44 protein-coding genes and 1 tRNA gene are annotated in these 43073 nt (G+C 69.3%); 14 read left to right on the top strand and 31 right to left on the bottom strand.

What is annotated here, in order from left to right:
- Positions 1-135: 135 nt before the first annotated feature.
- From HKK74_RS35900 to HKK74_RS35950, 11 genes are all read right to left on the bottom strand, one after another.
- On the bottom strand, positions 136-1449 hold the full coding sequence (locus HKK74_RS35900; RefSeq protein ID WP_187247883.1) for a hypothetical protein: 1314 nt from the start codon (positions 1447-1449) through the stop codon (positions 136-138).
- Positions 1450-1720: 271 nt separating this feature from the next.
- On the bottom strand, positions 1721-2185 hold the full coding sequence (locus tag HKK74_RS35905; protein WP_187247884.1) for an Rv3654c family TadE-like protein: 465 nt from the start codon (positions 2183-2185) through the stop codon (positions 1721-1723).
- Positions 2182-2574: a TadE family type IV pilus minor pilin gene (locus HKK74_RS35910; protein ID WP_312882135.1), complete on the bottom strand. Its 393-nt coding sequence runs from the start codon at positions 2572-2574 to the stop codon at positions 2182-2184. Before HKK74_RS35910 ends, HKK74_RS35905 begins: the two co-directional genes overlap by 4 nt.
- A 215-nt stretch (positions 2575-2789) precedes the next feature.
- The gene (locus tag HKK74_RS35915) at positions 2790-2984 is read right to left on the bottom strand and encodes a DUF4244 domain-containing protein (protein ID WP_312882130.1); all 195 of its coding nucleotides are present in this window, start codon (positions 2982-2984) and stop codon (positions 2790-2792) included.
- A gap of 572 nt (positions 2985-3556) precedes the next feature.
- A complete protein-coding gene (locus tag HKK74_RS35920) occupies positions 3557-4006 on the bottom strand; it encodes a hypothetical protein (RefSeq protein WP_187247885.1) in 450 nt (149 codons plus the stop codon).
- A gap of 177 nt (positions 4007-4183) precedes the next feature.
- A complete protein-coding gene (locus HKK74_RS35925) occupies positions 4184-5032 on the bottom strand; it encodes a helix-turn-helix domain-containing protein (protein ID WP_187247886.1) in 849 nt (282 codons plus the stop codon).
- 153 nt (positions 5033-5185) lie between these two features.
- Entirely contained in the window at positions 5186-5953 is a 768-nt protein-coding gene (locus HKK74_RS35930; protein ID WP_187247887.1) for a type II secretion system F family protein, read from the bottom strand.
- Positions 5950-6669, bottom strand: a complete 720-nt coding sequence (locus HKK74_RS35935) for a type II secretion system F family protein (protein ID WP_187247888.1) — start codon at positions 6667-6669, stop codon at positions 5950-5952. Before HKK74_RS35935 ends, HKK74_RS35930 begins: the two co-directional genes overlap by 4 nt.
- Positions 6666-7943, bottom strand: a complete 1278-nt coding sequence (locus HKK74_RS35940) for a TadA family conjugal transfer-associated ATPase (RefSeq protein ID WP_187247889.1) — start codon at positions 7941-7943, stop codon at positions 6666-6668. Before HKK74_RS35940 ends, HKK74_RS35935 begins: the two co-directional genes overlap by 4 nt.
- The gene (gene ssd / locus HKK74_RS35945; protein ID WP_187247890.1) at positions 7940-9046 is read right to left on the bottom strand and encodes a septum site-determining protein Ssd; all 1107 of its coding nucleotides are present in this window, start codon (positions 9044-9046) and stop codon (positions 7940-7942) included. The genes HKK74_RS35940 and ssd overlap by 4 nt, the downstream gene beginning before the upstream one ends.
- A gap of 956 nt (positions 9047-10002) precedes the next feature.
- A complete protein-coding gene (locus HKK74_RS35950) occupies positions 10003-10842 on the bottom strand; it encodes a Fic family protein (protein WP_187247891.1) in 840 nt (279 codons plus the stop codon).
- A gap of 173 nt (positions 10843-11015) precedes the next feature.
- On the opposite strand from HKK74_RS35950, the gene acs reads away from it, so the two are divergent.
- The 4 genes from acs (at position 11016) to HKK74_RS35970 (ending at position 15401) form a co-directional block, all read left to right on the top strand.
- Positions 11016-12974 carry an acetate--CoA ligase gene (acs, locus tag HKK74_RS35955; RefSeq protein WP_187247892.1) on the top strand — a complete coding sequence of 653 codons (1959 nt, stop codon included), beginning with the start codon at positions 11016-11018 and terminating at the stop codon, positions 12972-12974.
- Between the two features lie 542 nt (positions 12975-13516).
- Positions 13517-13939, top strand: a complete 423-nt coding sequence (locus tag HKK74_RS35960) for a phage holin family protein (protein WP_187247893.1) — start codon at positions 13517-13519, stop codon at positions 13937-13939.
- Between the two features lie 5 nt (positions 13940-13944).
- Entirely contained in the window at positions 13945-14868 is a 924-nt protein-coding gene (locus HKK74_RS35965; RefSeq protein ID WP_187247894.1) for an alpha/beta fold hydrolase, read from the top strand.
- A gap of 68 nt (positions 14869-14936) precedes the next feature.
- The gene (locus tag HKK74_RS35970; RefSeq protein ID WP_187247895.1) at positions 14937-15401 is read left to right on the top strand and encodes a DUF309 domain-containing protein; all 465 of its coding nucleotides are present in this window, start codon (positions 14937-14939) and stop codon (positions 15399-15401) included.
- Between the two features lie 77 nt (positions 15402-15478).
- Here the strand turns inward: HKK74_RS35970 and HKK74_RS35975 are convergent, their stop codons facing one another.
- The 3 genes from HKK74_RS35975 to nth form a co-directional block, all read right to left on the bottom strand.
- On the bottom strand, positions 15479-16675 hold the full coding sequence (locus tag HKK74_RS35975) for a MarP family serine protease (protein WP_376771586.1): 1197 nt from the start codon (positions 16673-16675) through the stop codon (positions 15479-15481).
- A 170-nt stretch (positions 16676-16845) separates the two neighbouring features.
- Positions 16846-17550, bottom strand: a complete 705-nt coding sequence (locus tag HKK74_RS35980; RefSeq protein ID WP_187247897.1) for an NUDIX hydrolase — start codon at positions 17548-17550, stop codon at positions 16846-16848.
- A gap of 169 nt (positions 17551-17719) precedes the next feature.
- Complete coding sequence (nth, locus tag HKK74_RS35985; RefSeq protein ID WP_246492333.1) at positions 17720-18376, bottom strand: endonuclease III; 657 nt, start codon at positions 18374-18376, stop codon at positions 17720-17722.
- A gap of 143 nt (positions 18377-18519) precedes the next feature.
- Between nth and HKK74_RS35990 the strand changes: the two genes are divergently transcribed.
- Entirely contained in the window at positions 18520-19233 is a 714-nt protein-coding gene (locus HKK74_RS35990) for a Crp/Fnr family transcriptional regulator (protein WP_187247899.1), read from the top strand.
- Between the two features lie 84 nt (positions 19234-19317).
- Here the strand turns inward: HKK74_RS35990 and HKK74_RS35995 are convergent, their stop codons facing one another.
- The 5 genes from HKK74_RS35995 to HKK74_RS36015 all read right to left on the bottom strand — a co-directional run bounded on the left by HKK74_RS35995 (position 19318) and on the right by HKK74_RS36015 (position 22988).
- Positions 19318-20121 (bottom strand): MBL fold metallo-hydrolase, encoded by an 804-nt coding sequence (locus HKK74_RS35995; RefSeq protein ID WP_312882132.1) that lies wholly within the window; start codon positions 20119-20121, stop codon positions 19318-19320.
- On the bottom strand, positions 20118-20948 hold the full coding sequence (locus HKK74_RS36000) for an NUDIX hydrolase (RefSeq protein ID WP_187247900.1): 831 nt from the start codon (positions 20946-20948) through the stop codon (positions 20118-20120). Before HKK74_RS36000 ends, HKK74_RS35995 begins: the two co-directional genes overlap by 4 nt.
- A 172-nt stretch (positions 20949-21120) precedes the next feature.
- Positions 21121-21588 (bottom strand): RidA family protein, encoded by a 468-nt coding sequence (locus tag HKK74_RS36005; protein WP_187247901.1) that lies wholly within the window; start codon positions 21586-21588, stop codon positions 21121-21123.
- Positions 21585-21740 carry a Sp36 family protein gene (gene sp36 / locus HKK74_RS36010; protein WP_187247902.1) on the bottom strand — a complete coding sequence of 52 codons (156 nt, stop codon included), beginning with the start codon at positions 21738-21740 and terminating at the stop codon, positions 21585-21587. The genes HKK74_RS36005 and sp36 overlap by 4 nt, the downstream gene beginning before the upstream one ends.
- Before the next feature lie 213 nt (positions 21741-21953).
- Positions 21954-22988, bottom strand: coding sequence for an SPFH domain-containing protein (locus HKK74_RS36015; RefSeq protein ID WP_222723162.1), 1035 nt, complete (start codon positions 22986-22988; stop codon positions 21954-21956).
- A 214-nt stretch (positions 22989-23202) separates the two neighbouring features.
- On the opposite strand from HKK74_RS36015, the gene bagA reads away from it, so the two are divergent.
- Entirely contained in the window at positions 23203-24198 is a 996-nt protein-coding gene (gene bagA / locus HKK74_RS36020) for an ATPase BagA (RefSeq protein ID WP_187247903.1), read from the top strand.
- A gap of 34 nt (positions 24199-24232) precedes the next feature.
- Positions 24233-25399: an ATPase BagB gene (gene bagB / locus HKK74_RS36025; RefSeq protein WP_187247904.1), complete on the top strand. Its 1167-nt coding sequence runs from the start codon at positions 24233-24235 to the stop codon at positions 25397-25399.
- A 79-nt stretch (positions 25400-25478) separates the two neighbouring features.
- Here bagB and HKK74_RS36030 read toward each other — a convergent pair whose 3' ends face one another.
- Complete coding sequence (locus tag HKK74_RS36030) at positions 25479-25787, bottom strand: WhiB family transcriptional regulator (protein ID WP_187247905.1); 309 nt, start codon at positions 25785-25787, stop codon at positions 25479-25481.
- Between the two features lie 244 nt (positions 25788-26031).
- Between HKK74_RS36030 and HKK74_RS36035 the strand changes: the two genes are divergently transcribed.
- Entirely contained in the window at positions 26032-28356 is a 2325-nt protein-coding gene (locus HKK74_RS36035) for a penicillin-binding protein (RefSeq protein WP_187247906.1), read from the top strand.
- Positions 28357-28501: 145 nt separating this feature from the next.
- Here HKK74_RS36035 and HKK74_RS36040 read toward each other — a convergent pair whose 3' ends face one another.
- The gene (locus HKK74_RS36040) at positions 28502-28957 is read right to left on the bottom strand and encodes a GatB/YqeY domain-containing protein (protein WP_187247907.1); all 456 of its coding nucleotides are present in this window, start codon (positions 28955-28957) and stop codon (positions 28502-28504) included.
- 145 nt (positions 28958-29102) lie between these two features.
- Here HKK74_RS36040 and HKK74_RS36045 point away from each other — a divergent pair, with 145 nt between their 5' ends.
- The 3 genes from HKK74_RS36045 to HKK74_RS36055 all read left to right on the top strand — a co-directional run bounded on the left by HKK74_RS36045 (position 29103) and on the right by HKK74_RS36055 (position 32841).
- Entirely contained in the window at positions 29103-30020 is a 918-nt protein-coding gene (locus HKK74_RS36045) for a metallophosphoesterase (protein ID WP_187247908.1), read from the top strand.
- A 69-nt stretch (positions 30021-30089) separates the two neighbouring features.
- Positions 30090-32651: an aminopeptidase N gene (gene pepN, locus HKK74_RS36050; protein ID WP_187247909.1), complete on the top strand. Its 2562-nt coding sequence runs from the start codon at positions 30090-30092 to the stop codon at positions 32649-32651.
- A gap of 116 nt (positions 32652-32767) precedes the next feature.
- A tRNA-Pro gene (locus HKK74_RS36055) sits at positions 32768-32841 on the top strand.
- A gap of 96 nt (positions 32842-32937) precedes the next feature.
- On the opposite strand, the gene HKK74_RS41715 is transcribed toward HKK74_RS36055, so the two are convergent.
- The 6 genes from HKK74_RS41715 to HKK74_RS36085 form a co-directional block, all read right to left on the bottom strand.
- The gene (locus HKK74_RS41715; protein ID WP_187247910.1) at positions 32938-34116 is read right to left on the bottom strand and encodes a site-specific integrase; all 1179 of its coding nucleotides are present in this window, start codon (positions 34114-34116) and stop codon (positions 32938-32940) included.
- A 73-nt stretch (positions 34117-34189) separates the two neighbouring features.
- Positions 34190-34375, bottom strand: a complete 186-nt coding sequence (locus tag HKK74_RS41720) for a helix-turn-helix domain-containing protein (protein ID WP_222723163.1) — start codon at positions 34373-34375, stop codon at positions 34190-34192.
- A 151-nt stretch (positions 34376-34526) separates the two neighbouring features.
- Positions 34527-36335, bottom strand: coding sequence for an FtsK/SpoIIIE domain-containing protein (locus HKK74_RS36070; RefSeq protein WP_187247912.1), 1809 nt, complete (start codon positions 36333-36335; stop codon positions 34527-34529).
- Positions 36332-36667, bottom strand: a complete 336-nt coding sequence (locus HKK74_RS36075; protein WP_187247913.1) for a hypothetical protein — start codon at positions 36665-36667, stop codon at positions 36332-36334. The genes HKK74_RS36070 and HKK74_RS36075 overlap by 4 nt, the downstream gene beginning before the upstream one ends.
- Positions 36668-36685: 18 nt before the next feature.
- The gene (locus HKK74_RS36080; RefSeq protein ID WP_222723164.1) at positions 36686-36895 is read right to left on the bottom strand and encodes a hypothetical protein; all 210 of its coding nucleotides are present in this window, start codon (positions 36893-36895) and stop codon (positions 36686-36688) included.
- A gap of 237 nt (positions 36896-37132) precedes the next feature.
- The gene (locus tag HKK74_RS36085; protein WP_187247914.1) at positions 37133-37327 is read right to left on the bottom strand and encodes a hypothetical protein; all 195 of its coding nucleotides are present in this window, start codon (positions 37325-37327) and stop codon (positions 37133-37135) included.
- Between the two features lie 185 nt (positions 37328-37512).
- On the opposite strand from HKK74_RS36085, the gene HKK74_RS36090 reads away from it, so the two are divergent.
- On the top strand, positions 37513-38256 hold the full coding sequence (locus HKK74_RS36090; protein ID WP_187247915.1) for a helix-turn-helix domain-containing protein: 744 nt from the start codon (positions 37513-37515) through the stop codon (positions 38254-38256).
- 4 nt (positions 38257-38260) lie between these two features.
- On the top strand, positions 38261-38737 hold the full coding sequence (locus tag HKK74_RS36095) for an NUDIX hydrolase (RefSeq protein WP_187247916.1): 477 nt from the start codon (positions 38261-38263) through the stop codon (positions 38735-38737).
- 445 nt (positions 38738-39182) lie between these two features.
- On the opposite strand, the gene HKK74_RS36100 is transcribed toward HKK74_RS36095, so the two are convergent.
- The 4 genes from HKK74_RS36100 to HKK74_RS36115 all read right to left on the bottom strand — a co-directional run bounded on the left by HKK74_RS36100 (position 39183) and on the right by HKK74_RS36115 (position 42116).
- Positions 39183-39716, bottom strand: a complete 534-nt coding sequence (locus tag HKK74_RS36100) for a hypothetical protein (RefSeq protein ID WP_187247917.1) — start codon at positions 39714-39716, stop codon at positions 39183-39185.
- Positions 39717-39814: 98 nt separating this feature from the next.
- Positions 39815-40378, bottom strand: coding sequence for an HD domain-containing protein (locus HKK74_RS36105; RefSeq protein ID WP_187247918.1), 564 nt, complete (start codon positions 40376-40378; stop codon positions 39815-39817).
- 52 nt (positions 40379-40430) lie between these two features.
- Positions 40431-40910 (bottom strand): GntR family transcriptional regulator, encoded by a 480-nt coding sequence (locus HKK74_RS36110; RefSeq protein ID WP_187247919.1) that lies wholly within the window; start codon positions 40908-40910, stop codon positions 40431-40433.
- An 801-nt stretch (positions 40911-41711) separates the two neighbouring features.
- Positions 41712-42116 (bottom strand): hypothetical protein, encoded by a 405-nt coding sequence (locus HKK74_RS36115; protein WP_187247920.1) that lies wholly within the window; start codon positions 42114-42116, stop codon positions 41712-41714.
- 193 nt (positions 42117-42309) lie between these two features.
- On the opposite strand from HKK74_RS36115, the gene HKK74_RS36120 reads away from it, so the two are divergent.
- On the top strand, positions 42310-43041 hold the full coding sequence (locus tag HKK74_RS36120) for a helix-turn-helix domain-containing protein (protein ID WP_187247921.1): 732 nt from the start codon (positions 42310-42312) through the stop codon (positions 43039-43041).
- Positions 43042-43073: the final 32 nt, after the last annotated feature.

Consider the following 43073-nt stretch of genomic DNA (forward strand, 5'->3'; position numbering starts at 1 on the left):
GTCACATCTCGCCGCGTCTCGCCGCGTCACATCTCGCCGCGTCACGTCACGTCACATCTCGCCGCGTCACGTCACGTCACGTCTCGCCGCGTCACGTCTCACCGCGTCACATCTGCCGTGCCGCATCGCTTCGCGTCATGCCAGATCGCGTCCGTCACGTCGCCGGCGGCGGCCTTGGTAACCGCCGGAGCGTCGGCTGGGCACCTTGGCGGCCCCGGTGCGTGACACGTCCCTGGCTCCGGGTCCTGATCGCGGCCGGGTCGCCGCCGACCTGGCCCGCGCGGGCGGCTCGGCCGGGGGCTTGGCGGGTGACGCGGTGCCGTTTCGCCGGGCGCCGGGCGGAACCGGTGCCGCGGCACCGTTCGTGTCACCCGCGGGAGTGGCGGCGGCCCCGGCAGAGGCGGCCCTGGCCTCGGCCTCGGCGCGGGCGATCCGCTCACGCGCCGCGCGCACCCGCTCGCGCCCGGCCCCGGTGCGGCCGCCTCGGCCGACCAGCGCCTGCGCCACCCGGGTGCGACGCGTCCACATGCCGAGGTGCGCCGCGACGACCAGCAGGATCAACGCGATGGCGAGGCTCTTGCCCCACTCGAGGCTGCTCGTGGCCGAGACGTTCTCGGCGGCCGGGTCGGCCTGCCCGGGGGCGGCCACCTCAGGGCCCGGCGCCGGGTACTCGAACCCGGATGTCCCACCTGGATCGGCCGGCGGCATCTCGATCGACGAGTTGTTCTGAAGCGGGTTCAGCGGGTCGAGGGACGGCACTCCCGTCGCGCCGGATCGCGGGCCGGAACCGTCGGCACCCTGACCGTAGACCCGGCTTCCACTCGGACCGGCCGGGATCGTGACCCGGGAGGACGAGGCGCCGGAGCGCACCGTGCCACCGGAACCGTCCGGCCGCAGGGCCCGCACCGAGACTCCGACCTGCCCGCTCGCGCCGCTCGGAAGGCTCAGCGTCGTGGTACAGGCGGCACCCGCGCACAGGGCCGAGGGCGCTGCGGTGCGCGAGCGCGCACTGGCGGCGACCTCATAGCCCGCGAGGTCGTCCTCGGCGCCTCGTGCCCACCGGACGACCACCTTGCCGCCCGACGCGCTCGCGCGCACGCCGCGCGGCGCGGAGGGAGGAACGCGGACGGTGAAGTTCTTGGTCTCGTAGATCTTGCCGGTGACGCTTCCCCTGAGACGAGTCTTGTAGATGCCGTTGCTGGGAACGTTCACGCGGTTCGACAGCCGGGTCTCGCCCAGCAGATTGCCGCCGCTGTCGATCGTCGTGAAGCCGCCACCCGGAGCGGCGACCTGCAATTCCACCCGTACGACGTTGTCGATCTGGGCGCTCACGGTGACGCTCGAGCCGCTGGTGACGGTGCCGGGGCCGGAGATCTCACTCCCCGCCTGGGCCGGCGAGGACGCGCTGAGCACCGCGACGCCCATCGCGATGGCTGTCGCGAGCATCACCGTACCCAGTCTGCGAGTCCTCGTCACGCCGTTGTCCCTTCGTCGTGAGTCCGGCTGCGCTTTGGTCCGCTGAACATCGCACTAATGGGTACCTATGCGCTTACTGGACGGTATCTAACCACTCTGTAGCCGACGAAAACAGGGGAATGCCGAATTGAATGACCGGAGTCGGCCCATCGCGATCCCGCCCTCCACCTCGCGCTCCCGCTCCACCGCCGGCCTCCAGTGCGCCCTATTGAACACTCTGTACAACGACTGTCGGCCGGATGGGTTACGCATGAGTCGATGGACCGGCGCGGGACCTGACGACCAGCCGCCACCGGCTCGACGACACCGGGACCCGGATCGTCACGACCACCGTGACGTCGGCGACCTGGCCGCGCACGACACACGCGGAGACCCGGCCGCCGGACGCCGCCGCGACCTCCGACGCCCGGCGGCACGCGTGACCGACCGCGGCACCGGTCGCGGCATGGGAGGCCGCCGCGAGCGCCGCGAGATCGGCCGCGGTATGCGCCCGGTGGCGGGCTGCCCGTACCCCGCCCACCGTCATGGCGAGCACGGCGGCGAGCCAGATCACCGCCATGGCGGTCAGCGCCCACAGCGTGCCCGAGCCACGGTCGGCGCCCCATCGCCCCGTCCGATGCGCGGCCGGGAGAGCGCGCGGCGCGTCGCCCGCCGGTCCGGCGGCCGCGGCGGCCGGATCACGCCCGGCCCGGTGGACGACGCTCGTCATGGGCCGCCCACACCCGGTTCGGTCACCGCGAGCGCGTGGGCCCGCAGGGTGATCGCGGGCAGGCCGCCGGCGGCGGGTGCCTCGACCGCGACCTCGACCTCGACCCGCGTCGTCTCCACACCCCGCCGCACGCCGACCCTGGCTCCGGCCGGCGCCGCCCGGGCGACCGCCGTGCGAACGGCCGGGACCGGTTCCCCCCGGGCCGCCGCCCGGGCACCGGCCCGCACCGCGTCCGCGCAGGCGACCTGCGCCGACGCGACCGCCACTCCCCAGAGGGCGATGGCGGTCACGAGCACCAGCCCGGGCAGTGCGACCGCGATCTCGACGGTGGCCGAGCCGCCTTCCGCGCCGCCAGGACGTCTCCTTCTGAGGGGACGTCTCTCTCCGATCTTTCTGAGGGGACGTCTCTCACCGGGGGGACGTCTCTTTCCGGGGCGGCGTCTCTCACCGGTGCGGCGTCTCTCACCGGGGGGACGGAGGATTCCGCGCGACCTCGCGGAGTCGCCGGGCACCGGGAGGCGATGGCCGGGCGGCCGGCGGGCCGGGTGCCACCAGTGGGGCCGGCCCACCCGCCGTCTGGAGCGGAGGCCCTTGGACACCTCGATCACCCGGCCAGTTGCAGTGCCCTCTTGACGATGTCCAGAAGTAACCGCCGCACTTCCGGGCTCGTCACGATCTTGAACAGCAGCCCGGCGAAGGCGGCGGCGGCCACAGTGCCGACGGCGTACTCGGCGGTCGACATCCCGTCGTCGCGAGCGTGCCGGCCTCTGGACCGGGTCATCACCTGTGCCATTCGCATGGGAGGCCCTCTTTTCCCGTCAGGGGCACCCCGCGGTGCCCGCCACCAAGCCTGCATCGCGGATCTGGCAGGTCACCGACCGAACCGCATTCTGTGGATAACTCCGGCCGGCGAACCCCCGTCGATGTCTCCGCCGGTGCGCGTGGCCGGAATTTGCGAGATCCGCGAACCCCGCGAAGAACGGCGCACCCTGCGAAACCGATGGCAGTGAGAGCCCGATAGGTGTGAAGAAGGGTCACCGGGTCGAAGAAATCTCCACCCTGGACATATATTCCTTCGACCCATGAAGAGAGTGGGAATTCCGCGCCCCATCGGGCCGGCTCGCCCGATGACGGAGCCGTCGCCGGCCGGGATCTGTGGACACGGCGGTGCGGGAAATGGTCTCCGGGGGTGCCAAGACCTGGGCGTCCACACCGCCGCGCCGGTTCACAGGAGTCGTACGGCCCGGCGGCCCCACCGGCCGGGCGATACGACCGCGTCCGGGCCCGCCACCGCCCGAGACGCCCGGGTCTGCGCGCCGTCCGCGCCCGGTCTCGACGTGCACACGCTGATGAACGGGAAGGCGCCCACGCCTACGATCCCCCTCCGTTGGAGGCATTCATCCGAGGCCCCGTCGCCTGCCGTCGCTCGCGATCGGAATCGAGGTCGGCCAGGCCCGCGGCGATCGCTTCGGGCGGGACGGAGTCGCCGAAACCGTCAGGCGCGCCGGCGAAGTCCGTGTCGAGCCGCCCCCACCCACCGTGCGCGGAGAGGTCGTCCCAGACGACCGCGCCGCTGACCGCGTCCAACCGGCCGCGCGCTATCAACGAGTCGTAGACGTAGCCGATCCGCGAGAAGCTCAGCGTCACGCTGTGCACGAGGCCACGCGACCCCTGCGGCGCCTCACGCAGCGCGTCGGCCACGCGCGCGAAGACCCGCTGCCGATCGCCGCAGACTCCGGCGGCCCCGAGCCCGAGCGGATCGCAGCCCGGGGGCACGATGGTCCACGAGAAGATGCGCGGTGGTCTCCAGGGCCCTTTCATCAGCTGCCGCCGGACGACTCGATCCGGACCGAGTCCGGCGCCGGCGGATGCCCGGCGCCAGACCCAGGGAGTAATCCGGGCTCGGCCGGCACGGCAGGGCGGTCATGTCGTACAGGTCGACGTCCGTCCATATTGCGACGGTAGGGACAAAGGCGGATCATCCCCAACGATGTTTCTTCACGTTTCCCGGAATCCGGTGGCCGCCGCCGTGATCAGCGCTCGAGCGGCTTCGCCGTAGACGGCCGACTCGGCCAGCGCCGTGAACGCCTTCTCGTAAATCGCGACGTCGGTGGGCTGCTTGTTGCGGATCTGACCGGGCAGCGTGTCGCATCTGACCTGGTCGGAGTCATAGATCCAGAACCCCTCCCACGGCCACACGGTGCGCGGGGCGGCGATCGGCAGGATGCCGAGCGAGACGTTCGGTACGTACGTCATGGTGGTCAGCCGTTCGAGCTGGCCCACCATGGCCGCAGGCTCGCACATCCGGGCGTACAACGCCTGCTCGCCGAAGATGAACGCGAAGCGCTTGGAACCGTCGCGGAGCACCTCCTGGAGCGCGACCCTCTCCTCCACCGCCTGTTCGAGATCATTCGGCAGCTCGCGGAACTCCATGATGCAGCGCAGGTGGGCGGCCGCGTAGTCAGGGGTCTGGAGCAGCCCCGGGACCGGCGCGTGCTGGAAGACCCGCAGCTGCGAAGTACCACGGTAGAGGGACATGAACGACTGCTGTACGTGCCGCAGCCCGGTCTGTTCCAGCCGGCGCCATTGGATGTACATGCTGTCGATGTTCCGGACGGTGGCTATCAGGTCCACCGTCTGGTCGTCGGCGTTGCAGACGCGACACCACTCCCGGATGTCGCCCTCCGTGGGGACCTGGTTGGCATTCTCGATCTTCGAGACCTTGGATTTGGGCCAACCGACCTCGGTCGCCAATGCCTGACCGGTCAGGCTCGCCTCATTGCGGATCTGGCGAAGCTGCGCCGCGAGGATGCTTTTGGCCTCCTTGAGGCGTTCGGAGGTATGCATCTTTTGACGGTACTTGCCCGGTTTCTTCCTGTCATCAATTGGTTCGAGAGGTTTCTTTGCCCATCGCTGACCAGCCGTTCTCCGATCTCGCGATCTTCGCTCGTGCTCTCCGCCTGCGGTCGGCCGCCGTCGGAGCCGGTGCCGCACCGATCGTCAGGGCGATGACGACAGCATGGTCGAGGCGATACCGGCGACCGCCGGCACGATGCCGAGCAGAACGAAGGCGGGCAGGAAGCAGAGCCCGAGCGGCGCCACCGCCCGTACCCCGGCGGCGCGCGCCCGCACGGTTGCGGCCGCGTGCGCGGACCGACGCTGGTCTCGGGCCAGCCTGGCGAGCGTGGGGGTGAGCGCCGTCCCGCTGTGCGCGGCCCTCGCGACCGCCCGGGCCAGCGGGGCCAGAGCCGGCTCCCGGGCGAGCGCGAGCCACGCTCGCGCGGGATCGGCGCCGAGCCGCACCTGCGCGGCCACGGCGCGCAGCTCGTCGCCGAGCGGGCCGCCGACCGCATCCGCCACGGCCTCGACCGCCTCACCCCACGACGTGCCGCAGGACAGGCACGCCGCGAGCAGGTCCACGGCGACCGGCAGGTCGGCGACGAGGCGGGCCCGGCGACGGCGGTGCGACGGCGGCTCCATCCGTGCCAGGGTCCGGGCGCACCCGAACGCGACCGCGGCACCGACCGGCAGACCGGCCGGGACGCCGACCAGCGCGGCGCAGGCCGCGCCGGCCAGTGCCGCCACGCCCCATCGAAGACGCTCCTCCCGGCGGCCCGCGTCCGGGCGACCGCCCGCAGGGGACTCCGGCGCACGCACGGCCGGTGGCGGCAGCAGCGCGGTCAGCCGGTACCAGGCGATCGGACGGCCGCGTGGGAACAGCCACCCGGCGAGGGCGGCGCAGACGATCGCGCAGAGCGCCGCGCTCATCGGGGCGATCCGGCCGTGGCGGCGAGCCGCTGGGTCCACCACAGCCCGAGAACGTCGAGCCCGATGCCGGCGAGGAGGCAGGCCGCTCCGGGCGGCGTGCCGAACAGGAACGCCAGCGGCCGCGCGCCCAGTGCCGCGGCCATGCCCAGCCCCAGCAGCGGCAGGCCGGCCAGCAGCCGTGCCGTCGCGCGCGGCCCGGCCAGCTGTGCGGTGACCTCTCGCCGGTGGGCCTCCTCTTCACGCAGGGAGTCGGACAGGCTCTGGATCACCGAGGCGAGCGCGCCACCGCGCTCGGCCCCGATCCGCCAGCAGGCCGCGAGCAACCGCAGGCCCTCGGCGCCGGGCGCGCCGGCCATCCGGTCGAGCAGGCCGGGAATCCCCTCACCGGGTCGTGCGGCCAGAAGCACGGAGCCGACCGCCGGATCCAGCACCGCGGCCGACTCGGCGAAGGCCGCGGCCGGTGTGCGGCCCGCCGCCAGCTCGGCCGCGATGCCGTCGCACAGCTCGATCACCGCGGCCCGTCGCAGCCGGGTCTCGCCACGCCTTCTGCGGAGTTCCCCGAATGCGGCGACGGCGCGGACCGCGACACGACGCGGCCACGGCGGCGTCCGGGGAATGAGCATCTCGCGCAGCCGGAGCACCGCGGGGGAGGGCGTGGTCAGGCTCCATACGGCGGTGCCGGTGCACAAGGCCGCCAGCGCCCCGAGGCCGGTCATCGGCCGGTCCCGTGCGCAAGGTCGAGATCTCCGGGGCCCGCTTGCGCCGATCCCCGCTCCGCCTCGCCCGGTCGGCCCGCCGCCTCGCCCGGTCGCCCCGCCCCGTCCGGCGGCACGCCGGGCGGCCGCCACAGCCCGGCCAGCCGGTCGGCGAGCCCGGCCGCTCCGGCCCCGGTCATGACCTCGCCGTCCGCGGTGAAGGACACCGCGGGCACGGCCGCGACCAGGCCGTCGGCCCCACGGCGCAGCAGGCACACCTCCGCGATCCGGCGCGGCCCACCCGGCTCTCGGACGAGATGCACCACGACGTCGAGAGCGGCCGCGAGCTGGCTGTGCACCGCCTCGCGGCTCAGCCCGGCCGCGCAGGCCAGCGCCTCGAGCCTGGCCGGCACGTCGGCCGCCGCGTTGGCGTGCAGCGTGCCGCATCCGCCCTCGTGCCCGGTGTTCAGCGCGGCCAGCAGCACCACGACCTCGGCGCCGCGCACCTCTCCGACCACGAGCCGATCGGGCCGCATGCGCAGGGCCTGCCGTACGAGGTCGTGCAACCCGACTTCGCCGGCGCCCTCGACGTTGGCCGGACGCGCCTCCAGCCGTACGACATGGTCGTGCGCCGGGCGCAGTTCGGCCGAGTCCTCCACCAGCACCAGCCGCTCGCCGCGGCGTACGAGCGACAGCAGGCTGCCGAGCAACGTGGTCTTGCCGGTTCCGGTTCCTCCGGTGACCAGGAACGCCGCCCGGGCCGTGACGAGCGCGGTCAGGAGCGCCGCGCCCGCCTCGGGTACCGCACCGGCGGCGACCAGCTCGTCCAGCGTGAAGGCACGCCGCCGGGGCAACCTGAGCGACAGGCAGGTGCCGCCGCCGGCGATGGGCGGCAACACCGCGTGCAGCCGGATGCCGCCCGGCAGCCTGGCGTCGACGTACGGTGCCGCGTCGTCGAGCCGGCGGCCGGCCATGGCGGCGAGCCGCTGGGCCAGCCGCCTCAGCGTCGTCTCATCGGCGAACCGCACGGGCGTGCGGACGAGACCGCGGCCCGTGTCGACCCAGACCTCATCGGCTCCGTTCACCAGGACGTCGGTGACCTCGGGGTCGTGCAGCAGCGGCTCGAGCGGTCCGGCACCGACCAGATCGGCCCGTAGTTCCTCCGCCAGGGTGAGCACCTCGGCGTCGCCGAGGACCCGTTCCTCCGCCCGCAGTGCCGCGGCGACGCCTGCCGGTGTGGGTTCGGCGCCGGTATCGACCAGCCTGCCACGCACCGCCTCGACCAGCCTGCTCATCGGACACCCCCTCGCCATGCCGGTCCGGGAACGAGGCCGGTGACCAGCTGCACGCACAGATCGGCCGGCGGGCTCCGGTGGAAGGCGACGGGCAGCTCGCCGTGTTCGAGGGCGGTCGCCAACCGCCGGTCGCTCGACACCACGCCCACGAGCGGCAGGCCGAGCGCCTGCGCGATCGCACCGGCGGTGAGCCCGCCCGGGGCCGGACCTCGTACGACCACGCGCACGTCGGAGGTGTGACGCGCGAGGGCGGCGGCGACGCGGTGGCCGGCCACGACCGCCCGCAGCTCGGCGGGCACCACGAGCAACGTGACGCCGGCGGCCGTCAGGGCCTCGGCCGCCGCGTCGCCGAGATGGCGAGGCAGGTCGACGACGACCAGCTGGAAGCCGCGTTCGCCCGCGTCGAGCACGGAACGCATCGCCTCGGCCGGAACCGGCTCGGCTTCACCACGGTGCCAGGAGAGGACGGCGAGGCCGCCGTCGCCGGGCGCGCCCTCGGCCGTCCCGGCCAACCCGGGCAGCGACTCCCGCAGCACCGAACCGCTCAGTCGCCCGTGCAGGCCGGCGAACTCGGGCCACCGGGCACCCGGCGCCCGCTCCTGCCCGAGGACGAGGTCGAGGCCGCCGCCGAGTGGATCGCCGTCTATGAGCAGGGTGCGAAGGCCGCGGGACATCCCCGCGAGGGCGAGCACAGCGGCGAAGGTACTGGCCCCGGCACCGCCTCGGCCGCCCGTGACACAGACCGTGACGGCTCGCTCGCCCGCGGGCTCGGCGGCCGCCGAAAGCGCGTCGACCAGCCGGGCCTCGGCGCCGGGAAGCACCGCGACGTCCTGTGCGCCGATGTCGACGGCGGTGCGGTAGACCTCTTCGTCGTCACGCCCGTTCGTGACCAGGATGACGCCTGGCCGCCTGGACATGCCGTCCCCGGCCAGCTCGGCCGCCGAGCCGAGGTCGACGAGTACGAGCGGCGGATGCCGCCAGGCGGCCCGCGCCTGGCCGGGATCACGCGCCACCTCGGCCTCCGCGTCGGCGGCCGCGGCGAGGCGGAGCAGGTCGTCGAGCAGCACGGGATCGGTGGTGGCGATCAGTGCGGCGGTGCCCATCGGATCCTCCCGGCGTTCGCTCGGTGGAGCACCACCATGCGCTGCGGTAAAGGCGGACCGAAAGAGGTTTCCCCAGCCTGTGGATAACGTCGCCTACCGGCTTCGGCGCGCTCGTGTCTCGCGCACCGATCGGACGTGGAAATGAGGCGACCCCCGCCGGGGGGGAGAGCGGGGGTCGCCGAACGGTCCGGCTCCGGGGGGGTAGAGCCGGGCCGTTTCCCAAGAGAGCCTCGGGTGGGTCTTACAAAGGAGATCGTCAGTTGGATCTAGAGTGAGTGCAAAGTCGAGGTCTAGCGATCTGACAGATACAACATATGCTGCCCGATCCCCCGGAGTTTTGTAACACCAAAACGGACAGCGTTGAGTCTTTTTTATCACCGGTCAGACGAGGGGCCGTACCATGTCGCATGCTTTGGCATTCGATGACCCTTTCGACCCCTGACCGCTGTCAATGGACCTGGGCAGGCCTTGACAAGACTGGGATGCTACAGCACGTCAGGTAGATCTTTCCGGGCCTACGTCAGGTCTGAACGCCGGAAACCGATCACGGTCCGTGATCGTTTCCCCGGTACTGCGACGCGTTCTGAATGGCCGCTGTTCGATGGGCCGGAACCACCGGAACCGCCTCCGCCGATCCGTGGACGGCCCTTGACCGGTCACCGCCCGTTTTTCGGGTCAGGGCTTGTCAAGTGCTGTGATGAGGCGTAGACAGGTGTCACGGACCCTTGCGTCCTAGCACGGCAGCCGGGCACCCACGCGCGACCAGCCGCGGGAGGCGCGTTGCGACGGGCTTGTCCCGTTCCGACGAATATGAGGTGCACGCTTGGTAACCCGGTGTGACGTGGCGGCGGCGGCGTCCCCCGGCGGGGCGCCGTTCGCTATGCCGCTAAATAGCGGGATTTGGTGCGAATGCGCGGATCTCTCGAGATGATCGTGAGCGCAGCCATTCGACCGCCTCAGCCGCGCAAGAACGCCTCACAGATCGCCAGTGAATCGCGGGCCGCCACGGTCATCGCATCGGCGCAGTGCCGCACCCACAGGGCCACCCCTTGTGGCGTGCCTTCCGCATAGGCGCGCAGCGCCCCGGCGTACTCGTCCGCCAACTCCGCGTGTCCCACCTCTGGAGCGGTCAGCGACTTCGGGTCGAGACCGCGCTCGACCAGCGTGAGCCGCTGCGCGGCCCGCGCCACCATTCCGTCGCCCCAGCCGAATGGCCGCAGTACGAGCAGCTCGCCCTGCGCGATCGCGCCGACCACCAGGGCGGGCGCCTCGGTCGGCGTGGTCAGGAGCCCGCTGAGAACGTCCAGCCGGGCCGCGACCTCGCGTGCCGGCGGCGGCGGGCCAAGCTCCAGCGGATCACTGACGTCGTCTCCGGCGCCGCGCGGCCGGCCCAGCCCGTCGGGCGGCACGGCGCCGGCCGCCGCGAGGACGTGCAACCTGGCGAGCGCCTGCCTCGGCGCCTGCCGCCAGGTCTCGGTCAGCAGCCCGATCTCAGCGGAGATCCGCAACGCGCCCTGTACGACGGGGTCGCTCAGACCGTGCTCGCCCCCGCCCGCCTCGTCGCCCTTCACTCCGGCGGCCGGCACGGCGGCCGCGCGCAACTCCTCCAGCGTCAGGGCGGCGCCCTCGAGGGCGGCCGAGGCGCGTGCGCCGCGCAGAGCCGACTCGGCGGTCACCTCGGCGCTCCGGCGCCGCAGGATGCGGTGGCCGAGCAGCCGGTCCACCGCGCGTCGCGCGTCCGTCACCGCGTCCATGACTTCGGGCAGCGCCGCCACTTGGGCAAGGGGGTCGTTCACCCGGCCGACCCTAACCGCTCTGATCGCGCGATCTGACCAGGCCGCCGTGGCGGGCGTCACGTTACTCTCGGGACCGGGCCGGAAGGTGGACCGCGCACTTGTGACCCCGTGGAGTCCCTGGTGGAGTAGGCCTTACCGTGCGCGCCCGAAATTTACGCTTTGGAGGAGACCACGTGAGCCACGAGACACTGTCGAACCTGCTCCACGAGGCCCGGCGTTTCGCCCCACCGCCGGAGCTCGCCGCGGAGGCCAACGTCACGGGGGACGCCTACGACGATGCGGCCGACGACCGTCTGGGGTACTGGGCACGGCAGGCCGAACGGCTGACGTGGGCCAAGCGCTGGGACACCGTTCTCGACTGGAGCAACCCCCCGTTCGCCAAATGGTTCGTGGGCGGCGAGCTCAACGTCGCGTACAACTGCGTCGACCGGCACGTCGAGGCGGGGAACGGCGGAAAGGTCGCCTACCACTGGGAGGGCGAGCCGGGCGACACCCGCACGATCACCTACGCCGACCTGCAGCGCGAGGTCGCCAAGGCGGCGAACGCCCTCCTCGAACTCGGTGTTCAGAAGGGCGACCGGGTCGCGATCTACATGCCGATGATCCCGGAGCTGCCGGTCACCATGCTGGCCTGTGCCCGCATCGGCGCGACCCATTCGGTGGTCTTCGGCGGTTTCAGCGCCGACGCGCTTCGCACCCGTATCGACGACGCCCAGGCCAAGATCGTGGTGACCTCCGACGGCGGTTACCGGCGTGGCAAGCCGTACGCCCTCAAGGCGGTGGTCGACGAGGCCGTCGCGAACTCGGCCACGATCACGAACGTCCTCGTCGTACGCCGGACCAGCCAGGCCGTCGAATGGAACGGCACCGACGTCTGGTGGCACGAACTGGTCGACCGGCAGTCCGACGAGCACGACGCGCCCGCACACGACGCCGAGCACCCCCTCTACATCCTCTACACCTCGGGCACCACCGGGAAGCCCAAGGGCATCCTGCACACGACCGGCGGCTACCTCACCCAGGTCGCCTGGACGCACCACGCGGTGTTCGACCTCAAGCCCGAGACCGACGTCTACTGGTGCTCGGCGGACATCGGCTGGGTGACCGGGCACTCGTACATCGTCTACGGCCCGCTCGCCAACGGTGCGACCAGTGTGATGTACGAGGGGACGCCGGACACCCCGCACAGGGGCCGCTGGTGGGAGCTCATCGAGAAGTACAAGGTGACGATCTTCTACACCGCGCCGACCGCCATCCGTACGTTCATGAAGTGGGGCGAGGACATCCCCGCGCAGCACGACCTGTCGTCGCTGCGGGTCCTGGGCAGTGTCGGCGAGCCGATCAACCCGGAGGCGTACGTCTGGTACCGCGAGCACATCGGCGGTGACCGCTGCCCCGTCGTCGACACCTGGTGGCAGACCGAGACCGGCGCGATCATGATCAGCCCGCTGCCCGGCGTCACCTCGGGCAAGCCGGGCGCGGCGATGCGCCCGCTGCCGGGCATCGCCGCCGACGTGGTCGACGACCAGGCACAGTCCGTACCGGACGGCGGCGGCGGCTTCCTCGTCCTCAAGGAGCCCTGGCCGTCGATGCTCCGCACCATCTGGGGAGACGACGACCGGTTCATCGAGACCTACTGGTCGCGGTTCGAGAACCTGTACTTCGCCGGCGACGGCGCCAAGAAGGACGACGACGGAGACCTGTGGCTGCTCGGCCGGGTCGACGACGTCATGCTCGTGTCCGGCCACAACATCTCCACCACCGAGGTCGAGTCGGCACTGGTGTCGCACCCGAAGGTCGCCGAGGCCGCCGTCGTCGGCGCCACCGACCCGGTCACCGGGCAGGCGATCGTGGCGTTCGTGATCCCGCGCGGCAGCGCCGGGAACGTGGACGGCGACGATTTCGTCAAGGAACTGCGTGACCACGTGGCCAAGGTCCTCGGTGCGATCACCAAGCCACGTCAGATCATGGTCGTGCCCGAGCTGCCCAAGACCCGGTCCGGCAAGATCATGCGGCGGCTGCTGCGCGACGTGGCCGAGAACCGGTCGCTGGGCGACGTCACGACGCTGACCGACAGCTCGGTGATGGACCTCATCGCCGAGAAGCTGCCGGCCGCCAAGAGCGACGAGTAACCGGCTGGACCGGCCTTCCGGAAGGGGTGCCGCGCCGGGAGATCCCCGGCCCGGCACCCCTTTTGCGTCTCCACCGCCCGCTCCCGCGTCTCTCCACCGCCCGCTTCCACGTCGCCGCCCCCGCTTCCACGTCGCCGCCCCCCGCTTCCGCGTCCCACGCGCAGGCCACGGAGGAACGTCGTCGGAAGATCGCTGAAATGGCGACTCCGGCTGGAGTAGGATTCACCATTTCACTGCTCATCGGCGATTTGACCTACGCGGGAACGGATCGATCCGGAAGAGTGGGGCCACGACGGTCCTGATCGCGAGCCCCGGGTGTCGATGTCGGCGGCCGTCGCGGGATCCGGGTGCGTCAGCGGCCATGCGGTGGGAACCACAGGCGGCGACACCACACCGTGGGACCCCAGACCGTGGAACCCCAGACCACGGGACGGCGGGAACACGGGACGGCGGGACCGGAGACGGCGGCAGCGGGATGCCGGTGGCCGGGCGCCGGACCGGGCTGCCAGGCTGGTGATGGCCCTTGCGAGAAGGAGAGCGATATGACCGACGTACGGCCGGAAGAACAGATCGAGGACAGGTCTCTCGGCGAACTGGTCGCGCTGGCGTCGAGCAACGTCTCCCGGCTGATCAGGTCGGAAATCGAGCTCGCCAAGCTGGAGCTCAAGGACGATGCCAAGAAGGCCGCGTGGGGCGGCATGCTCTTCACGATCGCCGGCGTCATCGGCGGCCTCATCGTGATCCTGTTGTCGATAGCGGCGGCGTACGGGCTGGTCGCGGTCGGCATCTGGCACTGGGCGGCGTTCCTCATCGTCGCCGGCTTCTACGTGGTGCTCGCCGCGGTCCTCCTCGGCCTGGGCTACCTGCGGATGCGGAAGATCACGGGTATCCAGCGCACCCGCAGGACTCTCAAGGACCTCACGGCCATTCGCCGGGCCAGTGATACCCCGGCGATCCCCGAGTAACGCCCATGCCCCAACGTGACGAGTCGGTCATCCACATCGATGGCCCGTGGGAGCACCGGGCGGTGAGCGCGGGAGGCACCCGCTTCCACGTCGCCACCCTCGGCGACGGACCACTGGTGCTGCTGTTGCACGGCTTCCCGGAGTTCTGGTGGTCGTGGCACAACCAGCTCGTGTCGCTCGCGGCGGCCGGCTACCGGGCGGCCGCCGTCGATCTGCGCGGCTACGGCGGCAGTGACAAGCCACCCCGCGGCTACGACCTCGTCACGCTCGCCGGTGACGCCGCGGGACTCGTGCGCGCGCTCGGGGAGGCGAACGCCATCGTGGTCGGCCACGACTGGGGCGGGCTGCTCGCCTGGACGATGGCGGTCTATCACCCCAAGGTGGTCCAGCGGCTCGTCCCGGTCTCGGCGCCGCATCCGCTCCGGCTGCGGCAGGCCGTACGGGCCGACGCCCGCGGCCAGGGATGGGCCGCGCGGCACACGCTGGCGTTCCAGGTGCCCATGTTGCCCGAGCGCCGGCTCGTACGCGACGACGCGGCTCTGGTGGGGCGGCTGCTGCACAGGTGGTCGGGACCGGGCTGGCCGGACGAACGCACGGAACGGCTGGTCCGCGACGCGTTCCAGATCCCGGGCGTCGCGCATTCCGCGCTGGAGTACCACCGCTGGCTGGTGCGGTCGTTGCCGCGCCCTGACGGGATGCGGTACGCCCACCGGATGCGCGGACCGATCCGGATACCCACGCTGCACCTGCACGGCTCTCTCGACTCCTGCACCCTGGCCCGCAGTGCCCAGGGTTCGGGGCGGTACGTGGAGGCACCGTACCGCTGGAAGCTCATCGACGGCGCGGGACACTTCCCCCATCAGGAACGACCGCGCGCCTTCGACACCGAGTTGCTCGGCTGGCTGGCCGACCCCGAGCCGGAACGCTGAACACCGCGCCCCGAGCGCCGGACAGCGCACCCTCCACCGCCGATGATCCACGGCATAGAGTGGTACGCGTGCGGGATCGTGATCAGGACGGACGCGCGCGGAACGCCAGGCCGCGGGACGCCTACGGGCGACCGCTGCCGCACGGGGCGGCGGGTGTGCCGACGATGCCCGACGACCTGTCGATGCCGCCCGGTGCGGCCGTCGCCGAGGCACAGCGACTACTCGACGCCGATCGGCCGTTCCATGCCCACGAGGTGCTCGAGGCCGTATGGAAGTCGGCGCCCGACGAGGAACGCGAGCTGTGGCGCGGCCTCGCCCAGGTGGCCGTGGGCCTGACCCATGTGCGCCGGGGCAACACCAAGGGCGCCCGTGCGTTGCTGAACCGTGCCGCCGATCGGATCGAGCCCTTCGCCCCGGCCCCGTACGGGCTCGACGTCGCGGGCGTCGCGCGCGACGCGCGCCGGCTGGCCGAGCGGATCGAGGGCGAGGGCCTGGAGCCTGCCGCCGACCTCGGCATCCGCCTCACCGGCTGACCCGCCGATCCGGTGAATCCGGTGGATCCGGCCGATCCGATGGATCGAGGCGGTGGGAACAAGTCACCCGGAGCGGATCACTCCGAGCACGTCTGGGTGTCCACCGCCTCGGTCGCGTTCTGGCCGGCCTGGGCGTCGCCGGCGACCTCGTGCGCGGTCAGCGCATAGCCGGTTTCCCGATCATCGAGCGCCGCAGCGAAGATCACACCGTAGACGGTGCCGTCGGCGGCGAGCAGCGGGCCTCCGGAGTTGCCCGCCTTGACCGCCCCGCGGATGGCGTAGATCTCCCTGGTGACCTGGCCCGAGTGATAGATGTCGGGGCCCTCGGCCCGCTGCTTGGCCCGGATCCGTGCCGCGACGGCGGTGAACGGCCGCCCCCTCGGGAAGCCGGCGACCACGGCCGGGTCACGGCTCTTCGCGTCGCCGTTGAACCTCAGCGACGGCGCGGGCAGGCCGGGAACGTGCAGTACGGCGATGTCGCGCTTGGGGTCGTACACGACCACCCTGGCCCGGTGCGGTCGCCCGCTCATGGTGACCACCTGGGAGTAGCCGCGCACCCCGGCGACCACGTGGGCGTTGGTCATCACCCGCTCACGCGCGTAGACGAACCCGGTGCCCTCGATGCGGCGCTGACACTGCGGCGCCGTACCAATGATCTTGACGATGCTGCGCTGCGTGCGGCGCAGCTCCTCGGTCTTGAGCACGTCGTTGTCGGGGGCCGGCACCTCCACGACCGACTCGCCGCCGAGCCCGCCGAACACCTGCGGGAACTCGGTCTTGCCGACGAACCCCTTGAACGAGGAGAACCAGCCACGCGCGGTGTTGGGCATCACGTCGTCCACCGCGCCGAGCACGGTCGAGCTGTTGACCTGCTTGCGCAGCACCCCGAACGGCGACCCGGCCACGGCGGTGCCGATGAACCAGGCGACCAGCAGCAGGGACACCGCGCTCACGAGCGAACCGCCGACGGCGTCGACGGCGCGCGCGTTGTCACCCGTGACCCGGTTGCGCAGCACCGCACCGGCCGACGACGCGATCAACTGCCCCAGGGTCGCGGCGAGGAACGCGATCACGATCGCGAGGAGCGCCTGCTGCGCGGACCCCTCGACCACCGCTCTGGCGATCGGGGGCGCGATCACCGCTCCCAGAACGCCGCCGCCGACGAACCCGACGAAGCTCAGCACTCCGACAATGAAGCCCTGGCGGTAACCGGAAACGGCGAAAAGCACCACGAGGGCCAGCAGGATGAGATCGAGAATGTGGTCGCCCAGCACCAGTTCACCGTATAGGGCATGACGCACAATTCTCGTCCCCTCACCGGACCACTTCCGGCGCCCGCCCGTAACCGCAGGGCACGACATCGCCCCATCACGCTGAGGGCGGAGAATCATCCTGGCGCCGGACGCCGGCCCGATCGGCCCGCGTCAGGCCAGGTCGGCTCCGGTCACGCCTGCCGCCCGGCCGCCGGAGCCGATCGGGGACCGGTCGCCCCATCACCGCGTGAGCGGCCGCCCGCGAGATCCAGGATCTCCTGCGGAAGATCTTCGACACGGGTGGTGTCCCACGGCCGCGACCAGCCGCCCACGTCCAGCAACTGGGTCAGCAGCCCCGCGGTGAAGCCCCAGACCAACATGCCGCCGGCCTGGAAGGCGGGGGCGGCGTGACCGCTGGGACTGCGCACGTTGAGCCGGTTCGCGGGCTCGACCAGTTCGGCGATGGGCACCCGGGCGACCGAGGCCACCTCCCCGGGATCGGCCGCGAAGACCTCGGTGGGCTCCCGCCACCAGCCCGCCACCGGGGTGACGCGGTAGCCGCTGTGCGCGAGATACAGCTCGGGGAGTACGGCCAGGATCTCCACGCCGGCGGGGTCGAGGCCGGTCTCCTCCTGCGCCTCCCGCAAGGCCGCGGCGACCGGGCCCGCGTCGCCGGGGTCGATCCCGCCACCAGGGAAGGCCGGCTGACCGGCGTGATTGTTCAGCGTGACGGCGCGCTGGATCAGGAGTAGATCCGGGCCCTCGGTGCCCTCGCCGAACAGCACGAGCACGGCGGCGGGCCGGGCTCCGGGGCTGGGCAGGCGCAGGAACGGCGGGACCTGAAGGTTCTCGGCGCCGGCGCGGAACGGCTCAAGCCATCGTGGAATCTCGCTCATCCGCATCCGTATCCGGCCCCGTCACCAGGCCGGCACTCCGGAAGGCGTTCTCGCGGCGATGACCTCGGTCTGTGCTGGATCTTGCTCGCTGCCGTCCCCAATGGTGCTCCCTACGCGTTCATGGTTCCAGCCAGTACCCCGGCCCACGTATTCCCGGTGCGGCGAGCGATCACGAGAAGGGGCCCGCCTTGACGAGCTTGGCGGCGGTCTTCTCGTCCGTGGGGCCTTCGCCGAAGGACGGGCACAACCGGGCCAGCGGGCAAACGCCGCACGCTGGCCGGCGCGAGTGGCAGATCCGGCGCCCATGCCAGATCAGCCGGTGGGACAGGTCCGTCCAGTCCTTCCGCGGGATCAGCTCGCCGATCTCGTGCTCGACCTTCACCGGATCGGTCTCGGTGGTCCAGCCGAACCGGCGGACGAGCCTGCCGAAATGCGTGTCCACGGTGATCCCCGGCACGTCGAAGGCATTGCCGAGCACGACGTTCGCGGTCTTGCGGCCGACGCCCGGCAGGCTCACGAGTTCGGGCATCGTGCGGGGCACCTCACCGTCGAACCGCTCGCACAGCGCATGTCCCAGCTTGATGATGCTGTTGGTCTTGGCGCGGAAGAACCCGGTCGGCATGATGATCTTTTCCATCTCCTCGCGGTCCGCGGCGGCGTAGTCCTTGGCCGACCGGTAGCGGGCGAAGAGGGCCGGCGTGGTCGCGTTCACCCGGCGATCCGTACACTGAGCGGACAGAATCGTGGCGATGAGCAGCTCAAGCGGGTCGGAGAAGTCCAGCTCGCAGTGCGCGTCAGGATAGAGAGCGGCGAGTTCCCGGTTCATCCGCCGAGCGCGGCGAACCAGGGCGAGACGCGATTCCGCAGTGTTGCGAGGCACGAGGAAAAGCGTAGGCGGTGCGGCCGGCCTTTGTGTCCAGCTCAGCATGCACCCCCCGTTCACGTCCGCGGTGGGACGTACGTCACACTATGCAGGTAAGTGTTCGAGGAGGAAGCGTGACCGACCGCGACGTGGATGTTCTGAGCAGGGCCCCGCTCTTCGAGGCGCTGGACGACCAAGGGGCCAAGGCGCTGCGCTCCAACGTGGCCGAGGTGCGCCTGGCCCGCGGTCAGACGCTCTTCAACGAGGGCGAGACCGGAGACCGGCTCTACGTCGTGCTCGAAGGAAAGATCAAGCTCACCCGCACCGCCCCGGACGGGCGGGAGAACCTGCTGAGCGTGCTCGGCCCGAGCGAGATGTTCGGCGAGCTCTCGCTGTTCGACCCGCGCCCCCGTACCGCCAGCGCGATCGCCGTGACCGAGTGCCGCCTCGCCGGGCTGGGCCACGACGATCTGCGGCCGTGGCTGACCGGGCATCCCGAGGTGGCCGTGCACCTGCTGCGGGCGCTCGCGCAGCGGCTCCGCAAGACCAACGACGTGATGGCCGACCTGGTCTTCACCGACGTGCCGGGGCGGGTCGCCAAGGCGCTGCTCGACCTGGCCGAGCGGTTCGGCCAGCCGTCCGACACCGGGCTGCACGTCCATCACGACCTCACCCAGGAGGAGCTGGCCCAGCTCGTCGGGGCGTCGCGCGAGACGGTCAACAAGGCCCTCGCCGACTTCGCCGGGCGCAACTGGCTGCGCATCGAGGCCCGGGCGGTCGTCATCCTCGACATCGAGCGGCTGCGCAGGCGCTCGAAGTAGGCATCGGGCCGCCGGGGCGGCCACGTCAGGCGGCGGCCACGCCGCGGCCACGCGGATCATCGCGGCGCGAGTGCCCGGCCGCCCCTACGCGTCGTCAGCGCGGTCGCGCAGGTAGTCCAGCTGGGCCTGGACCGACCACTCGGCGGCGGGCCACAGCGACCGGTCGACGTCGGCGTAGACCCGCTCGACGACCTCCCTGGCCGTACGGGCGCCGCCGGCGACGGCCGCCTCGACCTGGGCGAGCCGGGCTCTGCGGTGGTCGATGTAGTGATCGAGCGCCGCGACCGGGTCGTCGAGGCTCGGGCCGTGGCCCGGCAGGATCACCGCCGCCTCGCGCTCACCGGCGAAGGCGCGGAGCCGGTCGAGCGAGGCCAGATAGTCGCCAAGCCGGCCCTCGACGACCGTGGTGCCGTAGCCGAGGACGGTGTCACCGGTCAGGATCGCCCGGTCGGCGGTCAGCCAGAACGACAGCGAGTCGTCGGAGTGCCCCGGTGTCTCCATCACCCGGACGTCGAGGCCGCCGACCGTCACCACGTCGCCCTCGGCCAGCCCCTCGTCGCCGAGCCGCAGCCTAGGGTCGAGCGCGCGCACCGGCACGTCGCGCCGCCCGGTGCGGGCCAGTTCGGCGAACCTCTTCGCACCGGCGGCGTGGTCGGGGTGCCCGTGGGTCAGCAGGACCAGGGCGACGTGCCCGCCCTGCTCCTCGACGATGCCGATCACCCGGCGCAGGTGATCGTCGCCTTCCGGCCCGGGGTCCACGACGACGACCGCCTCGGCGCCCGGCTCGGCGAGAATCCAGGTGTTGGTGCCGTCCAGGGTCATGGGCGAGGGGTTCGGGGCGAGGACGCACCGTGCCCGCGAGGTGCCCATTCCGTCGATCGAGCTCACACGGTCCCCTCCGGGTAGAGGAGGTACGGTTCGCCGTCGATGACCCGTACCTCCGGCAACCAGGGCTTGATCTCGCGGTCCGTCGCGAGGACCGCGGCGACGTCGTCGTAGGCGGTCAGATCCGTGAGGGTGGCGAGGGTCGGCGGCAGCATGAACATCTCGCCGCGGTGGGCGGCCTCGACCGCGTCACGGGGGCGCAGCCAGGCCACCTGGTCCGCCTCGGTGCTCACGTCGCGCGCCCGCTGGCCCTCGGGGATGGCGGCGACGAAGAACCGGGTGTCGTAGCGCTTGGGCTCGACCAGCGGGGTGATCCAGTGCGACCACGGCCGCAGCAGATCGGATCTGAGCACGAGCCCGCGCCGGTCGAGGAACTCGGCCAGTGACAGCGACCGGTCCAGCAGCGCCCGCCGGCCCGTCTCCCACTCCTCGTCGCGGGTGTCGTCCACCACCGAGTCGCCGGTCGGCCCGGCCAGCAGGACCAGCGATTCCTCGAAGGTCTCCCGGACCGCCGCGCACACGAGTTCGCGGGCGAGGGTCTCATCGGCGCTGAACGCCTCACCCCACCACTTCGGCGACGGCCCAGCCCAGGCGATCGCGGCATCGCCGTCCCGCCGGTCGACCGAGCCGCCGGGAAAGACGTAGGCGCCGGGCGCGAAGGCCATCGACGCGGCCCGCCGCAGCAGGAAGACCTGCAGGCCCGCGTCGGGATGGTCCCTGAGCAGCACGACGGTGGCCGCGTTGCGCGGCACGGCCGGTCGCGCACGGCCATCGGCGAGTTCCGCGAGGCGCTCGCGGAACTCGCCGGGCAGCCTCAGCCCGTTCACCATCGCGTGACCGAATGCTTGATCCCCATGGCCGCCAATTCGGACATACGAGCCCTCCTCGCGTCAACCCCGCGCGAACACTCCTGATCACGGCCCACCACCACGCGAACAACTGCAAGATCACGGAGCCGGTGAGCGCGTTCTGCGCGCGAGGGTCCACCGCGAGGTGTGACCATCAGCCGTTTTCGTCGATCTCGGCGATGAGCTCGACCTCGACGGGGGCGTCGAGAGGGAGCACGGCCACACCGACCGCGCTTCGGGCGTGCTTGCCCGCCGCTCCGAACACCTCGCCGAGCAGTTCGCTCGCCCCGTTGATCACCTCGGGCTGGCGGGTGAAGCCGGGCGCGCTGGCGACGAAGCCGACGACCTTGACGATCCGCTTCACCCGGGACAGTTCACCGACCTCGGCCTTGACCGCGGCGATCGCGTTGAGCGCGCAGACGCGGGCGAGCTCTTTGGCCCGCTCGACGTCGACCTCGGCGCCGACCTTTCCCGTGGCCGGCAGCGTGCCGTCGACGAAGGGGACCTGTCCCGCCGTGTAGACGAGCGAACCAGTCCGTACGGTGGGGACGTAGGCGCCCGCGGGCGTTGGGACGCCCGGCAGCTCCAGGCCCAGATCCTTGATCCGCTCCTCGGGCGTCATGCCAGCTCGCGCTTGAGGTAGGCCACGAGGTTCTCCGGGTTCGGCCCGGGGATGACGGTCACGAGCTCCCAGCCGTCCTGGCCCCAGTTGTCGAGGATCTGCTTCGTGGCGTGGACCAGCAGTGGAACGGTCGCGTACTCCCATTTCTTCATGGCGCAACCCTAACGACGCGGGCGCCGCCCGCGCGCGCGAGGCGGGCGGAACCCGACGGTGATCGGGAAGCCCGTGGAGGACACCGTGGAGGAGCTTGCCGGGACGGTCGCCGAGAAGGCCGGCGAAGTGCTCATCGGGGCGGCCGCGGCGGCGAACTGGCCGTCGGGGCGGCCGCGGCGGCGCACCGGTGCCGGGCCGGTGCGCCGCCTCCTTCACGGCTTCGGCGGCACGGTGCCGGGCGGCTCGGTCTTCGGCGGCACGGTCTTCGGCGGCACGGTGTCGCGTCGCTCTCCGGCGGTCGTGTCGTCGTCGGTCGTGTCGTCGTCGGTCGTTTCGTCGGCGATCGCGGCGGCGTGATCCTCCTGCGCGGCCTCGACGGCGGCGAACTCGTTGTTGGCGGCCACCGGTGGGACATCGTCGGCGGACGCCAGCGGCGGCGGCTCCTCGATCGGCTCTTCCTCCACCACCGCATGGGCCTCCGAGCCGCCGGCCATCTTGTCGAAGAACCGCAGCATCTCCACCGGCAGCGGCATGACGAGCGTGCTGTTCTTCTCCGCTGCCACCTCGGTGACGGTCTGCAGCAGGCGCAGCTGCAGCGAGGCGGGGTCCTTGGACAGCTCGTGGGCGGCCGCGGCGAGCCGCTTGGACGCCTGGTACTCACCGTCGGCGGTGATGATGCGGGCGCGGCGCTCCCGTTCCGCCTCGGCCTGCCGGGCCATGGAGCGCTTCATGCCCTCGGGCAGCGAGACGTCCTTGATCTCGACCCGTTCGATGCGGATGCCCCACGGGTCCTCGGTCATCTCGTCGATGATCATTGCGAGCTCCTGGTTGATGACGGCCCGCTCGGACAGCAGCTGCTGCATGTCCGCCTTACCGATCACCGACCGGAGCGAGGTCTGGGCGACCTGAGAGACGGCCCAGCCGTAGTTCTGAATGTTCACGATCGCCTTCACCGGATCGATGACCCGGAAGTACACGACCGCGTCGACGCGGACGCTGACGTTGTCCTGCGTGATTCCGTCCTGGGCCGGGACCCCCATCGCGACGGTCTGCATGTTGACCTTCTGCAGCCGGTCCATGATCGGCACGATGGCGGTCAGCCCGGCGCCACGTACGGAATTCAGTTGCACCTGTCCGAACCGGAAGACGATGCCCCTCTCGAACTGCTGAATGACCTTCACCGAGGCGCTCAGGAGAACGAGGAGCACGAAGCCGAGGATGCTGAGGAGGAGGATTGCCGCTCCCATGGCGGGCACCTTTCTCACTTGCTACTGAGTCGTGGGTACGACGGGCTATAGGACTTGCCGGTTTCATCCACTTCCGAGCCTAACCACGCCGCCGGCACCTGCGCTCCCACGGTGCCTCAGACGCCTGTCGCCTGGCGTGGTCCAGATCACTTTTCCACCTCCGGGAGCGCCGCAGGTGCTTGCTGAACGAACGATTAGTGTGGATCGGGTGAGTGTGAGCGCTAGAGACACCGACTGGGACGGCGTGCGACTGCACGTCGTCACAGGTAAGGGCGGCACCGGCAAGACGACCGTGTCGGCCGCACTCGCGTTGGCACTCGCCGCCGGTGGACGCAAGGTCCTGCTCGTCGAGGTCGAGGGCCGTCAGGGCATCGCCCAGCTCTTCGACTGCCCGCCGCTGCCCTACGAGGAACGCAAAGTCGCGGTCGCGCCGGGGGGCGGCGATGTCTACGCCCTGGCCATCGACACCGAAGAGGCCCTCCTCGAATACCTCGAGATGTTCTACAACCTGCGACGCGCGGGTAAGGCACTGACCAGATTCGGTGTGATCGATTTCGTCACCACGATCGCGCCGGGCCTGCGCGATGTGATCCTCACCGGAAAGACCGGCGAGGCCGTACGCCGTAAACGCAAGGACGGGTCGCCCGTCTACGACGCGGTGGTCATGGACGCCCCGCCGACCGGGCGCATCACCCGTTTTCTCAACGTCAACACCGAGGTCTCGGGCCTGGCCAGGGTCGGCCCGATCCGCAACCATGCCGACACGGTGATGAAGGTGATCCGGAGCCCCGAGACGGCGGTGCACTTCGTGACGCTGCTCGAGGAGATGCCCGTACAGGAGACCCTGGACGGCATCGCCCACCTCACGGAGGCGGGCCTGCCGGTCGGCGGCGTCTTCGTCAACATGGCGCGCCCGCCGGCGCTGCCGAAGTCCTACCTCGCCGCGGCGGGCAAGGGCAAGCTGGACCTCGATGAGATCACCGTCGGGGTCAAGGCGGCGGGGCTGGAGAACCACGCGGCCGAGATCGCCAGGGCGCTCGCCGCCGAGGCCGCCGACCACGCCCAGCGCGCCGAGCTGCAAGCGCGCGAGAAGAAGCGGCTGAGCCGGGTCAAGCAGCCTCGGTACGAGCTGCCGCTGCTGGCCGACGGCATGGACCTCGCCGGTCTGTACGACCTCGCCGAGGCGCTGAACGACCAGGGAGTCGCATGACCGCCGCACCCGGCCCGACCAGGAGCGTGGCCCCGTGAGCAAGAAGCCGCCCGTCCTCGACGTGGACGCCCTGATCGACGACCCGCGTACCCGGATCATCGTCTGCTGCGGTTCCGGCGGGGTCGGCAAGACGACGACGGCCGCCGCCGTGGGTCTGCGGGCCGCCGAGCGAGGCCGCGACGTGGTCGTCCTGACGGTCGACCCGGCGCGTCGGCTGGCGCAGTCGATGGGGCTCAGCGAGCTGGACAACAGCCCGCGGCGCATCGACGGCGTCGGTGCCGACGAGAACGGTGAGAACGGCGGTGAGCTGCACGCCATGATGCTCGACATGAAGCGGACCTTCGACGAGATCGTCGAGGCCCACTCGGACCCGGACCGCGCGAAGCAGATCCTCGCCAACCCGTTCTACCAGTCGCTGTCGTCGAGCTTCTCCGGCACGCAGGAGTACATGGCGATGGAGAAGCTGGGTCAGCTGCATCGCTCGGGTGCCTGGGACCTCATCGTGGTCGACACCCCGCCGTCGCGGAACGCGCTGGACTTCCTGGACGCCCCCGAGCGGATGGGCCGGTTCCTGGACGGCCGGTTCATCAAGATCCTGCTCGCCCCGGCCAAGGTGGGCGGGCGATTCGGCGTCAAGGTGCTGTCGGCCGGGTTCGGCGTGTTCACCGGCGTCATCACCAAGGTCCTCGGCGGTCATCTGCTGCGCGACGTGCAGACGTTCGTCGCCGCCTTCGACACGATGTTCGGCGGCTTCCGCGAGCGCGCCGAGAAGACCTACCAGTTGCTGCAGACGCCCGGTACCGCGTTCCTGGTGGTCGCCTCGCCCGAGCCGGACGCGCTGCGCGAGGCGTCCTACTTCGTGGAGCGACTCGCCACCGAGCGGATGCCGCTCGCCGGGCTGGTCGTCAACCGCGTGCACCGGTCCGGAATAACCACGCTGTCGGCGGCGCGCAGCATGGCCGCCGCCGAGACGCTGAACGAACGGGGCGAGCATCCGCTGGCCGCCTCGCTGCTCCGGCTGCATGCCGATCACATGCAGGTCACCACCCGGGAAGACCGGCTGCGCGAGCACTTCAGCTCCGCCCACCCCAATGTGCCGGTAGCGACGGTGCCCGCTCAGGCCGAGGACGTGCACGACCTCGAAGGTCTGCGTCGTGTCGGCATGGATCTGTCGGAGAACAAGGCGGCCGGCGCCGCCTGACGCCGTGGTCGCGTCACGACCGCCCCTGGCGCTTCACCAGGGGCGGGTCATCCGACCACGGCGTTGCCGACCGCTCGGGTCAGCTCGCGACGAGTTCGTCCTCGTCGTCGTTTGACCGCTCGTACTCCTCCTTGGCGGTCTCGAGCAATTCCCGCCACGAGGTCACGTCCGGCCGCCGTCGCATCAGTGCCCGGCGTTCACGCTCGGTCATCCCGCCCCAGACACCGAATTCGATCCGGTTGTCGAGGGCGTCGGCGAGGCACTCCGTGCGCACCGGGCAGCCCCGGCAGATGAGCTTCGCCCGGTTCTGGGCCGCGCCCTGCACGAACAAGGCATCCGGGTCCGCGTTACGGCAGGCGGCGCGGGCAGTCCAATCAGTGATCCACATCTTGGCCCCACTCCCCTAGGGTCTGTGTCGATTGCGCTCCTCGGCCGGACGGGCGCGGACGTCAGGCCGCCATACGAAAGCCGTGGGGAAGAACTTACGGAAGCGAGAGACGTTTCAACAGCCCCCGATGGGCCCATTCTCGATATAGCCCGCCTGGGCCACGGACTAGTCACCCTCGCGCCAACCGGCGGGGCGACCCGTGACATGTCCCGTTTGCCACGCTTCTCCCAGGTACGGTTAGACCGTGCGCGTTGCAGATGCGGATTCGGAGAACATCGTCGTCAAGCTCGTCCGGCTGGTGGGTGCGGCTGTCGTCGCGGGTGTCCTGGTCGCCTTCATCGCGTTGCCCGTGGTGGGCAGCACCGGCGTGTCGGCCCGGAACGCCTCCGACAGTTTCCAGAACATGCCGTCCGACCTGAAGACGACCCCGCCACCCGAGAAGACCGTGTTGTACGACACGGCGGGCAAGCCAATCGCCACCTTCTTCGACAAGTACCGCGAGTCGGTGCGGCTCGACCAGGTCAACCCCATCATGAAGAGGGCGATCGTCGCCATCGAGGACTCGCGCTTCTACGAGCACGGCGCGCTGGACGCGAAGGGCGCCTTCCGCGCGCTCGCGACGAACGTCGAGTCCGGCGAGACCGCGCAGGGCGGGTCGACGCTCACGCAGCAGTACGTCAAGAACCTGCTCGTCGAGAACGCCAAGACCGATGAGGAGTACCGCGCCGCCATCGCGCCGACCGCCGGCCGCAAGCTGCGCGAGCTCCGCTACGCCCTCGACATCGAGCAGAAGATGTCGAAGGACCAGATCCTCGAGGGCTATCTCAACATCGCCTACTTCGGCGGCGGCGCCTACGGCGTGCAGGCCGCCTCAAAGCGCTACTTCAGCAAGCCCGCGTCCAAGCTGAACCTGGAGCAGGCCGCGCTGCTCGCCGGAATCACCAAGAACCCGTCCGCCTTCGACCCGACGCTCAACCCGAAGGACGCGCGCAACCGGCGCAACACCGTCCTCGACCGCATGGCGGAGCTGCGCATCGTCACCAAGGCCCAGGCCGACGCGGCGAAGAACAAGCCGGTCAAACTCAACGAGACCAAGCCGGAGGGCGGCTGCGAGACCAGCACGGCGCCGTTCTTCTGCGAGTACGTCCGGTACGAGATGCTCGACATCCTGGCCAAGGGCAAGAAGGACGCCAAGTCCCGTGAGAACGCCAAGCGCCAGCTACAGCGCGGCGGCTTCACCGTCCGTACGACGCTGGACCCGCAGGCGCAGAAGGCGGCGCAGAACGGCATCCTCGACCGCGTCGCCGTGACGAACGACCGGTCGTCCGCCCAGACGATGGTCGAGCCCGGCACCGGCAAGATCAAGGCGATGGCGGTGAACCGCAAGTTCGGCAACAAGCGCAAGAAGGGCGAGACCGTCCTCAACCTCGCCGCCGACATGGCGCACGGCGGCGGCTACGGCTACACGGCGGGGTCCACGTTCAAGATCTTCACGCTGGCCGCGGCGCTCGACAAGGGCATCCCGATCCGGACCACCATCAACTCTCCGCACACCATCACCATCAGCGGGTTCAAATCCTGCAACGGTTCGAACTTCACTGAACCGTGGCGGGTCAGCAACTCCAGCGAGAGCGAGGACGGCAACTTCAACCTGCGCAACGGCACCTGGCACTCCGTCAACACGTTCTACGCCGAGCTCGAGAAGCGGGTCGGCCTGTGCGAATCGGTCAAGATGGCCGAGCGGTTCGGGCTGCGGCAGGTCACCGGCAAGCCCCTGAAGCAGATCCCGTCGCAGGTCCTCGGCGCCAACGAGGTCGACGTCACCAACCTGGCCGCCGCCTACGCCGGGTTCGCCGCCCGCGGCAAGTACTGCCCACCGGTCGCCATCACCGAGGTCACCGACCCCGACGGCAAGGCGCTGAAGCTGCCCAAGACCCAGTGCAGGCAGGCCATCGACGAGGACGTCGCCGACCAGGTCAACGACATCCTCCGTGGTGTGCTGACCAAAGGCACCGCCGTCGGCATCGGAAACGTCGGCCGCCCGGCCGCCGGCAAGACCGGTACTTGCGAGGAGTTCACCTGCGCGCTCTTCGCCGGCTACACGCCCGACCTCGCCTCGGCGGTCTGGTACGGCGACGCCGACTACCCCTGGAAGTACCGGGTGACCGGCATCTACGGCGCCACGATCCCCGGACCGATCTGGGCGCAGAGCATGCGCAACGCGCTCAAGGGCAAGCCGGTCAGGTCGTTCAACGAGCCGAGCAACCGCTTCGGCGACGTGGAGCAGATCAGCGTCCCCGACGTGCAGGGCATGTCCGTCCGGATCGCCAAGTCCACGCTCGAGGGGGCCGGCTTCAACGTCACCGTCTCGACGAGACCGGTGCGCTCCGGCGAGGCGCGGGGCACGGTGGCACGCACCTCACCGGCGGGCGGCACGCAGTTCGAAGAGGGCCAGAACGTGACCATCTTCGTCAGTGACGGCAACGGAGCCGACCGCCGGGGCCGCGGAAACGGAAGCGGGAACGGCGGACGGAACAACGGCGGATTCGACTGGCCGTTCGGCAACTGACCGCCCCGGCCGATCCACCGGCCCGCCGGTGGATCGGCCGACCGGTGAGACAGGTCGCCCAAGACCGGCCGACTGTTGAGGACGGCCGACCGGTGAGGCGGGTGGACCAGTGAGGACGGTGGGCGGCCGGTGAGCCGCCGGCCGGTCAGCCGGTCAAGCGGCGCTTGACCTCGGCGGCGACCCGGCCGCCCTCGGCCCGGCCGGCCACCTTGGGGTTCAGGACCTTCATGACCTGTCCCATCGCCCGCGGGCCCTCCGCGCCGGTTTCGGCGATCGCGGCCGCGACCAGGTCGGCGAGCTCCTCGTCGGACAGCTGCGCGGGCAGGTACTCCTCGAGCACGGTGCCCTCGGCCCGCTCGGCCGCCGCCTGCTCGTCTCTGCCCGCCTGGGCGAACGCCTCGGCGGCCTCACGCCGTTTCTTCGCCTCGCGGATGAGCACCTTGACGATCTCGTCGTCGCTGAGCTCACGCGACTGCTTGCCGGCCACCTCCTCGTTGGTGACCGCCGTGAGGGACATGCGCAGCGTACGAGTCCGTACCTCGTCGCGCGCCTTCATCGCGGCCGACAGGTCGGACCGCAGCTTCTCCTTGAGGGCACTCATGGTGACCATGATGCCCTGGCCACCCGTACGCCCCCACCTGCTTTTCGCCGTGGCGCGCCGTAGCGGCTGAGCGGCATGGTCGGGATGATCTGGATGATTCCGTACGTTTTGCCCATCGGCGCTCACGGTCTGGCAGCATGGGACAGTGCGAAAGCTCTACGCCCTCCCCCTCGGCCTGATCGGCGCCGGTGCCGCCGGCATCGGCTACGCGTCGGTGATCGAACGTAACTGGTTCGCCCTGCGCCGGTTCGAGGTTCCCGTGCTGCCGGCCGGCCGGCAGCCCATCAAGATCCTGCACCTCTCCGACGCGCATCTCACGCCGGGCCGCAGCCGTCTGATCAACTGGGTGCGCTCCCTCGACGCGCTCGAGCCCGATCTCGTCGTGAACACGGGCGACTCCATCTCGCACGCGGACGCCGTACCGTCCTTCCTGGACGCGCTCGGGCCACTGCTGGACCGGCCGGGCGTGTTCGTCTACGGCTCCAACGACCTCTACGCGCCGATCTTCAAGAATCCGACGCGCTATCTGTGGCGTACGAGCAAGTCCGACTACAAGAAACGGCGCGAACCCGACCTGCCGTACCGGGAGCTGGGCGCCTCGCTCGCGGCGGCCGGCTGGCTCGACCTGAACAACCGCATCGGGCGGCTGAAGGTCGGCGAGCTCGACGTCGAGTTCGGCGGGATCGACGACTCGCACATCGGCCGGGACAGGTACGACAAGGTCGCCGGCCCGGTCGACCCGCGGGCCGACCTCAACATCGGCGTGATGCACTCCCCGGAACCCCGCAATCTCGACCGGTTCGCCGCCGACGGCTACAAGCTCCTGCTCGCCGGGCACACCCACGGCGGCCAGCTGTGCGTGCCCCTTTACGGTGCGCTGGTGACCAACTGCGGCATCGAGCCCGCACGCGTCAAGGGCCTGCACCGGCACCCCGCGGCGGGCGGTCCCGACGCCGCCTGGCTGCACGTCTCGGCGGGTCTCGGCACGTCGCCGAAGGCGCCGGTCAGGTTCTGCTGCCGGCCTGAGGCGACACTTCTCACCCTGGTGTCCCATAGCGGGTGACCAGCCGGCGAGCCTTCGCCGCGGCCCTTCGCCGCGGTCGCTTCACCCGGATGCGAAGATCGGTGCAGGATGCGCAAGACACCATCACTCGGCCGCGACGAGGCACGAACCCGTGCCCGCGTGCTTCACGTCGACTCGTACTCGGTGGACCTCGACCTCACGCGCGGTGACGAGGTCTTCGGCTCCACGACCGTGATCCGGTTCGGCTGCCGCGAGCCCGGTGCGACGACGTTCGTCGAGCTCCAGCCCGAGACCGTGCACCGCGTCGTGCTCAACGGCCGGCGGCTCGACCCGGCGTCGCTGACGGACGGACGCCTGCCACTGCCCGGCCTCGCCGCCGACAACGAGCTGCGCGTCGAGGCCGACATCCGCTACTCACGCACCGGCGAGGGGATACAGCGCTTCACCGACCCCGCCGATGACGAGGTCTACGTCCACGCCACCTGCGGACCGGATCAAGCCTCCCGGGTCTTCGCCTGCTTCGACCAGCCCGACCTCAAGGCCGTGTTCCAGGTGTCCGTCACCGCACCGGCGCACTGGACGGTGCTCGCCAACGGCGCGTGCGAGCGGAGCGCGGACGGCGTCTGGCGGTTCGCCCCCACCCAGCGGATCAGCACCTACCTGATGACCGTGGTCGGCGGCCCGCTGCACTCCGTGCACGCGGAGCACGACGGCATCCCGCTCGGGCTGCACTGCCGGCGCTCCCTCGCGCCGTACCTGGACGCCGAAGCCGAAGAGATCCTGGACATCACGCGGCGTGGCTTCGATCGCTACCACGAGCTGTTCGACCAGCGGTATCCGTTCGGGAAGTACGACCAGGCCTTCGTGCCCGAGTCGTACTTCAGCGCCGTCGAGAACGTCGCCTGCGTCAACTTCCGCGACGACTTCCTCTTCCGCTCCGCCGTCACCGACGTCGACCGTGAGATCCGCGCCGTCGTCATCGCGCACGAACTCGCGCACATGTGGTTCGGCGACCTGGTCACCATGCGGTGGTGGGACGACCTCTGGCTGAGCGAGTCGTTCGCGGAGTACATGGGCCAGCGGGTGACCACCGGTTCCGACCGGTTCACGGGCGGATGGGCCGGCTTCGCCATCAACCGCAAGACCTGGGGGTACGACGCCGACCAGCGTCCGTCCACCCACCCGATCGCCGCCGACGGCATCGACGACACCGCCGCGGCCCTGGCGTACTTCGACGGCATCTCGTACGCGAAAGGCGCCTCCGCACTGCGCCAGCTGGTCGAGTGGGTCGGCGACGACGCCTTCCTCGCCGGTGTCAACGAGTTCTTCGCCCGCCACCGCTTCGGCAACGCGGACCTGTCCGACCTGCTGGCCGCGCTCACCCGGACCGGAGGCCGCGACGTGCACGCGTGGGCACAGCGCTGGCTCCGTACGAGCGGAATGGACACCATCCGCACCTCGGTGACAGAGGCGGGCGGACGGCTGACCTCGGCCGAGGTGATCCACACCGGCCCGCCCGACGATCCGGGAACCCTGCGCACGCACCGGATCCGGGTCGGGCTCTACGACCTGGTCGACGGTGCGGCCGGACGCCGGCTGGTGCGGCGTGACGGCGTCGACGCGGACCTCTTCGCCGAACCGGGGCCGGACGGTTCCGCGCACACGCCGCTGCCCGCCCTCGCGGGCGCGCGCCGCCCCGACCTGCTGCTGCCCAACGACGGTGACATGACGTACGCCAAGATCCGGCTGGACGCGCGGTCGTGGCAGGCGGTCACCGAGGCGCTGTCCACGGTCGAGGACCACATCACGCGGGCGATGCTCTGGGCCACCGCCCGTGACATGGTGCGCGACGCGGAGCTGCCGCCCGCCGACTACCTCGCGCTCACCGGCGCCCATCTGGCCGCCGAGCCCGTGGGCGCCATCGTGGAGGCCGTACTGGCATTCGGCCGCCGGCAGATCGCCGACCGCTTCGTGCCCCTGCCCGGACGCGAAGCAGCGCTCGCGACGCTCTCCGGAGTCTGCCGCGAGATCATGTCGCGTGCCGAAGGCGACCCGGCCCGCGCCGGGCTGCGACTGGCCGCCGTACGGGTCCTGATCACCTGTGCCATGACCACGGACGAGCTCGCCGAGATACGGGCTTGGCTGCTGGCGGGGCAGGTCCCCGGCGGGCCCGACCTCGACGCGGAACTGCGCTGGAGCGCCCTGCTGCGGTTGTGCGCCTCAGGCACGGCGGGTGAGGCGCAGATCGTCGCCGAACTGACGCGCGATCCGAGCGCGAGGGGCCGGGAGGGCGCGGCCCGCTGCCGCGCGGCCCTCCCCGACGCGGCGGCGAAGGAACGCGCCTGGCAGCGGCTCTTCAGCGTGGACGAGCAGTCCGACCACCTGCTGGGCGCCATCGCCGACGGTTTCTGGGATCCGGGACGGCCGGAGTCGACCAGCCGCTATGTGGACCGCTACTTCGCCGAGATCCCCGAGTCCCGGACCCGCGGCCCGGTGGCGTGCCGGCTCCTCAGCGGCCAGTTGTTCCCCGCCCACGCGGTCAGCCCCGAGACCGTACGAGCCGCCGAGAAGTGCCTTGATCGCGACGACCTGACGCCGAACCTGCACCGCGGGCTGACCGATCAACTCGACGATCTGCGCCGCGCACTCCGGGTGCGGTCCGCCGGTTGATCGCGGAGGAGGATCATGGCTGGACGCCCGGCTTTTATTGGAGCACGGGCACTCATGGGATCCGCTAGACTTGCGGAGGCGCCAGGAGGGACGTACGCCCTCCAGCGTGCCACCAGCGGGGTGTAGCGCAGCTTGGCAGCGCGCTTCGTTCGGGACGAAGAGGTCGTGGGTTCAAATCCCGCCACCCCGACGCAAGGTTGAGGCAGTTCGGATGGGGTTTCGGAGTTCGCTCCGGAGCCCCATTTCGATCTTGTAGGCCGGTCGGGAGCCAATCGGGGAGCCACCGTCACGCGGACTTGCTCGGACTGAAGATGCTGTTCATGGTCTCGGCTCCCTTGGTGATGACCGGCTTGAGCTGGTGCCGGTACACCTCCTCGGTCACCGCGGTGCTGGAGTGCCCGACGAGATCGGCGATGGTCTCGATGGGCACACCGTTGTCACTCATGATCGATACGAACGAGTGGCGGAGTTCGCGGGGAGTCCAATTCTGCCCGATGCGCGCCTTCTTGGTGATCGCCCGAAACCCTCGCCGGACGTTCGCGGCGTCGAGCGGCGTGCCGGTCTGGGAGCAGAACACGAGGCCGTGATCCTGCCATGCCTCGCCGGTCTTGAGCCGCTGCGCGGCCTGTCTCGTGTGATGGACCCGTAGCGCCTGGGCGGCCTCACCGGGCAGCTCCAGAGTGCGGCGCGACTTGCGGGTCTTGGTGTCGCCGTGTGCCCGTACGGACCGCCAGACGTAGACGGCGAAGCGCTCATGGTCGAAGCCGGCTTGGGTGACCGGCCGCCATCCTTTCTCGTCGTCGACCCAAGCGACGACGTGCTCCCAGCGAAGCGCGCGTGCCTCCTCGGTCCGGATGCCGGTCATGAGACTGAGCACGACATAGGCGTTCATCGAAGACGACTTGGCGCTGTCGAGCACGGCCGTCGCCTGTTCCAGGGTCAGCGCCCTGCTCGGCCGCCCGGCACGTCCCTTCGGTGTGATGACCAACTCGGCCACGTTCCGAAGCACCTTGTCGCGGGCCTGTGCCTGCCGGATCGCCCGCTTGAGGATCGAGTGCACGCCTTGCAGCGTGCGGGTCGACAGCTTGCCGGTGAGCCCGTCGAGCCATTCGTCCACGTGGTCGGCACGCAGGTCGTTGAGCTTGCCCGCGCCGATCAGCGGGATCACGTGCTTCTCGGCGAGGATGCGCACCGTGGTGACCGTTGCCGGGTCGCGGCCCTTGAGCCCTTTGGACAGCCAGTCCTCGACCGCATTGCGGACCGTGTAGTTCGCCGGACTCTCGACGCCGGACTCAAGGTCCTTGACGGCCTTGCTCAGCTTGTCCCTGACGTCGGTCTTGTGCTTCCCCTTCCTCTTGAGCCGCTTGCGCCTGCCGTCGGGTCCGAACCCGAGGGAGACGGCTCCGGTGTAGCCATCGCCCTCGGGATAGATCGTCCCCTCGTACTTGCCGATGAGGATCTTCACTCGGCGAAACCTCCTTGGGGGATTGAGGTGAGCCGGTCACCAGCCACGTTAACAGAGACGTCCCAAGACGTCCCTAGCGTTGTGGTGAGCAATTCTCGTCTTCGAGGGCGCCGACGAACTGAGTGAGGTGGTCGTCGGTGATGCGGCGGAGCTTGCCGATTTTGATGCTGCGGAGCTGGCCGGTGCGGAGCAGGAAGTAGACCTTGTCGCGGCCGATCTGGAGGATCTCGGCGACCTGTTCGACGGTGTATGCCTTCACGCTCACCTCCTGGGGTCCCGAGCGATCTCGGGTGGGCCTGGGCTCGTTGTTGGTCTCCGTTCGTGACGGTGAGTGGTTGTCTTCGTCTTCGTCTGTGGCTTGTCTATGCGCCTTACGTGCAGGCGCGCGTGGGGTCGTAGACGTAGACGAGTCACTGACGGTGATCGGTGGCTGCTCGCCAGCGTCCTCGGGTGACTTGGATGACGCGACCGGAATCGGCAAGTTCTCGAAGCCGTTGGTAGACCCACGGCCGGCTCATTCCTGTAGCCGTGACGAGGTGCGGCACGGGGATGCCTTCGTCGGGAGCGCCGGTCAGCATGACCCAGAGAGCCGTTTCGGGAGCCAGTGCAGGCTCGGTGCTGTCCGGCATCTCTGCCTGTTCGTCCTCGACTGGCAGATGGACGCCCGCATGCGCCTCCTCGATCGCCGTACGCGAGATCTGGTCAAGGGATGGCCGGAGGGATGCGTGCTCGGTGACCGCATGGGCAACGGTCTCGTCGGTCAGCAGGTAGGCGCGTCCCCGTCGCGGGGTGTCGTGTTCGGGCGCACTGATGAGGAACTTCCCAGGCGCGTTCAACGTGTGGGCGTGCCAACCGGCAGTGAGCATGCCTTGGCCAAGGATGAGATCGACGTCCTTGCGCTCGCGGACGCGGAAGCTGACCCGTACGTCCATCTGCGAGCGGACTGCGCCCTTCCCCATCGCCTTCTGCGTGGGGCGCTGTGTCGCAGCGACGAGGGTGACGGCGACGGCCCGACCACGGCGGGCGATCGAGTCGGTATGACCGGCGGTATCGGGCACGTCGTCGGCGAGTTCGGCGTACTCGTCGATGACGATGACCAGCGCGGGCATATCCGGGGTCGGTTCCCACACGCGCCGCCCTTGGCCGGCGAGCCACTCCGCACGGGCCTCCAGAACCGCGACGGCATCACGCAGCAGAACGCGAGCTTGCTCGGGTGTGGTGGCGAGTCGATCGATGCAGCGCGCCCAGGGTTGGAGTTCCATGCCGCGCTTGAGGTCGATGGCCCAGATGACCACGTCGCGGCATGCGGTGAGGTTGCCCATGAGGACGTTGATGCCGCCGCTCTTACCGGAGCCGGCGATGCCGCCGATGAGCGCATGACGGCGAAGCAGCAGGAAGCGTGCCGCCGTGGCGTCCTCGAATGGTCCAAGGTCGATCGGCTCCGTCACCGATGTGATGGAGGGTCCTGGCCAGGCGATGGCGCTGGCGTGCGGATCGAGATCAAGCACACGGAGTTCGAATCGGTTGGCGCGGTCATCTTGCGTCGGGTGGACGCGTACGGCTCCGCGGAAGGTACCGAGTGCCGATTCGATCGCGGGAATCTTCGTGGTCACGTCCTGGATGGTCTGGCCGCGAGCCAGCGCGAACCGGGCCCGCCATCCCCAGACGTCCACCATCGCGGATTGAACGCGCGAGCCCGCCAAGCCGATCGTCTGTGCGATCTGCGGCCAGGCAGAGAGCTGCCGGTCGACGCGCACCTTGGCGCGTCGTCGCCGGTGCGCCCACCACGGCACCGCCAGCACGAAGCCACCTGCGACGAGGACGTGTGGCAACGGTCGGTGAGTGCTGCCGAGGGCCGTGCCGGCGACGAGCCATGCACCAGCGGCCATGGTGACGGTCGCGGCATAGAACCGCTCGGCGCGCAGGGCCAGGCCCAGACCCGCACCGAAGACCGCCAGCGCCCATGCTGCCAAGGTCGCGGTGACGAGGAAGTACGGCCACCAGGTCGGTTGCGAGTGATGGAGCGCCGTGGCGGTGATGACGAGGGTGAGTGCCAGGTAGAGGGGTGCGAGTTCGGATCGGTAGCGCCACAGCGCGCGGCCGATGACGACGGCGGCGAGGTCGGGAAGGTGGTCGTCGTTGTTGACGACGATGACCGGCTGGAGGCCGTTGCGGCGCATCTTGCGGGCGTGCCTGCGCATCTGGCGTGCTCTGCTCATGGGCGGCCTCGCAGGTCGTCTCCCTGGGCGGTGAGTTCGTCACGCACGTACGACAGCGGTTCGGGTTCTCCGTCGTGATGTGCCGCGAGGGTGGCGCGTGCGGCGGCGGCGAGGTTCGCGCGGTGCAGGCGCATGACTTGTAGTCGGGTGCGGAGCCGGGTGACCTTGGCGGCGAGGAGCGGTGTGTCGGCGAGCGCATCGGCGACGTGCTGCCAGGACGTTGATGGGTTCGTCGCTATGAATTGGGCGACGGTGGTGCGTGCCTTGCGGTTGCGGCTGGCGACCTCCTGTAGGTCGATTCCAGGGTCGTCGGGAGTGTGGGGCACGGGCATCACCTCCTTGTTGAGTGGTCAGCGCGGGAGCGAGCCGGTGAGCCAGGCGACGATGCCGGCCACCAAGCGGTCGATCTCTGGTGCGGCACTGGTGGCCGCGAGGAAGAAGCCGAACAGCAGGCACGCGGCGGCATGCCAGACGCGCAGGCCCATGTACCGCCAGGCCACGAATGCGACCGCGCCCAGCACCGCCACCAGCGGAACGGAGACCATCAAAGGAACTCTCACCTCCTTTCGATCAAGAGCGTCGACCCGGGACGAGCGTCGGATGAGAAGTCCAATGCTCGATCCGGCTGACGGACGCTCACCCGGGCATCAGCAGACGTGATCAGAGCTCGCCGAAGCGGGACTTACGACGCCACCAGCGGGACCGCGCACGACACTTGCGGCATCGACCGTTGCCGGCTTCGAGCGCCGCACCACACGGGCACGACCGTCCGGTGATACTCCGCGGAAGTCGCACCATCACCTCCGTGCCTCATCGCGTACGAGGCCCGTCGCCAGCAGCCGGCGCGACGCTGCACCGGTCCGGCTCTCAACCGCACCAGTCCTGATCATCCGCCGCTCCTGGGCATGGATACCGACCACCACGAGCGTGAACGCACCCACAGCAGCACCGGCGAGAAAGACGGCGGCGAGCGTGATCATAAGCAAAGTCATTGCGATCACTCCTCTCGTAAGGGCCAGAACCGCGACCGTGGATGTGGTTCCGGCGGGGGGTGTTGCCTTACGAGATCGAGAATCCGCCAAGGGCCCCGGACGGGATCAGTACATGACTGGACGTGTTCACGACGTCCTCACTAGGGTTGTGGCGTCCTGAGACGTCCTGCGATCCGGTCGGGTGTATGGCCAACGAACGCCTTCGAGCGGCCCTGCTAGAGCGGGGCATGACGATAGCCACGCTCGCCGAGGCCATCGGGGTCGATCAGAAGACCATCGAGCGCTGGATCACGCTCGGCCGCACCCCGTACCGTCGGCATCGTTACGCTGCGGCTTCGCACCTCGGACTCGACGAGACCTACCTCTGGCCTGACGCGCTTCCGCAGGAACAGGTCAGCCAAGCCTCCGGCAGCGAGATCGTCACCATCTACCCGCACCGCTGGTCGGTGCCTCGGGACGCATGGGGACGTCTGTTCGCGACGGCCGAACACGAGATCGGAGTCCTGGTCTACTCCGGTCTGTTCCTGGCCGAAGACGCTGGCGTACAGCAGATCCTCGCCGACAAAGCTCGCGCCGGCGTACGCGTCCGCATCCTGCTCGGTAACCCCGACAGTGAGCAGGTCGCACAGCGAGGCGCGGACGAGGGCGTTGACGACGCGATGGCCGCGAAGATCAAGAACGCGCTCGTGCTGTACAAGCAACTGCGCCGGGTGGAGAGCGTGGAGTTCCGCCTTCACGAGACGGTCTTGTACAACTCCATCTACCGCGCCGACGACCAGCTCCTCATCAACACCCACGTCTACGGCGTGACCGCCCCGCACGCTCCGGTGTGGCACCTCCGGAAGGTCGCCGGCGGAGAAATCGTCAACACCTACCTCGACAGCTTCGAGCGCGTCTGGGAAGGCGCCACACCACTTACGGGGGGCTGACGCCATGGGACGCAGGATCGACTACTACGACGACCCCAACGCCCCCCAAGCCAACAGCCTCGTCCCCTCCGTCAACGTCGTCGTCGAGAACGATAGGGGCGAGATCCTCCTCATCCGCCGCACCGACAACGACAACTGGGCCCTACCCGGCGGAGCCATCGATCTCGGCGAGAGCCTTACACAGGCCGCAGTCCGTGAGACCAAAGAGGAGACCGGCATCGACTGCGAGATCACCGGCCTCGTCGGCATCTACACCGATCCCAAGCACGTCATGCACTACACCAGCAACGACGAAGTACGCCAGGAATTTTCCATTGTTCTCACTGCACGCCCTATCGGCGGCAACCTGACCAAAAGCAGCGAGTCACGGGATGTCTGTTGGATTTCTCCAATAGAGGCATCAAGCCAAACGATGGACCGATCGATGCATCTACGACTCAGCCACTACTTGAACGACATGGACTCCCCAGTCATAAATTAGCCATCCCGGCCGGATTTGCTATTCGGCCTCTAGTTCACTAAGCAGGTCATCGATAACCTGGTTCGTGTTTAGAGCTGTCCTCCTAACGATCATGTACAGCTTTCGGAGAGCGTCGTTTAGCAATCTGCCCGGATTTTCGGTAGGCATGGAATCCAGCGCGATTAGCTGTCTCCCTCCAACAGGCACCACTCGCTCTACAGCAACCCCGTCTGAGTCAAGAATCTCAAGGAAAGGGTAGTTGCCGTCACCATCTTGACTGCCCACGAGGACCGTGGAATTTGCCGTGGAATGACTAAAACTCTCTCCCGACCTGCCAGGATGGCCCACCCTGAGGGTCTGTTTCTGGATAGCCTCCCATTCAACTTCACCAGCGCGCGTGCGCTGAGCAAGGACTTCGATGATTCGAAAAATCCTCGGGTCATCCCAAGGTTCTTCTGTAGCCACTTTATGAACCCCCTGTTTGAATTTGGTGCGTAGTAGCAAGCGCGCCGATCTCGTTCGTTACGATCGACATAGCGTCCCTTGCAGGCTTCGTCGATGCCGATAGATCGAGATCTGGATCGTCAATAAGTGACGACTTTACCAAGGCCGCCGCAGCGACCGAAGCCTGTATTGCCTTGAGAGTCTTCTTATCGTTTGGGGAAATAACCATCAAAAGCCCACGAACCTGCCCCGCCTGCCACCGCCAGTTTGCCAGCCAGGAAATCACCAATTCTGACGAGTTTAGGCGCACGGCTCGTTCAAGCTCCTCCTCCACTCTCTGAAGTTGTGGTATTAGCGTCAGCAAACTTGCTCTACTCATTTCACCCTGGGCAATTTTAGCCGCATCTCGTGCAGATTCAGCAGCCTTCTTAGTTTTACTAAGCTGCCAAAATGTGACACCAAATCCAATCAAAGCAAAAGGGATCGAGGTGAGATTTGCTGCGCGCTCAACAAAGCTATAGAACACATCTCCCCTAGGGCTGGCGTTTGCGACCATGACTAAAGTGACCCATGACCCCTTTAACCACCTAGATTAGATCGACATGTCGACGTGAAGCAGGCCGTGTAAGCCAATCACGGCTTTGGTCCGCCATGTTACCGGTCAAGGCTAACCTGTAGCAGCCTTCCTTGTACGTCTTGTACTGCATCTACAAGATGCGGTTGAGCTTGGCGGATGAACCGCGTTACCAAGTGACCAGGGCCGTAGCGCTCGCAGATTTCGGCAAGTCTGCGCCCGATGGTTACGGTGTGTCCATCGGGACTGGTTGTCATGTCACAGTAAGTGAGCGCGCTCTGAAGCGCACTATCCGGCAACGGGAACTCGCTTTCAAGCGTCTCAGCGAGTCCTCGTTCCTCGGCCTCGATTGCAGCACAGGAGTGATTGGCCACGAGGCGGCAGAGTATGTCGTCGGCATGTTCCACGTCGCGGAGGTAGCGGGCGCCATCGAGAGGATGGAAGCCGCTAGAGACCAGATAAGGCGAGTATCCGATGTCATGAAGCCACGCGGACGCCTCTAGGAGCTCCAGTTCATCGCCAAGAACCAGAGCGAGGCCACGGGCCTGCGCAGCGACACCTCGCGTATGGGCCCACCGACGCGGCAACGGGACTTCGAGTAGCTTGCGGGCGATCTCGCTCGCCCATGCGGTGTGGCTGCTCATGGCTCGACGTTAAGACCGTGCTCTTGGACGTTCACGGACGGCGACGCACCGTCTAGGGACGTCTTCGCACGAAGCGTCCCTTGCCATGAACCGACTCGATGAGCCCGGCATGCTCCAGCTCAACGAGCGCTTGTCGTGCGGTCCCGCGAGAGACGCCGTGCTGGGCAACGATGACTGCCTCACTTGGCAGTGGGTCTCCGGGAGCGAGGTCGCCGGTGTCGATCCGGGCCCATAGCTCGTCGGCGATCTTCCGGTACCGAGGCATGGTTGCGTGCTCCGCCGTGGCCGCCTGATCGGCTCCGCATACAACACGGCCCATGCCTGGCACTGTCGCGACGAGGCCGTCTGCCTCCAGTTCAGCCAGGGCACGGCGGATGGTGTTCCGTACGACACCGAACTCCCCGCACAGTACGGTCTCGGAAGGAAAGCGCGAGCCCGGTGCGTAATCGCCGGCGTCAATGCGCCGCCGCAACGCATCGGCGATCTGCGCGTACGCGCCCCAAGACGTCGTTCGTCGGCGCTCTCCGGACATTCGTACGTCTGTCCGCTGATCAGTAAGCCATGTGCGTGGAGGTCGGCATCCACGATCCGGCCTGGCGCCGTGGTGCCTTAGCCACAGCCGGAGTGAACGCCCTCTCGCGTTGGCGCCGGTGAGCACCTTGTGGGCGCGTGCGATGGGCTGCCCACTGTGCCGTACTCATGCGCATCACTGTTGGGGGTTTCATGGAGCCGTTCGACTCGCGAGGGCCAGCGGGGTGGAGGCCAGGCGATCCTGGGCGATGGCTACTGGCCAGCTCGATGCTGTCGAGCATTCGCGCGAGTTCGGTCGGCGTATCCGCCTCAACCAGGCGGTCATCGATCAGGGCCCACCAGTGCCGGGTTGCCGCGCCGAACCATGTGGTCACGTCCGGGAAGCGCGCTCGTAGCATCTTCAGGCCAACAGCCGGATCGTCTGGGGGGAGGCTGTAGATATATGGAGCGTTCATGTTGTCCTTCCTGGCTGGCGGGCCTGCCGTACCCGCTCACCACCGGTTATGCGGCTGCACTGGCGCGGAACCCAGCAGCCAACCGGCGATGACATCGCGGATTCCCGGTCTACGTGTTGCGGCGGTGGTGGCCGGCGCGGCGGTGCTGGTTACGGCCTCCGGGGGCGTAAGACCGAGTTCTCCGCACCGCCGCGCCGGCTTCAGGTCGCACGGCACGGCGGCCTGGCTCCGACGGATACCGGGCCGTGCGACGTCGTCCGGGCCTTCCCCTGCCCGAGACGAATGGGCGGGCGCGCCATCCGCGCCAGTCGGCGCGCCCACGTCCAAGTGCCAGACGATTCCCACGCCTATCGGCCTCCGGCCGTGGCGCTATCGACAGTCCCGATGCCCGACCGCGGCCATAGGCCAGAGGAAGTCTGCTTAACGGGCATGCAGGCGAGGGCCTCCCTCACTGCGGGGGACATCCCACTGGGCGCCGTGGCGCGGAGCTGCGGTCCGTCGTGCCACACGATCGCGCCCGTGGCGGCGATGCGTTCGGCTCGTGCGATCACCGACCCGTACAAGTAGTACGGGCCCAGCCACGACAGGTGACAGATCTGAAGGACGCCGTGGGTTCCGCCGGTCGCATGGAACGCCTCGGTCATGGCGTGCACCGCGAGCGCGCGATCAGAGGTGATGCCGCACACGCCGCGTTCGGGGTCAGGCGTGGTCACCTGCCAGGAGAACAGGCAGGGGCCGGCATGGATCGGCATCGCGAACGCCTCCTCGGGCTCGGAGCAGGATGGGGGTGGTCACCTGAAGGCGCTGGTGACGAGGCGAATACGGGGTGCTTCGCCCTGCGCAAAGCCTGTCCGGAGCGCGAGGACCTCTCTACTGGCAACTAGGGACGTCTAGGGACGTCCTCTGCTACCGTCGTAGCCGTCCCTGGCCAGCCGGGAGGTAGCGGTGAACGACGTGCTCCGCAGAGCACTTGTCAACGCAGGACTACGAGAGGCCGACGTGGCCCGCCACCTGGATGTCGACCCCAAGACGGTACGTCGCTGGCTCACCGGCCGGCTCCCCTATCCGCGCCACCGCGCGGGAATCGCCGCACTGCTCGGGCTCGACGAGCGAGATCTATGGCCACAAGCCCCGGGCACTCACCGTCCGCTCCACCAGCCGTCGAGCGAAGTCCTCGCTACCTACCCTCACCGATGGGCCGTGCCCCGTGCCGTGTGGCAACACCTCTTCGAGGGCGCCCAGAGTGAGATCGGCATCCTGGCCTACGCTGGCCTCTTCCTCGCCGAAGACTCCGGCTTGCTCAACACGCTCGCCACGAAAGCCTGTGCTGGGATACCCGTCCGGATCATGCTCGGCGACCCGGACGGCTTCCACATCACACAACGAGGCGCCGACGAGGGACTTGGCGACTCACTTGCCGCGAAGATCCACAACTCACTCGTCCTGTACCGAGGGCTGCGCGGCGTCGAGGGCGTCGAAATCCGGCTGCATGACACTGTGCTCTACAACTCCATGTACCGGGCAGATGATCATCTATTGATCAATTCCCATGCTTACGCAGTCGCCGCTTCACAGACTCCCGTATTGCACGTCCGCCGGACAGAAGTCGGCGACATGGCCAGCACTTATATAGACAGCTTTGAGCGTGTTTGGGAGAATTCCAACCCGCTCACATAACCGACCTTCTAAACGGCCTGTATAGTGGTCAG

It is taken from the genome of Actinomadura alba, assembly GCF_014323705.1.
Classification (GTDB): Bacteria; Actinomycetota; Actinomycetes; order Streptosporangiales; family Streptosporangiaceae; genus Actinomadura_C; species Actinomadura_C alba.

Bases quoted from the DNA above. Each gene is read 5' to 3' on its own strand.
- HKK74_RS35965 (WP_187247894.1), top strand. From the start codon at position 13,945: ATGCCCCAACGTGACGAGTCGGTCATCCACATCGATGGCCCGTGGGAG.
- HKK74_RS35960 (WP_187247893.1), top strand. From the start codon at position 13,517: ATGACCGACGTACGGCCGGAAGAACAGATCGAGGACAGGTCTCTCGGC.
- ssd (WP_187247890.1), bottom strand. From the start codon at position 9,046: ATGGGCACCGCCGCACTGATCGCCACCACCGATCCCGTGCTGCTCGAC.
- sp36 (WP_187247902.1), bottom strand. From the start codon at position 21,740: ATGAAGAAATGGGAGTACGCGACCGTTCCACTGCTGGTCCACGCCACG.
- HKK74_RS35905 (WP_187247884.1), bottom strand. From the start codon at position 2,185: ATGACGAGCGTCGTCCACCGGGCCGGGCGTGATCCGGCCGCCGCGGCC.
- pepN (WP_187247909.1), top strand. From the start codon at position 30,090: ATGCGCAAGACACCATCACTCGGCCGCGACGAGGCACGAACCCGTGCC.
- HKK74_RS36005 (WP_187247901.1), bottom strand. From the start codon at position 21,588: ATGACGCCCGAGGAGCGGATCAAGGATCTGGGCCTGGAGCTGCCGGGC.
- HKK74_RS36000 (WP_187247900.1), bottom strand. From the start codon at position 20,948: ATGGTGAACGGGCTGAGGCTGCCCGGCGAGTTCCGCGAGCGCCTCGCG.
- HKK74_RS36100 (WP_187247917.1), bottom strand. From the start codon at position 39,716: ATGGTCGCAAACGCCAGCCCTAGGGGAGATGTGTTCTATAGCTTTGTT.
- HKK74_RS35920 (WP_187247885.1), bottom strand. From the start codon at position 4,006: ATGAAAGGGCCCTGGAGACCACCGCGCATCTTCTCGTGGACCATCGTG.
- HKK74_RS36090 (WP_187247915.1), top strand. From the start codon at position 37,513: ATGGCCAACGAACGCCTTCGAGCGGCCCTGCTAGAGCGGGGCATGACG.
- HKK74_RS36040 (WP_187247907.1), bottom strand. From the start codon at position 28,957: ATGAGTGCCCTCAAGGAGAAGCTGCGGTCCGACCTGTCGGCCGCGATG.
- HKK74_RS36070 (WP_187247912.1), bottom strand. From the start codon at position 36,335: ATGAGCAGAGCACGCCAGATGCGCAGGCACGCCCGCAAGATGCGCCGC.
- HKK74_RS35925 (WP_187247886.1), bottom strand. From the start codon at position 5,032: ATGCATACCTCCGAACGCCTCAAGGAGGCCAAAAGCATCCTCGCGGCG.
- HKK74_RS35990 (WP_187247899.1), top strand. From the start codon at position 18,520: ATGCAGGTAAGTGTTCGAGGAGGAAGCGTGACCGACCGCGACGTGGAT.
- HKK74_RS36110 (WP_187247919.1), bottom strand. From the start codon at position 40,910: ATGTCCGGAGAGCGCCGACGAACGACGTCTTGGGGCGCGTACGCGCAG.
- nth (WP_246492333.1), bottom strand. From the start codon at position 18,376: ATGAACCGGGAACTCGCCGCTCTCTATCCTGACGCGCACTGCGAGCTG.
- HKK74_RS36015 (WP_222723162.1), bottom strand. From the start codon at position 22,988: ATGGGAGCGGCAATCCTCCTCCTCAGCATCCTCGGCTTCGTGCTCCTC.
- HKK74_RS36115 (WP_187247920.1), bottom strand. From the start codon at position 42,116: ATGCCGATCCATGCCGGCCCCTGCCTGTTCTCCTGGCAGGTGACCACG.
- HKK74_RS36095 (WP_187247916.1), top strand. From the start codon at position 38,261: ATGGGACGCAGGATCGACTACTACGACGACCCCAACGCCCCCCAAGCC.
- HKK74_RS36075 (WP_187247913.1), bottom strand. From the start codon at position 36,667: ATGCCCGTGCCCCACACTCCCGACGACCCTGGAATCGACCTACAGGAG.
- HKK74_RS35940 (WP_187247889.1), bottom strand. From the start codon at position 7,943: ATGAGCAGGCTGGTCGAGGCGGTGCGTGGCAGGCTGGTCGATACCGGC.
- HKK74_RS36085 (WP_187247914.1), bottom strand. From the start codon at position 37,327: ATGACTTTGCTTATGATCACGCTCGCCGCCGTCTTTCTCGCCGGTGCT.
- HKK74_RS36105 (WP_187247918.1), bottom strand. From the start codon at position 40,378: ATGAGCAGCCACACCGCATGGGCGAGCGAGATCGCCCGCAAGCTACTC.
- HKK74_RS35980 (WP_187247897.1), bottom strand. From the start codon at position 17,550: ATGAGCGAGATTCCACGATGGCTTGAGCCGTTCCGCGCCGGCGCCGAG.
- HKK74_RS35915 (WP_312882130.1), bottom strand. From the start codon at position 2,984: ATGCGAATGGCACAGGTGATGACCCGGTCCAGAGGCCGGCACGCTCGC.
- HKK74_RS36030 (WP_187247905.1), bottom strand. From the start codon at position 25,787: ATGTGGATCACTGATTGGACTGCCCGCGCCGCCTGCCGTAACGCGGAC.
- HKK74_RS35935 (WP_187247888.1), bottom strand. From the start codon at position 6,669: ATGACCGGCCTCGGGGCGCTGGCGGCCTTGTGCACCGGCACCGCCGTA.
- HKK74_RS35930 (WP_187247887.1), bottom strand. From the start codon at position 5,953: ATGAGCGCGGCGCTCTGCGCGATCGTCTGCGCCGCCCTCGCCGGGTGG.